Here is a 52,845-nt window from a genome sequence, read left to right as displayed (position 1 = left end):
CGCGAAAGCGGCAGCAGCGACGGCAGGAGCCGGAAGCGGACGAGCCTTGCCGCGAGGCTGAGCAGCCGCTGCAGCGGCTGTGGTTCCGTGCCGACGCCGGTGAAACTGGATTTGAGATCGGCAAGGTTCTGCGGCAGCAGAGCCAGGTCAGGCGCATCGACCAGCAGGAATTTCCGGCTGCGCAGCGGCGTAACCCCCGGCGGCGCCACCGTCACCCGCATCGCATCGATCAGCCCGCGTCCGGAGGCCGGCCGCCCATTTCGCAGCACCGCCACCGGCTTGCCGGCATAGGTGGCGATTGCCCTCACAACATTGAGCCCGATCCCCACATGCGGCGAGGGGGCAATGCCGGCCGCGACATTGTCGATCCGGGAGAAATGCGGCGCCATCGCATCGAGTGCTGCGAAGGAGAGGGCGGGCAGGCTGCTGAGCCCCGAGAGCGCGAAGGTGCCCTTGGCCTTGGCGCTAGCATCGAGCCCACCGATGCCGGCGACGAAGCCGGTACTGTCGGCGATATCGGCATAATCGATGCCGAGGCCGATGCAGGCCTCGACCACCTTATAGGCATCCTTCCCGAAGGTCTGAAACGGCCCCGAGGCATCGACGACGAGATCCGGCCTCAGCCGCGTCAGTTGTTCGATGAGATCGCCGTCGCGATCGAAGGCCACTGCCTGCACCATCGCGCCGAGATTGTTGCTTCCCAGGCCCTCAGCTCCATCTTTCGGCGTCCGGAGATCTGCAACGAAATCGTCAGCCTTTTCAAGCGAGCGCCCCGCAACCAGCAGCCTGAGCCTGGGTTGATCGCCAAGCAGCCGGGCAAGCCGCCCGCCAAAAGTGCCGTAGCCGCCGATGATGAGCAGCGAAAACCGGTCGCCGCTCATGCGATGAAGCGGCGTCGCTGCTCCGGCGACGGCACCATGCAGCTCTGCCGGCCGGCAATCTTCAGCCTGTTGCGGGCGATGAATTCATAGAGCGCATCGGCCACCCGCCGTGGCAGCAGCCGGAAAAGCTTGACCAGCGAATAGGGAAAGCCGAGGCCCGCCACCATGCGGATCGAGCCGTCGGAATTGAAGAAGGCGCGGCCGTTTTCGATCAGGATATTGGTCTCGTAGTCGCGCGCGTGGAGCCCGTAATGCCGGTAGAGCGCCTCGCCGAGCGGCGTCTGCGCCGCGAGGAAGCGGTATTGCTGCCGCTTGTCATGCTTCAGCGCGAATTTCACCCAGCCGGAGCAGAACACGCATTCGCCATCGAAGACGATGAGCGGCCGGTCATCGGCAAAGGCGGGCACATCAGGATCGTCGCGATAGCTGTAATCGGCTCGAGGCGCCATCCTTATCTCCCTGTCACCGGCCGGTAGAGGGCGGCAAGCGAAGGCGGCCCATCCGCCGCAATCTCGCCCCGCTCCAACAGGTCCTCAATATGGGCGAGCACGGAAAGCGCCGCCGCCCCATGCAGCTTCGGATCGGTATCGCGATAGATCACCTTCACCATCTCGGCAATCCGCCCATCGCCGGCCCGCACACGCTCCAGTACCGCCTGCTCGCGCTTCAGCCGGTGCGCCTTCAGCGCCCGCAGGAATCCGGCCGGCTTTGTCACCGGCCCGCCATGGCCGGGAAGCAATAGGCGGTCCTCTCGCTCGATCAGCCGGTCGAGCGAAACCATGTAATCCGCCATCGAACCATCCGGGGGCGCCACAATCGAGGTCGACCAGGCCATAACGTGATCGCCGGAAAAGAGGAGATCGCGCCCTTCGAGCGCAAAGGCGGCATGATTGGCCGTATGCCCCGGCGTCAGCACCGCCGTCAGCGCCCAGCCATCGCCCGATAGGGTCTCACCGTCACCGATCGCGATGTCGGGCACGAATTCCATATCCGAACTTTCGGAAAAGGGATTGACCTCGCCCTCCCGCAGCGGCCGCGCCGGCCGGTGCGGCCCTTGCCCCACAGTCACCGCACCAGTCGCCGCCTGCATCCGCCGGGCAAGCGGCGAGTGGTCGCGATGCGTGTGGCTGACGAAGATATGCGTCACCTCGCGTCCGCCAAGGGCTGCCATCAGCGCCTGAAAGTGCGCCTCGTCCTCTGGCCCGGGATCGATGACCGCGACGGAGGAGGAGCCGACGATATAGCTGTTGGTGCCGAAAAAGGTGAAAGGCCCCGGATTGTTCACCGTCACCCGCTCGACCCCTGAGGTAACCGGCACGGCTTGCCCATAGGCCGGCTCGAAAGCGAGGTCGAATGCGGGACTGTCCATGAAGGAATGATCTCAGGCCGATGACGTCGCCCATTCCTAGCACGACCTACGGCACCGCGCAGCGCATAAATCTGCCGTAGGATAAACTTAGTCATTGTGACAGACGGAGAGCTTTGCTAATCAGGCGTCGATTTGAGCAAGCGGTTTCCGCTCAAGCTCTGGTGGGGCGTAGCCAAGCGGTAAGGCAGCGGTTTTTGGTACCGCCATCCCCTGGTTCGAATCCAGGCGCCCCAGCCAGCGATTGCGGCTTAAACTGTTACCCTGAATATCCCTACGCCAGATTGCAACCCATAGGGATTTTCCGATTCGAGCGGTGAGCTTATTGGCTTCTCGGTCGACAATGAGCCGGAGCCTCACGCAGGCTGCGCGATTGTTCAAGGAACGCCTGCTGACAAACATTAGACGGGAAGGCGGCAACGCCCGCTAGCCTGGTCTTGCGCTTTGCCGGCGCTCCGCAAACAAACGAATGCCCGTTAACTCGGCGAGCTTCTCTATCAACTCATCCTGAAACCCAGTATCGGTAACCTCAGGCGAAGCCTCGCGCTGATGTCGATGGTACCAATACTGGCCGCTGACTTTGGTGAGTTCGGCATCGCTTGCCGCGAGCCATGTCTGGGTGAGGTGCCCCATTTCGAGGTCATCGGGCGCACCGGCGCCGCCCATCTTCGTCGGCACCCAGCCGGGGTCCACGGCGTTGCTGAGAACATCCGGCCAATGGCGGGCGATGGCGGCGGCGAGGGTGGCGATGTAGAGCTTGCTTTCCGAATAGGCCTGGCTGGCGTTCCACGGCCGCTTCTTCCAGTCGATATCGTCAAGGGCGCTGCCGCCGCTGCGGTGCATGCCGCTGCTGAGATAGACCAGGCGGTCGGGACGCGCGATCCAGGCGGTGAGCAGATAGGGGGCAAGTACATTCACCGCCAGGGTCTTTGCGTGGCCTTCCGGCGTTTCGCCCCGGCTGCGCTCAAGGTAGACGCCGGCATTGTGGATGACGGCGTCCATGCGCCCGATGGCGTTGACGTGATTGGCGATCGATCGCGTTTCCGTGGCGCTGGCGAGATCGCCGATGACGACGCCGAGGGCGGTGGGCGAAATCTCGGCGAGGGCGGAGGCGCGCTCCCTGGAGCGGGCGTGCAGCACGACGTCGTGGCCCTCCTTCATGAGGGTGCGTGCTGCGGCAAGACCGAGGCCATCGGTGGAACCGGTGATGAATATACGGCTCATGGGGTCTCCATTCGCGATGGCGTGGAGGGCATAGAGTGCTTGGCCATGGGTCCTCGGGTCAAGCCCGACGATGACGGAGTGTGGGGTGGAGCTTCGGCGAAAATGCCAGCGCTATCCCCCCAACGCCCCATCACCTTCTCCGCTCCGCCCCCGCCGCAATCGTCTGCACCAACTCATCCACCTCCCTTGCCAACCTCTCCAGCGGCAATCCCACAAAGCGCCCCTCCAAACTGATGCTGATCACCCCATGCACCGCGCCAAAAAGCGTGCGCGCCCGAATAGCCCTGTCCTCCGCAGACATACCCGGCTGGAGTTCGGCCAGCGGTTCGGCGATCACGTCCATCAGGAAGAGGTGTTCGTCGAGATGCCATTGCGGGGTCGGGCTGGTTTCGGGTGGGGCGTGGTCGAACAAGGCCTTCCAGAGGTTTCGGTGTTCGACGGCGAAGCTTAGGTATCCCTGCGCCAGGTTGCGCAGCCGGTCGGTCGGCGGTCTGTCTTTGGTTTTATCAAGCGTCAGCTTTGCCTCCAGCGCCTTCAGCGTTCCGGAGTTGACGTGGATGACGAGCTCGGAAAGGTCTGAAAAGACCGTGTAGAGGCCGCCCAGCGCGCAGCCGGCGTCCTGGGTGATGTCGCGGGCTCTGAGATTTGCCAGCCCGTCTCTGGCGATCCGCTCGCGGGCGGCCTCGATCAGCCGGGCCTTCAGGTCTTCGCGTTTTTCTTCTCGTCTGCCGGCCATTAACCATTCCACTTCGATTTTCTGAACGTCGTTCAAAAATTATCTTGAACGACGTTCATGATTCTGGCATAAGTCATCTCGTGAACAACGTTCATAAACCGGAGGAAGGAAATGTTCAAACTGATTTCCATTTTGTTGCGGGGCAGGGCGCATGATGCCGAACAGGCCTTCGCCGATCGCAACGCCGTGCCGCTGCTTGCCCAGCAGATCCGCGATGCCGCCCAATCGATCCAGTCGGCCCGCCGCAGCGTCGCGGTCGCCATCGCCCAGAACGAACAGGAAAAGGTGCAGCACGGGGCGATCGTCACCCGCATCGCCGATTTGGAGACCCGCGCCACCGCAGCGCTTGCGAAGGGCAATGAGGGCCTGGCCCGCGAGGCGGCCGAGGCGATCGCCTTTCTCGAAGCCGAGCGGGATGCATCTGAAAAGGCGCAGGCGCAGTTCACCCAGGCGATCGACAAGCTGAAGGGCATCGTCCGCGCGTCCGAGGCGCGGCTGCGGGAGCTGCAGCGCGGCGAGCGGCTCGCTCGCGCGACTGAGGAGGCGCAGAAGCTCGATGTCGCCGTCGCCGGTCCAGGCTTTGCGACGCTCGACGATGCCGAGGAGACCTTGGCGCGCCTTCGCCTGCGCCAGAGCCAGAATGAACTGACGGCCGCAGCCCTGAAAGACATGGAAGGCGCCATCCGACCGGCCGGCATTATCGAAAAGCTTGCCAATGCCGGCTTCGGCGCGCCGCTGCGCTCATCCGCCGATGATGTGCTGGCGCGGCTGAAGAGCCGCATCACGCCCGCCGCTTGAAATTGCATCCATCGACCATTCATCCATCGAACCATAGGGACCACTGATATGAACGACAGTTTCCAGAAACATTCCGCAAGCTGGGTCAGCTTCTCCTACATCTCCTTCGGCGCGGCCGCCTTCATGCTGGCGCTTGGCCTCTATATGATGCCGCTCGATCTCTGGGGCAAAGGCTATCTCGCCATGGGCATTCTGATGCTGGTGCAGACCACGGTGAACATCACCAAGACGCTGCGCGACAATGCCGAATCCGAGAAGCTGATCCGCAAGGTGGAAGATGCCCGCACCGAGAAACTCCTGGTCAAGTTCAATCGTAACGATGCAGATTGATCTTCCTTAACCACAGCGCAGAGTTGTTATCGCATTCAACTTTTGCGTAACAACTCTGTGGCCTTCTCTGTCAGTCGAAAGAGGGACGAGCCCGTGCAACACAATCTGATGACATCGAGGAAATTCGCGCCGCTGTTCTGGACCCAGTTCCTGACGGCCTTCAACGACAATTTCCTCAAGAACACCCTGGTGTTCCTCATTCTCTTCAAGATGTCTGCGAGCGAGGGCGCCGCCCTGGTGACGCTTGCCGGCGTCATCCTCATCGTGCCCTTCCTGCTGCTGTCTGCGCTCGGCGGCGAACTCGCCGACAAGCACGACAAGGCCAAAATCGCCGAGCTGCTGAAACGCTGCGAGATCGCCATCGCCGGCCTAGCCGTCGTCGGCCTGGCCTTCTCCTCGATCTTCATCCTGATGGCGGCGCTGTTCGGCTTCGGCACCATCTCGGCGCTGTTCGGGCCGATCAAATACGGCATCCTGCCGGATCATCTCGAACGCCGCGACCTGCCGAAGGCCAATGCCTGGATCGAAGGCGGCACCTTCATCGCCATCCTTGGCGGCACGATCATCGCGGCATTCGCCTTTTCCGGCGGCGAAAATGTGCTGATCTTCGGCACCATGATGATGGGGCTTTCGGTGCTCTGCTGGCTTTCGGCCCGCATGATCCCGGCGACCGGCTCCAAGGCGCCGGATCTGGAAATCGACCGGAATGTCATCCGCTCCAGCTACACCCTGGTCATGGAAATCCGCGCCGACAAGCGCCTGTGGCGCTCGGCGCTGATGAATTGCTGGTTCTGGCTGGTCGGCGCTTTCGTCCTCTCCATTCTGCCGACCATGGTCACCGAACTGCTCGGCGGCTCCGAGCTCGTCGTGCCGGCCTATCTCACCGTCTTCGCCATCGCGGTTGCCGTCGGCTCGGCCATTGCCGCCTGGATGTCATCCGGCCGCATCGTACTGTTGCCGGCCCCTGTCGGCACGGCGTTGCTCGGCCTCTTCAGTCTTGATCTCGCCTGGAACCTCTGGGGCTTGGCATCGGCAAGCCATGCGACGACGATTGCCGGTTTCTTCGCCGGTCAGAATACCATCCGTGTCGCCATCGATCTCGCCGGCATGGCGATCTCGGGCGCCTTCATCGCCGTGCCCACTTTCGCAGCCCTCCAGACCTGGGCGCATGAGGACCGCCGCGCCCGCGTCATCGGTGCCGCCAATGTTCTCTCCGCCCTGTTCATCACCGTCGGTCTCGGCCTCGTTGCCGCCGTCCAAGCGCTCGGCGCTTCCATCCCACAGATCCTGATCGGCCTCGGCATCATCAATTTCGCCGTCGCCTGGCTGATGCTGAAGACGCTGCCCACCAATCCCTTCCGCGATTTCATCTCGATCCTGTTCCGCGCCTTCATGCGGCTGGAGGTCGAGGGGCTTGAGAATATTAAGAAGGCCGGCCGGGCGCCGATCATTGCGTTGAACCATGTCAGCCTGCTCGATGGCGCGCTCGCGCTCGCCATCACCGAGGAAGAGCCGGTCTTTGCCGTCGATTACAAGATCGCCCAGGCCTGGTGGGTGCGCCCCTTCCTGAAGATGTGCAAATTCCTGCCGCTCGACCCCACAAAGCCGATGGCGACGCGTTCGCTGATCAAGGTGGTGCAGGATGGCAGCCCGATCGGCATCTTCCCCGAAGGCCGCCTGACGGTGACCGGCACCTTGATGAAGGTCTATGACGGTGCCGCCATGGTTGCCGACAAGACGGGCTCGATGGTCGTGCCGGTCCGGATCGACGGGTTGGAGAAGAGCTATCTCTCCTATCTCGATAACGGCAAGATCCGCCGCCGGCTGTTCCCCAAGGTCAAGGTCACCATTCTCGAGCCAGCGAAGCTCGAAGTGCCGGCGGAGCTGAAGGGCCGCAAACGCCGCACGGCGGCGGGGGCTGCGCTCTATCAGGTCATGTCAGACCTGATGTTCCGGACTGCGGATACCTCCTCCACCGTTCTCGATCGCGTCGTCGAGGCAGGCCACGAATTCGGCATGGGCAAGCTCGCCGTCGAAGATCCGGTCACCGGCAAGCTCACCTACGGAAAGCTGCTGACGGGAGCCGCCGTGCTCGGCGCAAAATTCCGCGCCCGCTTCCCGGAAACCAACCTCGGTATCATGCTGCCGAATGCCAATGGTGCGGCCGCCACCCTTCTCGGCGTGATGACGGCGGGCAAAGTGCCGGCGATGCTGAACTTCACTGCAGGTGCCGCCAATATCCTCTCCGCCTGCAAGGCCGCCGAAGTCAAACATGTGCTGACCTCCCGCGCCTTCGTCACCCAGGCCAAGCTCGGGCCCGTCATCGAGGAGATGGAAAAGCAGGTGAAGATCGTCTGGCTCGACGATCTCAGGGCCGAAATCTCACTCAAGGACAAGATCCTGGGTTATCTCAGGAAGGCGCGGCCGCTGGTCAAACGCCAGCCGGATGATCCGGCCGTCATTCTCTTCACCTCGGGCTCAGAGGGCACGCCGAAGGGCGTGGTGCTCACCCACCGCAACATCCTGTCGAACGCCGCCCAGGCCGCCGCCCGCATCGATTTTCACAGCGGCGACAAGGTGTTCAACATCCTGCCCGTGTTCCATTCCTTCGGGCTGACGGCCGGCACCGTGCTGCCGCTGATTTCGGGCGTGCCGGTCTATTTCTATCCTTCGCCGCTGCACTACCGCATCGTACCGGAACTGGTCTATGTCTCGAATGCCACGATCATCTTCGGCACCGATACCTTCCTCAATGGTTACTCCAGGACAGCGCATCCTTACGACTTCCGCTCGATCCGCTACATCTTCTCGGGCGCCGAGCCGGTGAAGGCCTCGACCCGCCAGACCTATATGGAAAAATTCGGCCTGCGCATTTTGGAAGGCTACGGCGTCACCGAGACCGCGCCGGTGATTTCGATCAATACGCCGATGTACAACAAGTCGGGCACGGTCGGCAAAATCCTGCCGGGCATGGAATGGAAGCTCGAACCGGTGCCTGGTATCGATGAGGGCGGAAGGCTGCATGTGCGCGGCGCCAACGTCATGGCAGGCTATCTCCGTGCCGAAAAGCCCGGCGTCCTCGAGCCGCTCGTCGACGGCTGGCACGACACCGGCGACATCGTCACCATCGACGAGGACGGTTTCGTCAGGATCCGCGGCCGTGCCAAACGCTTCGCCAAGATCGGCGGCGAAATGATCTCGCTCGCCGCCGTCGAGACGCTGGCCGCCGAACTCTGGCCGGGCGCTCTCTCGGTCGTCTCCTCGCTGCCCGACGCCAAGAAGGGCGAGCGCCTGGTGCTCCTGACCGATGCCCCCACCGCCACCCGCGCCGAATTCCTCGCCTTCGCCAAATCGAAGGGCGCCATGGACATGATGGTACCGGCCGAGGTCAATATCGGCACGGTGCCGGTGCTGGGTTCTGGCAAGGTGGATTTCGTTGCGACGCGCAAGCTGGCGGAAAGTGCGGCTCAGGGGGAGCAGGCGGCGTAAGGGTTGGGGGCATCAACTGCGGCCTTCACCCGGCCGGGGCGGCGCGAGGTCTGGTGAAAGCGTCGCCTCAATCCCCGTCATTCCTGTGCCCGTCACAGGAATCCAGCCACCGCGCGTCTGCGCGGTGAATGACTCTCATACGGTGAAGCAGATTCTCCTGCGCCCAAGGACTTGGGCGCACTGGATTCCTGTGACAAGCACAGGAATGACGGAGGACAGGTAGGCGAGACGAGAGAGACGCCTTGGCGCAAACCTGATGGCAAGCCTCATCCCGAGCATCTGCAGCCAGTGCAGCAGATGCTCGGTACAGGCCCAGGATGACACCGAGTAAGGAGCGAAGTCCGCCAACAAACATGCGGCACCCGACCGCCTGCTTCATCGTTTCGGACAAACCGTCCGTTACTTCTGTTCCGGCGCCAGGAATTCCGCGCAATAGGACGGACCGTCCACGCTCGGGATGTCGGCGACGGTGCGGATGTCGCGGATCGTGTAGTCGGAGCTGGTGGTGATTTCGGCCTGGCAGCGCAGATAGGAGGTGCGGGCGGACGCGATCTGCTTGCCGCGCTTGCCGTCGGCGCCTTCGGCATATTTCGCCGGAATGCGCACAGTCTTGTAGCCGCCGCGCCAGGTATAGACGGTGCCCGAGCCTTCTTCGCGGTCGCTGATCGGCGGCCCGTAAGCGGCAAAGAAGATGCCGGCCGATTTGCCGACCCAGCGGGCCTCGATCGGATTGCCGGCGGAAGGAATGGTCGTGCATCCGGCAAGCGCAATTGCAAGCCCGGCCGCGGTCATGGTGCGGAGTTTCATCATGTGGTCCCTGATCTCAAGCGCATTGGCTGCGAAGCCGCCCTCACGGCGGTTTCGCCTGTCCCGTCGAGCCCTTTAGCGCGGAACCCTGCAAAAGAAAATTGCCCCTTTGACACTTCCGTTCGATTTGCTTCGAGTGTGTCTTTTTGCAGCAGCAACTGCCATCCGGGGCCTGTCACGCCACTGTCAAAAATTCCGCCCGATTTTTGGAATTTGGTGCTTGTGCAACCAGATAGGCTGTTCTATAGAAGCGCCGCTGGTCACGGAGTGTAGCGCAGTCTGGTAGCGCACCACGTTCGGGACGTGGGGGTCGAGTGTTCGAATCACTCCACTCCGACCAGTCTGAACCCTTGAAAAGGTTCATCATTTTCCCGAAACCTCGAATTCTCAGATACTTGCCATTTCATGCAGCGGACCGATTGCCCTGTGGACCGGTTAAAATGCGTTCGCTGCCTGCTGCTGAAAGCCTGGGCTGGCGTGTGCGTGGTCCGTTCGAACTCCTCGGCCGTCATGCCCAATGATGCCGCTGCCTGCTCGGCTTCGACGCCGGCTTGAGCAAGCCAGGTCGCGCGCGTGGCGCAGAACGTACGGCGTAACATCGTCGCCACAAGGCCCATGAGTTGAAAGTGGGCGACCGGGCATCATTGGCCCCATGCCGGCTTTGGATCGCCAAAATCTACAGCGCCGTGCGTTTGATCTTCGCTTTCAGTGGCGTTCCGCCATTGGCTGCCCATGCGGCCGCCCCGAGCGAACGGACATGTCCCTGCACACGAGCGCTGGGGCAAACCGCTTCAGGTCGTCGATGTTCATGAAATCGCCTCGTTCAAGGATAGATAAGTGATGTGGAAGGTTGCAAATCTCCGCAGCCGGAGTCATTCATGCGGCGCCGGTCGAGCGGTAAGCCCTGCCCAAGCATTTGCGAATATTCTGCCCAGAACCAAGAGGCCTGCCGAAGGAGGAAAGCGAATGCGTGTCTTGGTTCTGACTTTTGTTCGTCTCGGACCTGCTTTGGTCTATGCGATTGGTGCGGTATTTGCCGCCAGCATGCTACTCCTTGCAATGTATCCATCACGCCCGTTTGCTTGGGCGCTGTACCTGACGTTGCTGCCTGTGTTGCGTCTACCCCTCGTGTTACTTAGCGTGGCGGGGATGGGGGCGTGGGAACTTCTCGCTGCGTTTGCATTGATGGCGATTTTCGGCGTCTATCTTACTTTTCATCCGAAACGGTTTCTTAGGGCACGCTTCGTTCATGCTCATGTTGCGCTGCTCGGGCTGGTGCTTGCCAATGCCGCTGCAAGCACAGCCGCAGCAGGTCGCAGTGGGGGGTCACTCCCCGGCTATGTCGACTGGTCACTGCCGTTGCCTACAGCGCTGCTCGGAACCGTGTTGATCATCGTGGCTGCCCTCGCCTGCCTTTTCACTCACGCCGAGATCATCCGCCGCATCCGCATCCGGGCCAGCATTGATCGGCTGCTGGCGCATCGCGTTTCGTTGCATTGACAGACGCCGATGGCGGCGCATCGGTGTAAGTCACATCCCCAATAGTTGGTATTCACCAATTTAACCGGTTGCGATTGCCATTTTCCGCAACCGTGCGAAGATGCGTTCAAGCAACGCGGGGGTACCAATGAGCAATCGACACTTGATTATTGCAGATGTCATCGGCCGGATTGGCATCTGCTCCTACTCAATACTAGTTGTGTGGACTAAGATCGGACGGACGATGACGGCCGACGACTATCCGGGCGTCGTATTCCTAATAGCTGAGATCGCTGCGATCTTATTTGTCGGCATGATGTGTGTCGTAACCCTAACAAGAATGCCCCAAGTGCGGTCTGCGCGCGGCGTTGAACCATACCTGACGGCGATGGCAGGCAGCTTCCTCTTCCTACTGATCGCCTTCCTTCCTCCGCCAATGGTGTTGCCAGATACTGTGCGCGTTGCCGCAATGGTTTTGATGATCATTGGCTGCATTTCATCGGCATATATGCTTGCGATCCTCGGCCGCAGTTTCAGCATAGCACCGGGTGCAAGAGCTCTGGTCACAACGGGGCCATATTCGATCGTCCGGCACCCGCTCTATCTGACCGAGGAGATATTCGTTGTCGGAATGATTCTATTCAGCTTTTCTCCGTGGACGGTGTTTCTCGGACTCGTGCACTGGTGCCTGCAACTTCGCCGGATGACTAACGAAGAGACGGTGCTCCGGGCGGCATTTCCAGACTACCGGTCCTATGCCGAGCGCGTCCCCAGGGTGATTCCGTTTTTCCCCATGCGCGGCAAACGCGCCACGGCCACTGGATGATGGATCATGACATAACCGTCGGTCAGGAGCGCGGAAAAGCAGCGGTTGGCACGCTGAAGCTGGTGTCCGTGGCGTAGCGGGCTGCACCCTTGGTAATGCGGAGTTCATCAAGCTAACCGTTCATGTCGACCGTACCACCTGAGTTCTGAGCTCCGATGCCTAGAGCGCCGGCATAGTCGCCGATCGCGGAGTTTGCTGGCGTGGAGCTCGCCCTCATCACACCGTCGATGTACACGCGGACCTTTCCGGTCGCGTCGTGATCAACAGCGACGTGATACCACTGACCTGTTGTCATTGGCCATGTCTCCCGAGAGTCTCAGAATTCAGGTCGTCCGAAGGCCAGCCGGCGAAAGTTCATCGGGTAAAGGTCCTCCGCGGGCTGGAACCAAGCCGACTATGCAAGCGCCCGCACCTCTGACTGAAGTGGTTCGCGAGGGATCAACTATCGACATCGGAGGGGTCGGCTTCACAGTGCTGCATCTTCCCGGTCACTCGCCCGGATCGATCGCCCTCTTCGACACACGGACTGTCGGTCTTTTCTCCGGGGACGCCATTTACGACGGTGGTCTGGTGGACGATCTCTCCGGTTGCGACAAGGAAGTTTATCGCAATACAATGTCGCGATTGAAGGACACTGAAGTGTCAATCGTTTACGGCGGCCACGGGAACCCTATGTCGCAGGAGCGAATGCACGACGTCGCCACGACTATCTCGACCGACCGGTCTTGCTTTCCATCGCAGCTTATCGTGAACCAACAAAGAATTTTACCAAGGACGTTGCAATGACAGATTTGGCTAAACTGAACGCCCTCCGCGAAAAGTACGCGAATGCTTCCGGTGGCGACATTTTTGACGAAAACTTCGCTCGTGTCGCGAAGGCGCAGTTCACCAGTGGTGATAGACGGAAGTGGCCTTTCGCCGGAATACCAACGCTTGTCGGCGCACCGTGCCGTCCTGATCTGCAGGACACTGCCGATTTTGGCGGTTTGGATATTGCCCTGCTCGGCGTCCCGATGGACCTTGGCGTCACCAACAGAAATGGCAGCAGGTTCGGCCCTCGGGCTGTCCGAAATATCGAGCGGATAGGACCTTACGACCATGTGCTGAAATCGTCTCCGCTATCGACTGCAAAGGTCGCGGATATCGGTGATGTGCCGATGCAGAGCCGTTACGACCTCGACCTCTGCCACGCGGATATTTTTAGCTTCTATAAGAAGCTTGTGAACGCAGGCGTTCGCCCGCTGTCGGTGGGCGGCGATCATTCGATAACCTCTTCGATTCTAAAAGCAGTTGGAGCGCAAGAACCGGTTGGGATGATCCACATCGATGCCCATTGTGATACGGCAGGACCATATGAGGGGGCCAAGTTTCAACATGGCGGACCATTCAGGCTGGCCGTCTTGGACGGCGTGCTTGATCCCGAACGCACGATCCAGATCGGCATTCGCGGCGGTGCCGAATATCTTTGGGAGTTTTCATACGAGAGCGGCATGACGGTTATCCATGCCGAGGAGGTTCCCCACATCGGCATCGCAGCGCTGATTGAAAGAGCGCGAGCCGTCGTTGGAAGCGGCCCTACCTACGTGTCATTCGATATCGACAGTGTTGATCCGGGTTTTGCCCCTGGGACCGGTACGCCCGAGGTCGGAGGACTTACGCCACGCGAGGTCTTGGAGTTTCTCAGGGGGATGCGTGGGTTGAACATCGTAGGCGGTGATGTGGTCGAGGTAGCGCCACAATACGACTCGACAACGAACACTGCTCACATCGCGGCTCAGGTCCTGTTCACCATACTCTGCCTGATGACGGGTTGAACAGACAATCTGGAGCCACCTGCGGCGGCGCTACGGGCAGGCTGGCGGTTTTCTCGCTAGCCGAACTGGAATGAGCATGCATTGAATTTTAGGTGCATCTAACGAACAAATCGGCAGCTTGCTGGTTCTTCCTTCAGGAGGAAGCAGACATGAAGACCATGAACAACCGCCAAGTTCGCATTCCCGGCCCGCGAGAGCACGATGTTGCGGAACATTGCCGCAAGTTCGGGATCGGCCCGGCAGAGGAAAAGAAGCTGAAGAAAATCCTCGGGTCCCGGGCGCCGCTCCATGAAATCCAGGCCAATGCTCCGCCGGGGCAGCCAAAATGGCGTTAGGCCAGGAAGCGTCTCGATTCGATATGACGCATTGAGCGAAACAGTGCGTGTTCTATTGCCGGGGGCGGGCGCAGCGCTCCGCGCCGACCTACACACGCAACGGCCCGCGCCGCCCATGGGCGCGAGCCCGAAAGTATATCAATGCTGGAGTTTCCGCGACAGCATCAGAATGTAATCGTCGGCGATATCGGCAACGACCATCGCCGCTTCCGCAGGCGAATATCCCTTGCTGACGGCGTCGGCGACGACCTTCATCACGGCCGATTCAAGCGCCTCCCGGCAATCCGAGAGGGTTTCGACATGCGGGCATTTTGCCCGAAATTCCAATACGTTGTTCATGGCATACCCTCCGTTTGATGGTGTTTGAGCCCCTATGCGTGAAGCCGGCCTTTCGGGGGAAGGTAGGCTATGGTCCCGGTAAGCGCTGCCTGCGGGATCGGACGCGTTGTCGTAAAGACACGATGGCACAGGACTGTCTGTATTCAAGCGGATGCTGATGTTAAGGTAAGCCAGTAGGGTTAATTCGCCCGATGATTGTGTTTCCAAGCGTCTGATATCGACGCAACCGGATGGCGGCTGCGGTTCCACTCCGCAGTCGCCATTCCGCCTTTAGACGCTGATGCGGCGGCCGGCCTTGTCTGCCTCTTTGCGATTGGCGCCGTATTTTTCGATGATGCCTCTGGCATCCTCTTGGGAAATCCGGTGTTTTTTCGCGAAGTAGATGACCTCGTAGGGTGCTTCAATCACGGCAGCTTTGGGGGGCTGGACCTTGTTGGTTTTCTCACTGGTCATGATTTTTCCTTTCATGGAAATGCTGAGCGGGACGCCGCGCAATTTCAGCACGGGTCAACACCCATTTGCGTGGCGACCGAGGATCGGAGAACCGGCAATCTTAGGTCGATATCAGCCGAAGAATTGACGTCGTTCCGTATCAGCGATGGGATCTGGCTGTCGTATGTTTTTCCCAGATCTGCGTCGCCTGGGCCGCCGTGGCGGTCTTGTGGAAGCGCAACAGGTGAAGTCCTTCCACTCTTCGTTTTTCATCGAAGGCGCTGTTTTCGTAGTCGGTGCCTTCGACAATCCTCTCGCTTTCGAGGACGGTCTTCAATTCTTGCACGAAGTGCCCGGTGATGTTGAAAAGGGCTTCATTCTCAGGTGCGTTTGTCATCGTTCTTCCCTGTGGGTGGTCGCGTGCCATTGAACGCGATGCTGGTTCAGCGGGTCGCGTCGCGGTGAGGTGCATCAAGCAATCCGCGCCCCTATGGGAAGGCTGGTATCGGACAGCGCTTAGCTGGAGGTGTTTGTCTGGAGTTCCATATATCGTGCAGCAAACGCCGCACTGACGGGTCTGTCATGAAGGTGCGGCAAGTCTGAAGGTTCGCACCTTAAACCACTTGCCGTCCCGATACCACGTTAATCGAAATAGCGAAGAATATGGGCGGGGCAGGGCTGTCTTCGCTCTCCGAGTTCAAGACAAGCGATCCGGGTTCCCACCAGAACGGTTGCTTTTGCAGAAGAGACCAGGCGTGGATGCGTTCGTCATGCCGGGCCGGCGTATCGGTCAGCTCATCATAAGTGCCCTGAACAAGCACGCTCTTCCACGTTCGGTTTTCGCCGAATTCTTCAACCTGGACACATGCCGGTGAATTGGCCCGGAGCCGGTCAATCTTCAGACCCGGCATAGAAAACATCAAAAGCCGAGCTTTTTCATAGGCATAGTGGATAGGAACGATATAGGGATATTTTTCGCCCAGGCATGCCAGGTGGCCACGGGTATGGCCTGCCAGAAAGGCAAGGCAGTCTTGTTCACCCATTTCTCGCAGTTGCATTTGCGTTGTCCAATTCCGGTAGGCGGGGTTACGGACCCTTCATTCGCCGGCAGCAAAGACGCTTCTTCGCCCGCCGCAACAGCCTTGCCGCGCCTACCAAAAGACGTCCTTGAAGACGATATAGACGATAAAGCCCAGACAGATTGCCGGCGTCGATTTCACCAGAAATTCAATATACTTGAACCGGCTGATATGCCGAGCCAGGTCTTTCCAGGAATGGATGCTTGTCGTGGAAGACATGATGCCCTCCTTTGTTAGGGCTGGGGAACTCTGACCACCCCTGGAAGCAGCGCCCGTTCGCAAACTGCCACCATAGCAAATATGGGCTCTCGCCATCTCGGGTACAAGCCGTGCCGAAACGCGACACGATTGCAGGCCCGGCAAAGTGCACACAGGGTTATGCTTTCACCTCAACCATCGCTTCGATCAGTTTCAGGCGGTCGAGTTGCTGTCGTTGATTGTCGTAAAGCCTGCCCAATAGCTCGTAGGCCAACCCCGCGGAACTGCCTTTGAGAGATAGTTTCTTGACAATGGTTTCCTGCTTGGCGATGCGGCGAGCAGCCTTCACGATATGGCGACGTGCGAGCTTCAGGTCTTTCGGACGATATCGCGTTAAAACCATATGCTTTGGTCCTCTTGTCATGCCGGCGCCATCGGGACGACGGCGATTACCAGGCTGCCTGCTCGATGCGCTGTCCGGCGATCAGCGAAAATCTTCAGCTTTGAGCGTGAAGTTGTTTCCGCGTCGATGTTGATAGACTCTCGATGCAGTCTCCAGAATGGAAGCGCGCGCGGCATCAAAAGCATTGAGATAGGCGGCTTCGGAAGAATTCCGAGTGAGCGCGCCCCCGAGAGCGGCTTCTTCGACCAGAAACCTGACTTCGAACATGCCGTCATATCCGGTGAAGCGGACACCTTTTCTCGCTTCGTCGAAACTGCGGCTTCTGTTGGGAAAAATAAGTGCCATTGCGGTTGTCCTTGGAACTGGCGCCAGCCGATGCGCGGAACTTCGCACCCGGCGACGAATTTGCATGCACGAGGGAATGAGCAGCTTGATGCCAGATATGCGGCGATCAGCCTGCCGGCTCGTCCCGACGACCGCCGCAGGGGGCTCAATGGATAGTCTGCACGATGACCCGGTCATGAAGCAAAGCTTGAGATGTCTTGATCAAGCGCACCGTGCCTGTGATAATCTCATCGGAATAGAGAGGGTCTGCACGAGAAATTTCGTCCGTCATATCACGGAGAACTTTGTTTATCTCAAGCAGAGGCGGCACAAGTTCCAGTAATCCATCGGCTGCCAGCCCGTGAGCCAGGGCTGCAATCACCTCTCTCAGGTGATCTATGAGCGCACGCCTTTCCGAAACCGCCAGTGCCGACGGTTTTGTGAGGGTCGCTTCACCGTTGAACTGCATGATGCGCATCCTCCTTTCTTTAAAATGGGCTCTGCCACGGCATTATCAATAGCTGCCGCCGAATGAGGTTGCGGTCAGGTGGCAAAGAGCGCAAGCTGATCCATCGGCGGCCACGATACGGGCACCGCTGCTTGGGGCGCGAACCCTAGCCCCAACAAAGGAGGACGCAATGTCTTCCACCAATCATCAATTTTTCGATGTCGCCAATTTGAGGATGCTGGATCGTATTCTTCGAAAAGCGGGCTTTCGCGGAGGCGAAACCTACGCGATAGACGACAATGAGATCAGCGCGACAAGTTTCCTCATTCATTGTTTCCAGATGGGGATCGTCGATGAGGCAGCACTGAAATCGGCTCTGAAAATGTATCTCGCAACGCAATTGAGTTCCGGGCCGCTTCCTTTGGCCACGGAAGACGGCTCTCTTGCAAGATGGCAGGACGATGGCGGCGCGCCGACGAAAGCCTATCGTATCGCGCGATATACAGCGTCCGGGCGTCCCAACGCACCACTGCGGCCCGCGGGTTACCATTTTCCAAAAACCAGGCTTCCTGAACGATTGTCCGAGATGCCGTGAGGCTGGTCTTGCTGCAACGCTCCTGACCATGCGTAGCAGTGGATGACCGATAGCCCTGATGACATGACGAAGAAGGAAAGAAAAAGACATGCCTTGGAACCACGCCGATCAAAAGGACGGGGCCGGGAAACGCAAGATCATCGCTTCCATGCACAAAAGGGTAACGTCAGGCCCTACAGCCGACGATCTCATAATGCAGGCTCGTCAAGCGCGGTCACCGTCAGCGGAGACCGATGATGGTGCCGACCACGACCGGTATGGCGTGGCGCGTACACACAAAGGTCCGTTCGATAACGCGACGGCATTCAGCGACCCCACCTACGATCATGATCTCCCGACGAAGCAGCAATTGGAGGCCGCGCGGCGCAGGCAATCCGATGCCATAGAACAGCAAGAGGCAAACCGTCAGAGGGGCAAATCGCGCCCCCGAGCCAGGGAAAGGAATCCGAAAAGTTCCTGAGTAGAAAATAGGGGCCGTCGAGGATCGGCAGAAAAGCCCGCTTTCGCGGGCTTTTCTTGGTCATTGAGAAATTGCGCTGCCTCAGGCAGCCGTGAACGGCACGGCCACGAAGGTCTTGTTGCCGCCGCGCTCGATAAGCAGCAGCACCGATTTGCGGCCGGCCTTACCGGCTTCGGCAACCGCGGCCTTGACGTCGCGGGCGCTGTGAACCGGCTTGTCGTTCACCGAGACGATCACGTCGCCCGATTGAATGCCGGCGGCAGCCGCCGACTTGTCCGGGTTGACGCTGGCGACCACCGCACCGTTTGCGCTGCGCGGCAGGTTGAGCTGCTGGCGAACGTCGGGCGTCAGGTCGGCAAGGCCGATCCCGAGGCTCGGCTGGCCGCTGTTCTGGCCCAGGCTGTCGGGGCTTTCGGCCGCAGCCTGTTTCTGGCTGTTCTCATTGCCGCCGACAATAACGTCGAGATCGATCGTTTTGCCGTCACGCCAGACGCTGAGGGATTCTTTGGCCCCTGGCGAAAGGTCGGCCACGAGGCGTGACAGGTCCTTCGGCGTCTTGACGGTTTCGCTGCCGACCGATGTGACGATATCGCCCGGCCTCAGGCCGGCCCGTGCCGCCGGCGTATCGGCGGTGACGGCGGCAACCAGCGCGCCGCCGGTCTTGGCGAGCCCGACGGCATCGGCGACGTCCTTCGTCACCGGCTGGATCTGTACGCCGAGATAGCCATGATCGATCGAGCCGTCCTTCTGCAGCTTGGCGACGATCGCCTTCGCCTCGTCAGAGGGAATGGCGAAGCCGACGCCGACACTGCCGCCGTTCGGCGAATAGATGGCGGTGTTGATGCCGACGACATTGCCATTGCGATCGACCAGGGGTCCGCCGGAATTGCCATGGTTGATCGGCGCGTCGATCTGGATGAAATCGTCATAGGGGCCGCTGTGCAGGTCGCGGCCGCGGGCCGAGACGATGCCGGCTGTCACCGTGGTGCCGATGCCGAAGGGGTTGCCGATCGCGAGGATCTGGTCGCCGAGCTTCAGCTTGTCGGAATCGCCCCAGGCAATGGTTTGAAGCGGTTTCGACGTCTCAATCTTCAACACGGCGACGTCGGATTTCGGATCGGTGCCGATGAGTTTGGCCGGAAGCTCGGTGCCGTCGTCGAGCGTCACCTTGATGTCGACGGCATTGTCGATGACATGGTTGTTGGTGACGATCACGCCGTCAGGGCTGATAATGAAGCCGGAGCCGAGCGCCATCGCATGCTGGGAGCCTTGATGTTGCGGCGCCGGGTGCGGCAGCGGGATACCCTGGTCCTCGAAGAACTGGCGGAACTGCTCGTCCATCGGCGATTCTTGCTGGTCCGCGCTGACGTCAGTCGCCTTCATGGTCGTGGTGATGGTGACGACCGCAGGCTTGTCGGCGTCGACGATGGACGCGAAGGAGCCGCTGGGGGCCAGAACGCCGCCCGTATCCGAAGGTGTCGCAAAGGCGTTGGACGAGTTGATGGTAAAGGGCAGGCATGCCGCGCCGGCGATGATGGCGGCCCCGACAAGCGCTGCGGCACGATGTTTACGGAGAATATGTGACATGTGATTGTCCCTTGCGAGAGCGTTGGCTTTTGATGGCGTCGTGGTTCCATGTCAGGGACCTGGCGTCGGATGGCGTTCAGCGCCAATTCCTCTATTCAGAACGCGCTGTCGTCGAAATGCTGTGGCGACGGGGAGGGAATAGAAGAATTCGCGCTGGGAATACATATGATCCCGTCCGGTGGATTTACAAATTAAATATTGATCATGTTTATATTGCCAATTCGTAAGACATTACTGGAATTTAATCTTTGCTCCCGATGCTTCCGGTCCTGTCGCCGCGCTGCGGAAATCTCGGCCGCGATTCCCCCTCGCATCGCATTCCTCTGACGGTTTCATCCCGAAAATAATGGACTTAACCTCCGCCGGCCGTGATCCGATCGCCGCATGCGCTCGTAATTTCACGGCAGATGACCTGCCACTCTTTGCTTGACGTTGCGTTTCCAGATCTCGTTGCAGAATTTAAAATGTTAGTGGACTCTAAATTATTTCTTCTTCAGAAAGTAACGGCCGCGATTCGAGGACAAGCGAGTCCGCGGGCGACGTGTAAGGGGCAATGAGGACGGCAGTGGAGCGGGGGCGGAAAGCCAGGCGCGGCGCGCATGTGAAGTTGAGCGATGTGGCGAAAAGGGTGGGAGTGAGCCCCATCACCATCTCGCGCGCGCTTCGCAATCCCGAAATCGTCTCGGAGGATCTGCGCGAGGTCATCCTGCGCACGGTGGAGGAGATGGGCTATATCCCCAATCTTGCCGCCCGGGCGCTGGCCGGCCGCCACAACGGTGTCGTCGGCGTCATCACGCCCGCTTTACACCACCACGGCTTCGCCGGCCTCATGATCGGCATAGAGGATCGCTTCCGCGCCAGCGAATTCACCGTGCAATATTCCAATACGCTCCACCATGTCGATGGGGAGGCGGGCCAGCTCAAATCCCTCCTGACGCAGAAGCCGGCCGGCGTCATCATCGCCGGGGCCGAATCCTACCGCGATCTCCTACCGCTGATCGAAAATGCTGCCTGTCCGATTGCCCATATCACCGATCTCAGCCAGGAGCCGCAGACGCTGGTCGTCGGCCTCGATCATCATGCGGCCGGCGCCGAACCTACCCGCTTCCTGCTGTCGAGGGGTTATAGCAGGATAGGCTTCATGGGCCGGGGCACGGACATTCGCTCGCGCCGCCGGAAGGAAGGTTATGAGGCCGCGATGCGGGAAGCCGGCCGTTTCGATCCCGATCTCGTCATTGGCGAAAATGAGGGAAACAGCTCCGGCCTTGGCAGGGAGTTGTTTGCCCGCCTGCTGCAGCGCGTGCCCGATGTCGATGCCGTCTTCGCCCAAAGCGACGATCTGGCCCTCGGCGTTCTCATCGAATGCGCCGTGCGCGGCATCCGCGTGCCGGAGGATGTCGGCATCTGCGGCTTCAACGATCTGGAATTTTCGGCCTTCACCCAGCCGACGCTGACGACGGTGCACATACCGCGCTACGATATCGGCTACCGCGTCGCCGACATGCTGCTGCGCGCCATCCGCGACGAGCCGCCTGGCGAGGACAAGGTCGATTGCGGCTTCTCGATCATCCCGCGTGGCTCGACGCGCTAATCCGTCTCCGGAATCTGCGGCCGATCTGTCGGCGTATGCCGGAGCTAGGCACAGTCCGGATTATTCTCTATATCGACTGAATGAGGATCACTGTGCTGAAAAATGGATAGTGCGGGACTGTCTCTCGACAGAATGCGCACCTTTGTTCGCGTCGCCGAACGTGGCAACCTGTCGATGGTCGCAAGAGAACTGGGTGTCGGTCAATCCACCGTGACGCGGCACCTCAATGAACTTGAGGAGGCTGTCGGTGTGCCTCTTCTCAGCCGAACCACGCGTCGTGTCACCCTTACGGACGAAGGTAGCCGCTATTATGCGAACTGCCTTCAGATATTACGGCTGGTCGAACAGGCTGCTGAAGAAGCGAGAGATGCCCGTCAGGCCCCCGCCGGGGCTGTTCGGCTTTCTTGTACTGCAGCGCTCGGCGTGATGCACATCACGCGCATCATCTTCGACTTCCAGGACAAGCATCCGGACATCAGGGTCGACCTCAACCTAACGGATGAGCGTATCGACTTGGTTCGCGAAGGCATTGACGTGGCACTTCGTCTCGGGCCTCTCGCCGATAGTTCGATGAAGCTTCATGCGCTCGGAGAGAGCCATCGGCTGCTGGTGGGCGCTCCGGCTTATTTGTCCGTCCAGGGACGGCCGGAGCGCCCGGCCGATCTGTCACGATACGAAACCGTGGTGATGTCGAATGTGGCGGGGAGCGATCAGATCCTGCTTTCCTCTCCCAATGGCACAAATCATGCGATCCCGGTCAGCGGGAAATTGCGCGTCGACCACGGGCTTGCGGCGCGTGAAGCCTTTGCCGCTGGACGCGGCATTGGCCCTACACACCTCTGGCTGGTCCACGATCTCCTGGATAACGGTCAGCTCGAGGTCGTGCTTGGGGACTATCGTCCTTCGCCGGTGCCCGTGAGCTTGCTCATTGTTCCCGAGCGCGCAGCCATTGCCCGCGTTCGGCTTCTCGTCGATTTTCTTGTCGCCGAGGTTTCCAAATTACCGGGAATTCGGCCGTCGTAATTTATAGACCGAAAGATCGCTTGTCGCCGCGCCACCCCGTCGTCCGCAGATATTGCTCCCAGTTGAGCATGTCGGGGTTCAAGCGACGGCTCCATTCGAGATCATGCTCCGTGCCGAAATAGCCATATTCGACGGCATACTCGACCATCCCCAGAAGCTCCCGAACGAGAAGTTCGTTGGCGGCAAACTCCGGAAAATATTGCAGCAGGCCATCCCTGGTGAAAGCGTTTCGATACTCGGCCTTGCGGCCGGTCACGCGCTGAAAGGTTTCGATCATCTCGCGCGGAGAAATGATATCGCCGACGATCGGCAGCGTCTTCCCGTGATAGCGCTCGGGGTTGGAGAAAATTTCGAGAACGGCCGGCCCGGTTGCCGTCAGCGGATCGACAAAAGGCGCCCGGAAATCTTCAGGAAGGTAGATCGGCAGGAGGAGAGTATCGCCCTCCATACGCGGTACATAATACTCGAGAAGATTCGTGTAAAAGAATGCCAGCATGATGGAGGAATGAGAGATGGGCAGGCCGCGAATGTAGTCTGCGACGCGCGCTTTGTCGGTGAAGTGCGGCGCATACTTCGTCCCGCCGGTGATCTTGTCGACATTCTCGAGGGTGCTGAAAACAATATGCCCGACGCCGGCCTCAACTGCGGCATCCGCCAGCTGTCGGCCGAGAGGAGCCTCAATTGTCTCCGGCGGGGCGATGGGCGGTGTCATCAGAAACGCGCCGTCCGCGCCTTTGAAGGCAGCAACGAGGTCCTTCTGAACGCCAAGTTCAAGAGGGACGGTGACGATTTCAGCGCCGCGTTTCTCCAGACTTAAAGCTTCAGGTGAATCCTTATTCCGGGTGAAAGCGCGCACACGGAAACGTTGGCTCTGCAGGAGTGTCGCGGCTACGCTGCGCCCCTGTTTGCTCGTTGCACCGACAATCGCGATAAGTGGCTTTTCTTTTGTAGACATAGAGCTTCAAACCCTTCCCTGTCATGGCCACCGACCAGGCAGCCAGGCGTTGTTCTGTGGGAGAGCCGTCAGCCCATGCCGATAGCCCACCTCACTGACGGGCACCCTATCTCAGCAAGTTCTATTGCGGCAGATGTGTTGAATGCATAACATAATGCCGTTTTATGGATAAATAGCTCCGGCCAGCCGGCAGAGTCTGGACTGACGACACCATGAGCAACTGATGCCAAGTTTGCTGGAATCCAGCGGCCGCTTTGGTCGGAAGACGCCCTCCATCGGCGGGACTTGCAGTCCAGGCAATACTGTCGAAAGATAGGCGAGGAATTTGCTGATGGCAGGCTGTTGATCAAACGGTGGAGAAGTTCAGTGAATACCACGAGACTTTTTCTTGGCCTTGTCGCTGTTCTCGGCGTCACACTTGCGGGAAACCCGGCCGATGCCGACGAACTGGTTCACTTCGAAAGCGCGCCCGTAAAACTAAGCCCGTTTCGAATACGCAAGGCTAGTGAACAGGGAGAAAATCTCCCCCAACCGCAAGGCACACCCTTGCTGGGATATTTGAGCCGGCCCCAGGGTAGTGGTCCGTTCCCGGCGATCGTCGTCATGCACGGCTGCGAAGGCATGCGTTTCAGCGTCAAAGACCTTTGGCCGAAACGGTTGGTCTCATGGGGTTACGTCGTGTTGGTTGTCGATAGCTTCACCACCCGCAACATCAACGATACGTGTCAAAGCTATCTCCCCGATCGCGTCTTCGACGCCTATGGAGCTTTGAATTTCTTATCGAAACAAAGCTTTGTCGATGCCCAGCGCGTCGCCTTGATGGGTTTTTCGGCGGGTGCCACCGCGACGCTGGAGGGAACAAAAATCGAAGGCAACGAACAGCTTATGGACCACAAGTTCAAGGCAGCGGTTGCCTATTATCCGGCCTGTGCAGGAAGTCAGGGCGATGCGACAGTGCCGATCCTGATTTTGACTGGCGAACGAGACAATTGGAGCCCGACTGGACCATGCAGGAAGAGGCTTGCCAATCTGAGTGACGATAGCCCGCCAATCGAGCTCAATATCTACAAGGGTACTTACCACGATTTTGACGCCCCGGAGTTCACGGCGGGACGGAGGGTGTTTGGTCATATAGAAAAATACAATCCGGACGCCGCAGAAAAGTCCATTCGCAGCGTTCACACATTCCTTCAAAAGTACCTTTCGAACTAGAGCAATTCCAGCAAAAGTGTATAACGGTTTTGCGTCAGAATTGCGTGAAAACAGAGAGATAGGGCATGTTGGTCAAAGTGTGCAGCGTTCGGGCAGGCGTTCTTTCCCTGAGCAATCAAGGTATCAACAGGATGCTGCCCGCCGAGCGTCCGGATTCCATCTCTTCGTGAGCCTTCGCAACGTCGGCCAAACGATATTCGGCACCGATCTGCGAAACGATCCCTGTTTCCATCACCCGGACTGCAGCGAGAGCGGCCTCGCGATACTGTCCGACGTCAGCGCACCAGGCCATGATGCTCGGATGGGAGAGCGCTTTGCCCGGGCGAAGTTCCTCGACAGGGACCGGTGGAATAGAACCGGCGGCCTGACCGATCGTAACAGCCATGCCGAATGGGCGGACAGAGCGTATGCTTTTGAGAAGTGTGTCGCCGCCGATCCCGTCATAGGCGACGTCGACGCCAGGTCCGTTCGTGAGGCGCTTCACTTCCGCGACGATATCGGCGCCTCGTCCGACAATGACGTGATCGGCTCCATAAGATGTGGCGAGTGCTGCTTTTTCAGAAGAGCCGACCGTCCCGATCACGGTGGCATCGAGCGATTTCGCCCAGCGAACGAGGATGCTCCCAAGCCCGCCCGCGGCCGCATGGATCAGCACCTGAGTTCCTGCATGCACATCATAGGTCTTTTTCAATAGCATGTAGGCGGTCATGCCTTTGAGGAGCGAACTCGCTGCGGTCTTTGCCGAAACGGCATCAGGAAGCTTGATCGCCCTTTCGGCGGCAATATTCCTCGTGGAGCGATAGGCCCCAACCGGAGGCCCCGCATAGGCAACGCGGTCACCTTTTTGAAACATGGAGACGCCAGGACCGACGTCCTCGACGATGCCCGCCGCCTCAGCGCCGATCACGGATGGGTAGGAAGGCATCGGATAGATGCCTTTTCGATGATAGACGTCGAGAAAGTTGGTGCCGATGGCCTCATGACGAATTCCTATCTCGCCATCACCTGGAGGATCACAACGGTGATGCTCAACATGGAACTGGGCGATGTCGCCGGGGGCGTTCAGCCATATGATTTGGTCGGTCATCTCTTGTACTCCTTCATGAGTACAAATTAAGCCATGGCCTGATGTGTGAAAATTCCCTATCGTCTCACAATGATTGGGAGAGAATTCACAGAAATCGATTGGGACGACCTTCGACATTTCCTGGCGCTTGCCCAGTCAGGAACGTTGCTTGGTGCAGCAAAGCTGCTCGGTGTCGAACACGCCACGATCAGTCGGCGCGTTTCGTCGCTTGAAGCCAGTCTGGGACGCAAACTCGTAGACCGCCGCGGACGGCGCATCATATTAACGCCGGATGGAGAGCAGGTTGCCAGGCACGCAGCTCTTGTTGCGGTGCAGACTGCGGCCATCGAGCAGCTTGCTCGCAGCAGCGCCACGGAAGTGCGCGGCCATGTGAGAATCAGCGCGCCTCCCGCTCTCTCAAGCGTGCTCCTGGCAAAGCTAATCGCGGCCGTCAGGCGAGACCATCCGGGTGTTCAGATCACGCTTGTCGGAGAAAAGCGCCTCGCATCCTTGAACAGACGAGAGGCGGATATCGCCGTGCGCATGTCGCGTCCGGAAGACGGCGATTACTCCATCGTCAAGCTCGGTGAGACAAGCTTCCATCTCTACGCATCAAAGACCTACCTCGACACCGTTCCACCGTCGGACTGGACCTTCATCGGTTACGACGAAACCATGAACGCCTCACCGCAACAGTTGCGGTTGAGCGAATTGGCCGCCGGCCGGCCGATCGCCGTGAGGTCGTCCGTGCTGGAGTTTCAGGCCGCAACCGCAAGCCTTGGCGCAGGTGTCGTCATGCTCCCCGACTTCATCGTCCCGGAGTCCAGCGGTCTCCAGCGCATTGAAAACGAACAGGTTTTGACAAGAGAGGTCTGGCTGGTGGTCCATTCGGATATCAAAGACGTCCCCTCCGTCCGGGTCGTCGTCGATGCGCTGAGAACCGCTCTAGGGAAGTAGGGCGTTCAGTTGGGCGGGTCGCAAGCCCAGGAGCACGCGTAGGGCTCGGCGTGAAGCAACGACCAATTTGGGGGCCGCAAGCTGACGGCCTGCTTCGAGATACGGACGAGTTAGGGAACAGACCGTCAGGCACCCTGCGTGCATCATCTTGAAAGTTAGCTATTGCTGTCGTTGGTCTCCGGCACGACGGATATTTCGGAATAGCGGCAACGGACAGTGCCGCACCGGCCGCCGGAATAGGACTCAGCCATCACGCTCCCTCACCGCCCATGAGGTGGTATCGTGATCGGGGTGCTGGTTGTTGCTCTCCTTGATCGCCGCGGCCCAGTCGGCGCCGTTGTTTTCGGTCGCACCGGTATTTTCTATGGCCGTGACCGTATCGAACCATGACACCATGTTCTCGGTGCAGGTATTGGCAAGCGGCGAGAAGGCGTGCGGATCGTCAAGCGAACCGATCATCAGGTTGGTGCGACCGTTTTCGAGGTGGTGGAAGAACAACGGCGTGCCGCAATTGGCGCAGAAGCCGCGCTCGACAAGCTCCGAGCTCTTCCACACGTTCGGCTTGCCGCGTGTCCAGCTGAGCGCATCATCGGGGGCGGCGACGAGCGCGGCAAAGATATTGCCCGAGGCTTTCTGGCACATGCGGCAATGGCAGAGATGCGAATTGTCAAGCATAGCGGTTGCGTGGTAGCGCACGGCACCGCACTGGCAGCCGCCGCTCACCTCCATTTCGATGCGTTTCATTTTTTCTCCTCCTTCAAGAAGGCGGGTTTGGGCTGAATCACTTCTAGGTTTTCGTCTTTTGATCGTCCAGCCTCCCGGAGCAGATCCAATTCTGGTGTTAGTGGGCGTGGTTTGCCAGCCAAAAGCTCCGGCAAACACGTCGGTCAATCAACGGCCAGCGAAACGCCGTCTCGCGGCATCGGTTACGGGCGTATAGAGGGCGACGCGTGTCCCCTCGGGGTCGGAAAACTGCACTGTGCGATTGCCCCATGGCAAATCCTTGGGTGCGTGCACGACCGTGACCCGATCCTTAAGCCGTGCGAATTCCGCATCGACATCCGACACCATGAACTCGAGAATGGCCGTCCTGTTGGCCCCCGGCTCAGAACTGCCCTCGCTGAACAAGGCCACGGTTTCCGCGCTGCCTATTGCGAGGCTCGCGCCGGTGGTGACGATCTCGGCGAAGACGGGCGCAAGCCAGTCGGCGCGGCAGCCCGTCACAAGCTCATAAAAGGCCACCATGCTGTTGATGTCAGAGGCGATGAGGCGAGTGGAAGCGAACTTCATAATCTTTTCCTTGGACGTGCGACCATCTCTTTCCTTGCTTTTGTGACATAGCCGTGCTGACAGCGTTGTGGCAGCAGGAGTCATCAGGCATGCGAAAGGCAGATCGACTTTTTCAGATCATCCAGATTCTTCGACGATCGAGCCGCCCGGTGACCTCGGCTGAGCTTGCAGATGAACTTGAGGTCGCGCGGCGAACCGTCTACCGCGACATCGCACACCTGATTGCTCAGCGTGTTCCAATCGAAGGTGAAGCTGGGTTTGGCTACGTCCTCGATCCGCGATACGACATGCCGCCGCTCATGCTGACGCCTGACGAGATAGAGGCCGTGGTGCTCGGTGTTCAATTGGTGGCAAAGTTGAATGACGCGGCCATCCGGAATGCCGCCAGCGATGTGATGGCCAAGATCACATCGGTCATGCCGCAGGACCTTCTTCCCTATATTGCCCAACCCGCCGTCGGCATCAAACCGGCTGATGTCAGCGGCGATGTGACACGCGACACGCGTCCGCTCAGGTTGGCGATCAGGGAAGGCCGCAAGCTTGAGCTCGACTATCGCGCGGAGGATGGGGCGGTCACCCGCCGCATCGTCTGGCCCGTGCTTCTCGGCTATGCCGACACGCACAGCCTCTTGATCGCGTGGTGCCAATCGAAACAAGCCTTCCGGCATTTCCGCACCGAACGCATCCTCAAAGTCGAGATTCTCGATGAATCCATAGGCATGTCCCGGAGCAAGCTGAGGCAGCAATGGCAGCAGTGGCGCGATGCCGAAATGCGGAAATCCAGTGGGATGCAGTGAGCGCTTCGCGCGCCATTTGGCGATAGCCAAGGGCGGAGTGCAGTCGCCAGCGAGCAAGCTGTAAACAGCGAATCGATGAGCATCCCGAACGATGCTCATCCCACTGAGCACCACCCGGGCGGTGGGTCGTCGATCGAGTTTTTCGTTGTTAATGTACGACTTGGGAAGCTACCGACATCAATTCCTGTGAATTCGGTGCCTTGAATGTCTGGAGCCCAGCCTCCAGAACTTCGGTGAAGCTCCAGCGTACGATGCCCTCGCGGTCGATTAGGAACTGACCGACAAGCTGCCCATGGTCGGCAGTCATCATCTGCTGGTCGGCTTCCGTAATTTCATATCCTTCCTTCTCGTTGAGAAATTCGTCCATTGCCATCACGCCCATAGGCTCGGGCAACTCGCCCGGAAGATCGATCTGTATCGCCATGACCGTGTCGATCCCGACCTCGCGTAAGCCGAAGGCTTGGTGCGAAGCCCGTACCGGGTCGGAAGCAGCAAGAAGATCGGGTATCGGATGGTAACGGAAATAGAGCCGCGCGCGCTCGACCGGGGTGTTTACCACCGCTAGGGATTGGACGCCTTTCTCACGTAGCATCGGGTTGAGATATGCCATGGCGGCGACATGGCGCCGGCAGAACGGACAATGCAGGCCTCGAAACAAACCGATCAACAATGGGCTGCGGCCACGAAAGTCATCAAGTGCGATCTTCCCCTCGCTCGAGATCGCGTCAAACACAACGTTCGGGACCCGGTCGCCCGGTTGTAGCGGATGGTCGACATAGCGCGTGGACATGGACAACCTCCTCGCTCGGGGATCAGTCGAGAAAAGGCGCCACGTTAAGTGCTTCGAGGTCCGATTGAGCGTTGTCAGGCCTGACCCCTCGCGTCTTACCGCACCGCCAGGATCCGATCTTAGAATGGTCTCACATTCGCCCGCAGGCAAGCGGCAAACAGCGAATCGTGAATTGAAAAAGCCCGTTTTCGGCAAACTCTGGCTTTTCTAGCCGCCGTAGAGGTCGATCCAGAAAATTGAGCTGGTTCGGCAGGAAAACCGCCAGCCCTTCAGCTAGCGAATTCAGCCTGGGTGAGGGGCCAGCCTCGCTGGCCCCTAATCTCTCATCAAATATCGCTTGCAGCGCTCGACCAGAGGTCGGCCGCTTCGGCGGCCGTCATGCGCCGTACCTCGGCCTCGTGGCTGCGGCTGGCGAAGAGTTCGCTTGCCATGATCTGCTCGGCAAGGTCTGCCGGCAGCGAGAGGATGACGCGGGCTTCGCCATTGTACAGGCCGCCGAGTTCCGTGCGCTTGCCGGTCACCATGCCGCCGGCGACCGTGTTGTTGGTCTCCGGATCGATCAGGATGAAAGAGCCGGAAAGCCGGTTCTGCTCATAGGGGTCGAAGATCGCCGCTTCGTCGAAGACGAGCCGGACTTTGCCGATGGCGTTCATGTAAAGCCGCTGGGCGGCGTTCCAGCTGCCGGTTTTCAGCTCGAGCTGGCTGAGCGGCTGCACCTGGACTCGCTGGCGGCGGCTGCCGCTCTTCAGCCAGTAGCGTTTGCCGGGCTCGATACCCTCAGGCTGTAGCGCGACGATCTGCGCGTCGAAGGCAAGGCCGACCTGCGGCTGGGCGTCGATCGAGACGATCATGTCGCCGCGCGCCACATCCACCTGGCGGTCGAGCACCAGCGTGATCGCGTCGCCAGCCACGGCGGCGTTGCGAACGAGATCGAAGGTGACGATCTTGGAGACGTTGGCGACCATGCCCGACGGCAGGATCATGACGCTGTCGCCTGGTTTGACCGAGCCGCCGGCAACCGTGCCCTGGTAGCCGCGGAAGCTTTCACCCGGACGCGAGACGCGCTGTACCGAAAGACGAAAGCCGACCGTCTGCGACGAGCGCACGGTGGCAAGCTCCAGCGTTTCCACCAGTGTCGGGCCGGTGTACCAGGGCATCGCGCCCTGGCCGGAATAGACGACGTTTTCGCCCTTCAGCGCCGACATCGGAATGGCGGTGATCTGCTTGACGCCGAGCGACAGGGCAAATTCCCGGAATTCATGGCTGATCTTGTCGAAGCCGGCGCGATCATAGCCCGTCAGGTCGATCTTGTTGACGGCGAGCACGAACTGCTTGATCCCGAGCAGCGAGGCGATCGTCGCGTGACGGCGCGTCTGCTCGAGAATGCCGAAGCGTGCATCGACGAGCAGGATGGCGAGATCGGCGGTCGAGGCGCCGGTCGCCATGTTGCGGGTATATTGCTCGTGGCCGGGCGTGTCGGCGACGATGAAGGAGCGCTTGTCGGTCGAGAAATAGCGATAGGCGACATCGATGGTGATGCCCTGTTCGCGCTCGGCCTGCAGGCCGTCGAGCAAGAGCGCGAAGTCGGGCAGGCCGAGATCGTTCTGCTTGCCAGTGGAATCACGCTGCAGGGTGGCCGCCTGGTCTTCCTTGACCGCCTTGGTGTCCCAGAGCAGGCGGCCGATCAAGGTCGACTTGCCGTCATCGACGCTGCCGCAGGTAATCAGGCGCAGTGGGCGCGAGTCGCGCAGAGCTTTCTGCGGCTCGGCGGCGGGCAGGGTGACGACGGTGGCGGCCGAGACGGCGGTTTGGGCTGCGGTCATCTCAGAAATATCCTTCACGCTTCTTCTTTTCCATGGAGCCGGACTGGTCGCGATCGATGGCGCGGCCCTGGCGTTCGGACACCGTTGCAATTTCGAGTTCGGCAATCACCTCTTCGAGGGTGGTGGCCTGTGAGCGGATGGCGCCGGTCAGCGGGAAGTCGCCGAGGGTGCGGAAGCGGATCATGCCTTCCTGGCGAACTTCGCCGGGCAGCAGTTCCAGGCGCGGATCCTCGGCCAGGATCATCATGCCGTCACGCTCCACGAACGGCCGCTTCTTGGCGTAGTAGAGCGGCACCAGCGGAATGTCTTCGGCCTGGATGTAGCGCCAGATGTCGACTTCGGTCCAGTTCGACAGCGGGAAGGCGCGTACGCTCTCGCCCCTGCGGATCATGCCGTTATAGATGTTCCAGAGTTCCGGCCGCTGATTGCGCGGATCCCAGCGATGGTCGGGCGTGCGGAAGGAATAGATGCGCTCCTTGGCACGGCTGGCTTCCTCGTCGCGCCGAGCACCGCCGAAAGCCGCATCGAACTGGCCGGCATCGAGCGCCTGGCGCAGGCCTTCGGTCTTCATGATGTCGGTGAAGGCAGCCGAACCATGCGTAAACGGCGTGATGTTTTCGGCCGCACCGCGCGGATTGATGTGCTCGATCAGATCGAGATCGTATTTCTTCGCGGTCTCGTCGCGGAAGGCGATCATCTCCCTGAATTTCCAGCCGGTGTTCACATGCAGCAGCGGGAAGGGCACGCGGCCGGGATAGAAGGCCTTGCGCGCCAGATGCAGCAGCACCGAGGAATCCTTGCCGATCGAATAGAGCATGACCGGACGCTCGAATTCGGCCGCAACCTCGCGGAAGATGTGGATGGATTCGTTTTCCAGCGCTTTCAGATGCGGGTCGAGCGGCGCCTTGGTGCTCTGCGGATTGCTGAGTTCCGTATCCGGACGGCTATCGGGCATGTTTTACTCCAGGCTATCGGTCGTTTGCGGCTCACCGCAAAACAATTCCTTGATATTGGCTTTCCCTGAGAATGTTGCCTTTCTCTGGGAATGTGGACTTTCCCAAGGCGGCGGCGATCGCCGCGCCCGATTGGGAAAGCCGTGGGGTGATTTACTGTGCGGCGATCGCTGCTGCCTCTTCGGCGACATGTAGGCCGCATTCCCGCGTCTCGTCCTGCTCCCACCACCAGCGGCCGGCGCGTTCGGGCTCACCCGGCTTGATGGCGCGTGTACAGGGCTCGCAGCCGATCGAGGGATAGCCGCGGGCGTGCAGCGGGTTCACCGGTATGCTTTTCTCTGCGACGAAAGCCTTGATCCTGTCGATGTCCCAATCGGCGAGCGGATTGACCTTCAGCAGGTGCCGTTCGGCGTCGTATTCGGCGAAAGGCGTTTCGGCGCGGTTGGCCGATTGCCCACGGCGCAGGCCGGTAATCCAGATCGAGGCACCTTCGAGCGCGCGTGCAAGCGGCTTCAGCTTGCGCACGCCGCAACAGGCATGCCGGGCCTCGACGCTCTCGTAGAAACCGTTGAGGCCGTACTTTGCCGCATAGGCATCGATATCGGCCTGCTCGGGCTCGTAGCGATGGATACGGATGTCGTACTGGCTCTCGGTCTCGTCTATCAGCGAAAGCGTTTCGGGAAACAGCCGGCCGGTCTGCAGCGTCGCGACATCGATCGGCAGGCGGTGCGTGCCGATTTCGGCGGTGATGACCTGGTCTTCGATGCCGAGCGAAGTGGTGAACACCACGCGGCCGCCGAGGCCCGAGACCAGCGACAGACGTCCGGCGAGGTCGAGGCCTGCCAGCTTGTCGTTCAGCGCCTCGGCTTCTGCAATAGGATTGGTAACAGTCATGAGAATCCTGTCCGTTGTTAGCGGGAGTATCGCAGTTCGATCCTGGATCGGACAGAAAAAGGGATTTCGAAAGCTGCGGCCGGAGGAGCAAATATCTCTCCGAAGCTGCCGCAATGCAGAAAAGCAGCCGCCCGCGGGCAAAAATCCACGTCGGCAGTCTGAATGTCTATAAAAATAGTAGAGTTACACGCAGCCTGTCAATCGGAAATCTGAATTGATGCCGAAAAGAGTGCAGAACGGGCTGTTTTGGAATAGATTATCGAGGGTTGGCCAAGAGCAAAAAACAAGGCCAAAACGCTTGTCTCTCAAGGCTTTCTCCGGCGCGTTCAAATTCCGTTCATGCTGGCTGTGCAATAGAGACGAAAGTACTGCTGAAGTGGTGCGAAGAATCGCGCCGCTCGTGTGTGTCGATGGTCTGAGATGATTACGCAAAAGGCGAAATATGCGCTGCGGGCGCTGACGGTTCTGGCTGATGCCGATGCCGACGAACCGGTGATGATTTCCGATATCGCAGCGCAGCAGAAGATTCCGAAGAAGTTTCTCGAACAGATCCTGCTCGACCTGAAACATCACGGCATCGTCGTCAGCCGTCGCGGCAAGCAGGGCGGTTATCTTCTTCTCAAGCCCGCCCACGCCATCACCTTCGGCGAGATCCTGCGTATCATCGACGGTCCGATCGCTCCGCTTCCGTGTCTCTCGATCACGGCCTACCGGAAGTGCGACGATTGCGACGGCGAGCAGAGCTGCCAGATCCGGCACGTCTTCGCTAAGGTGGCCGACGCAACCCGCAAGGTGCTGTTTTCGACGACCATCGCCGATGCCGCGCAGCCGGCGCGCGGCGCCGAGGTCACCCGGCTGCTGGCTTGATCCGTTTTCCTGTAGGCCCGTGCGCGTGGGGTGCCGCCACCGAGCCCAGCATCCGATAGGCAACGCGTGTCGGCCGCGGGCGCAGCGGATCGAAGGCGGCCATGGCATCTGCGCCTTCTGCTTCCGTCATCGCTCAGTCTCTCTCCGGTTCAGCCTCACCATAGCCATCTCCTTTGCCTTGCCCGTTCGAGAAGGCTGGACGAGATGAGACGGCCGTTTGTGACACGCTGTCCAGTTTTTTGATGCGCCATATTGAAGACGCGCGTGAAGGGGAGTTGAATCTAACGCTGCGATGCATCATATTGCATCGCAATTGCAACGCATGAGGTAGGCCATGAAAACGGCATCGCTCCCGTCCCTTCGCGTGGATCCCGAATTGCGCGCCGCCGCCGAAAGCGTTCTGAAAGAAGGCGAGAGCTTGTCGTCGCTGATGGAGGACTCTCTCCGTCGCCAGATCGACTATAGGAAGACGCAGGCGGAGTTCATCGCACGGGGTCTGGCCGGCTTGGCGGAAGCGGAGCGGACAGGTGTCTATTATGCGACGGACGATATTCAGGAGTTGATGCGCAAAAAGCTTGAAAAGGCGAAAGCCCGCAAGGCAGTGCAACAGAAATGACATTCGAACTGAGGTACACCCAGACCTTCTATGAAGATCTGGACCGGCTCTCAGACTTTCTGATCGAACGCGATCCTGAGTTGGCGGAACGTGCCATCAACGCCATTCAGAAGGCGCTGATGATACTCGAGGATTTCCCGCTCATGGCCAGGCGCGCGTCCGCGGATGATCCCTTGCTGCGTGAGCTCGTCGTCCCCTTCGGATCGGCTGGATATGTCATTCTTTTCAAAGTGATGAACGAATCGACCGTCATCGTCCTCGCCATCCGTCACCAGCGCGAAGTCGATTACCACTGACTACCGGTCGCTCACCGCCCAGCGCGGATTGCTCCACGGTTCCTGGTTCGAGCGCGCCAGCGGCTGCTTGCCGAGAATATGGTCGGCTGCCTTCTCGCCGGTCATGATCGACGGACCGTTCAGATTGCCGTAGGTGACGTGCGGGAAGATCGAGCTGTCGGCGACCCTTAGCCCCTCGACGCCGATGACCCGCGTCTGCGGATCGACCACGGCCATCGGATCGTCCTTGGCACCCATCTTGCAGGTGCCGCAGGGGTGATAGGCGCTTTCCAGATGTTCGCGCAGGAAGGCGTCGATTTCATCGTCGCTTTGCACGCCTTCGCCCGGTTGGATCTCCGGCCCGCGATAGTGGTCGAAGGCGCTCTGTCCGAAGATCTCGCGGGTCAGCCGCACGCAGTGGCGGAATTTCTCCCAGTCTTCGGGATGGCTCATATAGTTGAAGCGCAGCACCGGATCGGCTTTCGGCTCGGCCGAGCGCAGCGTCACGTTGCCGCGCGATTTCGATAGATTGTAGCCGACATGAACCTGGAAACCATGGCTTTTGGCCGCTGCCTTGCCGTCATAGCTGATCGCCACCGGCAGGAAATGATACTGGATGTCGGGTTGCTTCAGCCCGGGTGCGGAGCGCAGGAAGGCACAGGCTTCAAACTGATTTGAAGCGCCGAGCCCGCCCTTGGAAAGCAGCCACTGCGCACCCGCCACCCCCTGCCAGAACCAGGGCAGCCAGGAATAGAGCGACACCGGCTTGGTGCTCACCTGCTGGAAGTAGAATTCCATGTGATCCTGCAGATTGGCGCCGACCCCCGGCCGGTCGACCTTCACCTCGATGCCCATCTCCTTGAGATGCCCGCCCGGGCCGATGCCGGAGAGCATCAGCAGCTTCGGCGAATTGAAGGAGGAGGCCGAGACGATCACCTCGCGGTTCGCCATCACCACCTCGATCCGGCCGTTGCGTTCGATCTCGACACCGGTTGCCCGTCCGTCCTCGATCACCACCTTGCGCGCCAAGCCGTAGACGATCTTGACATTCGCCCGCTTCAGCGCCGGTTTCAGATAGGCGTTGGCGGCAGACCAGCGGCGGCCGCCGAAGATGGTCTGCTCCATCAGGCCGAAGCCTTCCTGCTTGCTGCCGTTATAATCTTCCGTCGTTTCGAAGCCCGCCTGTTTGCCGGCCTCGATGAAGGCGCGAAACAGCGGATTGGTGAAGCCGCCGCGCTGGACGTGCAGAGGCCCGTCCGTGCCGCGCCAGCCGTCCTCGCCGCCATGCGAATGTTCCATCCGCTTGAAATAGGGAAGCACGTCCGCATAGGCCCAGCCGCCGGCCCCGAGTTCTTCCCAGCGGTTGAAGTCTTCTGCGTGGCCGCGCACATAGACCATGCCGTTGATCGAGGAGGAGCCGCCGATCACCTTGCCACGCGGCGCGGTGATGCGCCGGTTGTTGAGGTTCGCCTCCGGCTCGGAAAGATAGCCCCAGTTATAACGCTTCATGCTCATCGGCCAGGCAAGGGCCGCCGGCATCTGGATGAACGGTCCGAAATCGCTGCCGCCCGCCTCGATGACGATAACGGTGTTCTTGCCGTCCTCCGACAAGCGGTAGGCGAGGGCGGAACCCGCCGAGCCCGAACCGATGATGATGAAATCTGCTTGTTGCATGACGTTCCCTTAGATTCTTTTGCAACTGAGAAACCCCCGCCCCAAACCCCTCCCCACAAGGGGGAGGGGCTTAACCTGCCGCTCCGCTTTGCCACGCTATCAATACAACGGCGGGCGAGGTTGAAATGCGACGGTGCCACAGCTTGGCCCCTCCCCCTTGTGGGGAGGGGTTGGAGCGGGGTCTTTGATCAATAAGGCGCCGCCACCGGCCCCATGCCCACGTAAACCGTCTTCAGCTCCGAATAATGCTCCAGCGCCGCCAGCGAGTTTTCCCGTCCGAAGCCGGATTGTTTCGAGCCGCCGAAGGGAATTTCCACCGGGCAGAGATTGTAGGTGTTGATCCAGAGCGTGCCCGCCTCCAGTCGGTCGACGACGCGGTGGGCGCGGGTGAGGTCGGCGGTGAAGACGCCGCCGGAAAGGCCGAATTCGCTGGCATTGGCGCGCGCGACCACCTCGTCCTCAGATTCGAAATCGAGCACCGACATGACAGGGCCGAAGATCTCTTCGCGGGCGATGGTCATGTCGTCAGTGACATCGGCAAAGACCGTCGGCTGAACATAATAACCTTCCCCGGAGACGTTGTTCGGAATGCCGCCGCCGGCAATCAGCGTCGCGCCCTCGGCCTTGCCCTTCTCGATGTAGGAGATCACCTTTTCCCGCTGCGCCCAGGAAACCATCGGGCCGATCTGCGTCGTCTCATCCATCGGATCGCCGATCAGCATCGCCTCGGTGCGGGCCTTCAGCCGCTTGAGGAATTCCGCCTTGATCGTCTTCTGCACGAAGACGCGCGTGCCGTTCGAGCAGACCTGGCCCGTCGAATAGAAATTGCCGAGCATCGCCCCACCGACCGCAGAATCGAGGTCGGCGTCGTCGAAGACGATGAGCGGCGACTTGCCGCCGAGTTCCATCGTCACGTGCTTCAGATTCCCAGCTGCAGCGGCTGCGACCCTGCGCCCCGTCGGCACCGATCCGGTCAACGACACCTTGGCGACGTCGGGATGGTTGACAAGCAGCGGTCCGGTGTCGCGGTCACCCTGGATCACATTGAAGAGCCCCTTCGGCAGCCCCGCCTCGTGCAGGATTTCGGCGATCTTCAGTGCGCCGAGCGGCGTGTTTTCGGACGGCTTGAAAACCATGGCATTGCCGCAGACAAGCGCTGGCGCGGCCTTCCAGCAGGTGATCTGCTGCGGATAGTTCCAGGCGCCGATGCCGACGCAGACGCCAAGAGCCACGCGCTTGGTATAGGCGAAATCCTGACCGAGCGGGATATGCGAACCGTTGAGCCCGGCCGGTGCAATGCCGCCGAAGAATTCGAAGGCATCGGCGCCCGAGGTCGGGTCGGCGACGATTGTCTCCTGGATCGGCTTGCCGGTATCGAGCGTTTCGAGCTCGGAGAGCGCGCGGTTTCTCTCGCGCATGATGTCGGCCGCGCGTTTCAGGATGCGTCCGCGCGCCATGGGGCTCATCGCCGCCCATTCCGGCTGCGCGCGCTTGGCGGCTGCGATCGCGCGTTCGACGATCGCGGGCGTTGCCGCATGTAGCCGGGCGATCACCTCGCCGGTCGCAGGATAGATGCTCTCGATGACGGTGCCATCGGTATCCTCGACATATTCGCCGTCGATGAAGTGCGAGGCTTTCGGCTGGGCTTTCATGTCATTTGTCCCTTGGGTGGTTCGATGTGGTTGTCCCTTCTCCCCTCGGGAAGAAGGTGGCCCGCAGGGCCGGATGAGGGGGCGGCAGTCTCGGCCTTGCCCCACCCATCTGTCCTTCGGACATCTTCTCCCCGTTGGGGAGAAGGGGGGGCGGTGGCCAAGAGCGCATTCAGGTAATCCTCGGTAAGCGCGATCGAGGCTTCGATGCCGATCGGCGCCGATTTCAAACTTTGCCGGATGTAGAGCCCGTCGATCATCGCCGCAGCGCCTTCGGCAATGCGTTCTGCGGCGTCGGTAGGCAGAAGCGCCTTGAGATCGGCAAGCAGATTGGAATGCAGCCGTCGCGCATAGACCACGAGGAAGCGCCTGGTCTCCTCCGAACGCTGTGCTTCGGCATAAAAGGCGAGCCAGGCGGCGATCGTTTCCGGTGCGAACTGATCGGCGTGGAAGCTGACCCGGATGACGGCCGAAAGCCGTTCGCGTGGCGTCTTCGCCGCCCTGAGCGCTGCCACCGCATCGCTGCGCAGCTGCCGGAGAAGCGAGCGAATGGTCTCGATCAGCAATTGCTCCTTGCTTCCAAAATAATGATGCGCAAGGGCCGGCGACACGCCGGCTTGCCGAGCGATGTCGGACATGGTGACGGCAAGCGAGCCGTGATCGCCGATCACCCGCAGCGCTGCATCGACAAGCGCCTTGCGGCGCATCGGCTCCATTCCGACCTTCGGCAAACGAAAACTCCCTGAAAACCAGATCAGATTATTTTTGATTGACTGACCAATCAACAAAAATCTTTGCCGATTTGATTTGGCGCAGATCTTTTCCTGAAGAACTGGCGCGACATATGCGAAGTTGATCAGGAGGTGTGTTATGACCAGTCTCTTCGATGGAATGCCCGAATCCTCGCTACGGTCGAAATGGGTATGGTTCGTCGGCCTCGGCGTGCTGCTTCTCATCTGCGGCCTCATCGCTCTCGGCAACCTGTTGATAGCGACCGTCGCTTCGGTCTTTTATGTCGGCATGCTCATGCTGGCAGGCGGCGTCATCTATCTCATCCATGCCTTCCAAGTGCGCGGCTGGGATCACGTGCTCTTTTGGGCTTTGAGCGGCGTGCTCTATTTGCTTGCCGGTATCTGCGCCTTCATCAATCCCATCTTCACCTCGGCGGCCTTGACCCTGTTTCTGGCCGTTGCGCTGCTCGTGGCCGGCATCTTCCGTCTCTGGGTCGGCATGCGCATGCGGCCACTCAAGGGCTGGGGCTGGATCACCGCAAGCGGTTTCATCACTGCGCTTGCCGGTTTCGTCATCGCGCTCGGCTGGCCGGTGAACAGTCTCTGGATCCTCGGCCTTTTCCTGGCGGCCGATCTCATCGTCCAGGGCTGGACAATGATCGGCTTCGGCTTCGGCATCCGCAGTTGAACCTGTGGAAATCGGCGTTCAGGCCGTTCTTTTTTGACAAGGGGATGACAGGGGATTAGACTTTAGGGATTACGGCCCGGTCCGAACACGCGGACCGTGCGATGTGCGAATGCACCAAGGCACCGGCTGATATCGCCGAGAATGCTGAAAATGGTCATGCGTCCCCCAAAGGCAGGGTTCTGTCTGATCAGAAAGGGAGGAAGTTCATGCCGATGGTCACCGTTTCCATCTCTCCGCAGCAAGCAGCGGGCATCCGCGCCGCCGTCGATAATGGCGGCTATGCCTCGAGCAGCGAGGTTGTCCGCGAGGCGCTGCGTCTCTGGGATACCGCTCGGAAGCTCAACGAATTCCGGGACGATGTTCTCGGCGACGAGGGCGCTCCATCCGGTGGCAGATGCGTCGCCGACATGTTCGCCGATCACGAGGCGGAGCGCCGTCGCTCCGCCTGAGCAAGCATTTGATTGCATTGGAAAAATTGAATAGGCCGGAACGCGTGGGTGCTCTGCGCGTTTCACAAAACCTTCACACTGGCGAAAGGGTTCATTGATCTCTTCTGCGGCATGTTCCGGACGAAAAAGAACAAGTCACAGTGGAGATCGGCCCACAATGAAGACTGGAATATCTTTGGCTGCCACCGTCGAGCCGGGTGTTCTGCGCCGCTACGCCAGCGATCAGATCGTAACGCTAGCCAAGCTCGTGGTCGAGAACGCCTTCCAACCGATCGTCGAGGCCGGAACCGGCACGGTTTTTGGCTATGAATCCCTCATGCGCGGCCAGGAACGCATCGGCTTCGACACGCCGATGGAAATTCTCGACGAAGCCCACCAGGCTGGCCAGTTGCTGCAATTCGAACAGATGCTCTCCAGCCGCGCGCTTGCCAAATTCGCGACGCTGTCGAATTTCTCGACGTCCACGCTTTTCCTCAATCTCGACGTCCGGCTGATCCCGCACGGCGAGCGCCTTGTCGAAAACCTGCTGCAGCATCTGAGGAAGGCCAATATTCCGCCGTCTTCGGTCTGTTTTGAATTCTCCGAGCGTTTCGACAATACCAGCGTGCCGGAATTTTCTGCCCTTGTTTCCAAGCTGCGCAAGGCCGGTTTCAAGTTGGCGATCGACGATTTCGGCGTCGGCCACGGTGAGATGAAGCTGCTCTGCGATTATGCCGTCGACTACCTCAAGATCGACCGCCACTTCGTCGCAGAGATCGACCGCAGCCCACGCAAGCGCCATCTCCTGAAGAGCATCGTCAACATCGCCCACGTGCTCGGTACGCGCGTCATCGCCGAAGGCATCGAGACCGAGGCCGAGTTCATCGCCTGTCGCGAATATGGGGTCGATCTCGTCCAGGGCTGGTTCATCTCCCGCCCGACGACGCATATATCGGAGTTGGCGCTGTCCTTCCCGCATCTGCAGGAACTCGGCAAGAGCAAGCGGGGCAGCCAGTCGCTCGACGAAATCCTCATCCGCAAGCAGATCGAACTTCTGCCGGCAGTCTACGAGAACGACAGCATCGACAGCGTCTTCGAGCTCTTCCGCCGCAACCCGCGCCAGGCCTTCTTCCCTGTTCTCAACGCCAACAGTGAGCCGCGCGGCATCATCCACGAGCATCACCTGAAGGAATATATCTATCAGCCCTTCGGCCGCGATCTCCTGAAGAACAAGATGTACGAGCGCAGCATCTCGCATTTCGTGGAGATGGCGCCGATCGTCAGCCTCGACAGCGACGCCGAGCAGTTGATGGCGATCTTCGCCAATATGGAAGGCAGCAACTGCCTGATCCTGACCGACAACATGCGTTATGCAGGCGTGGTCTCCGCCGCCTCGCTGATCAAGGTCATCAACGAAAAGCAGTTGAAGACCGCACAGGACCAGAACCCGCTGACCGGTCTGCCCGGCAACCGCGCCATCCGCGATTTCATGCGTCAGTCCGGACGCGATGGCGATGAGGTCCGCCACTTCTGCTATTGCGACTTCGACAATTTCAAGCCTTTCAACGATGCCTACGGCTTCCATCTCGGCGACCACGCGATCTCCCTTTTTGCCGCCCTGATGCGCCGCTATTTCTTCGCCGAGCGTCATTTCCTCGGCCATGTCGGCGGTGACGATTTCTTCATCGGCGTCGTTGGCTGGACCAAGGAGGAATTGACCGAGGTCCTCGACAGGCTGATCAGTGATTTTCACGACGATGTGCTCGATCTCTATTCCGACGAGGACCGCGCCGCCGGTCGCATCCTCGGTCATGACCGCGCCGGCGTAGAAGCGCTGTTTCCGCTGATGCGCTGCTCGATCGGTGTCATCGAACTGCCGGAAGGCCTCGTCATCGACGATATCAATCGGGTGAGCGCCGAAATCGCCATCATCAAGTCGGCCGCCAAGGAGAGCGAGGAAGGTCTCGTCTTCCACCTGCTGGGCGAGGCGAATTGACGCCTTTGCCACTTCCAGCCTTCCCAAGCCTCAGGGGCTGATCTATTTCGGTTGCTTTCGATCAGGGAGGAGCCGGGTCATGTCATTGCCTCAGGAAATGCGTTTCGTCGATCTGCCGTCCTTCGGCGGGCCGGAGGTGATGACGATCGGCAAGCGCCCGCTTCCTGTGGCGGGCGAGGGGCAGGTCCTCGTGCGCGCCGAGGCGATCGGCGTCAACCGTCCCGATATTGCGCAACGCCAAGGCAGCTATCCCGCGCCCAAGGATGCAAGCCCGATCCTCGGCCTGGAACTATCCGGTGAGATCGTCGCGGTCGGTCCTGGTGTCAGTGGCCATGCCGTCGGCGACAAGGTCTGCGGCCTCGCCAATGGCGGCGCCTATGCCGAATATTGCGTTCTGCCAACCGGTCAGATCCTGCCGTTCCCCAAAGGCTATGACGCGGTGAAGGCTGCGGCCCTTCCCGAAACCTTCTTCACCGTCTGGGCCAATCTCTTCCAGATGGCGGGGCTGACGGAGGGGGAGACGGTGCTGATCCACGGCGGTGCGAGCGGCATCGGCACGACGGCGATCCAGCTTGCCCGCGCTTTCGGCGCCGAGGTCTATGCGACGGCAGGCTCGAAGGAGAAATGCCAAGCCTGCGAAAAGCTCGGCGCCAAGCGCGCGATCAATTACCGGACCGAAGACTTCGCCGAGGTGATCAAGGCCGAGACCGGCCGCGGCGTCGACATCATCCTCGACATGATCGGTGCTTCCTATTTCGAGCGCAACATCGCCTCGCTCGCCAAGGACGGCTGCCTGTCGATCATCGCCTTTCTCGGCGGGGCACTTGCCGAAAAGGTCAATCTCTCGCCGATCATGGTCAAGCGCCTGACGGTGACAGGTTCCACCATGCGCCCGCGCACGGCGGAGGAAAAACGCGCCATCCGGGACGACCTCCTCTCAGAGGTCTGGCCGCTGCTGAAGGCCGGCACCATTGCTCCCGTCATCCACAAGGTCTTCGCCTTCGAGCAGGTCGTCGAGGCGCATCGGCTGCTGGAAGACGGCAACCATGTCGGCAAAGTCATGCTGCGCCTTGGCTGAGCGTTAGCGAGGCGCCGATCGCCAGAACACCAGGCAGCGCCATGACGAGATAGAGCCAATGCGCGGCTGATAGCGCACCCGCAATGCCGCCCGGATCGACGAGGCCAGCGCCGTTGGCGATGACGCCGGCGAGTGCTGCGCCGAAAGCGCCGCCGAGCGAGCTCATCGTCGGGATCGCAGAGGAGGCCTTGTCCTGCTCTTTGTCGGCTACGAGCTTCAGGACCATGGCGACGAGATGAGCCCAGCCAAGACCGACGCCAAAACCCATCATTAACATGCAGATCGAGGCGGGCACGACAAGAAGCATATGTCCATCGGGATTATCCCCGGCGAGGAAGATCGCGAGTGAAGCGGTCGCTGCCGTCTCGATGAAAACGCCGGTGACGATTGCCGCATGGGCTCGCTTGCCGCTCAACGAGCTGCTGAGAAAGGCTGCGAACGTCCAGCCAAGGGCGACCAGCGCCACGAGGTAGCCGGAGACGATCGGTGTCACCCCGTGCAGGGTCTGCAGGAAATAGGGGATGAAGACATCGCTGACGAGGACGACCGTCATGGCGAGCATCGTCAGGTAGACGCGTGAGATAGGGCTGGAAAGAGTGACGGCACCTGATGGCAGCAGGCGGTTCCGGCTTCGCCGCTCGATGAGCAGCGCGCCTGATACCGCGACGACCGAGGCCACGACCAGTGCGGCCCTTATGCTGGTCGCCGCGCCGGCCGCGCTGACCATCAGGACGGCGGCAAGAAGCAGTCCGATCTGTGCCACCGGCGTCTTCGCCTGATCGCGGTCGTCCCTGACTTCGGGCAAAAGCCGCGGCGCCAGGACCGCCATCAGCAGGCCGAGCGGCACCAGCACGATGAACGCGTAGCGCCAGCTGCTGCCTGAGGAAAAGAAACCGCCGAGCGTCGGCCCGATGACGGTTGCGATACCCCAGATCGCCGCATAGAGCGTCGAGGCCTTCGGCCACAGCGGCTCGGGATAGACAAAGCGGATGAAGGCGTAGCCAAGGGCGGCAAGCGCGCCCGTCCCAAGCCCCTGCACGGCGCGTCCGATCAGCACCACAGGCATCGACGGTGCGGCTGCGGCGATCAGGCTGCCCACACTGAAGACCAGCGCGACGATGACATAGATGGTGCGAAGTCCAATCCCTCGCGGCCGTATTGCGACGAAGATCGAGCCGAGAATGGCCGCGGCCACGAAAATGCTTGTTACCCAGGAAAACAGGGAAAGCCCGCCGATATCTCGCACGATCGAAGGGGCGATCGTGGCAGTGATGTAACTCTCGACCGCATAAAGCGTGACGCCGCCGCCAAGCATCATCGTTGCCGGCAGGTGCTCGGGCAGGAAGAGCCGGAATACGGAGCTGGCGTTCGGAATGGCTACGGTCTGATCGATGTTGGACATGGAACGATCTCCGATGTTTTCACTGGCGAATGATTATTTTCCAAGTTATAAACTGGAAAATTGCATGCGCCTCGATTAAAACAAGGTGTAGCTTGGAAAATATGCGCCAGTCCCCAGCCAACCGGATCCTGATCCTGATAAAGACCGACGGCCCCCAGCTCGCGGCCGCGATCGGCGATGCGCTCGGCATTTCAGGTGAGGCTGCCCGCCAGCAACTGGCGAAAATGGCCGAGGAAGGGCTGGTGGAGCCGATCACCGTTGCTGCCACGGGCAGGGGCCGGCCGCGCCAGCTCTGGCATCTCACCGCCGCGGGCAACCGTCAGTTTCCCGACGGCCACGCCGAACTGACGGCAAATCTCCTCGGCACGCTCGTCGAACAGCTTGGTCCCGCAGCCCTTGATACCGTGATCTCCGCCCGGGAGGCTGAGACGCTGACGCGCTACCGGCAGGAAATCGGCCATGGCGGCGATCTCGCCTCGCGCATTGAGGCCCTTGCTGCCATCCGCACGCGCGAGGGCTACATGGCCGACAGCTGGAGGCAAGCGGACGGTTCGTTCATGCTGGTCGAAAACCATTGCCCGATCTGCGCAGCCGCTGCCGCCTGCGCCGGCTTCTGCCGCTCCGAACTCGAAACCTTCCGCGCCGTTCTCGATGCCGAGATCGAACGCAGCGAACATATCCTCGCCGGCGCGCGGCGCTGCGCCTACCGCATCACGCCGCATTGAGACGTATCGATGATCCTGCGCTTCAGGCGGGCTGCCGCGCCTGTCGTTTGCTGCCTTCGAGATAGAGCAAGGCTCCGATCGACACGAGGCCTGCGGCAGCGCCGACGAAGGCGGTGCCGGAATAATCGGTGACCGCGGTGCCGAACGCGAAGAGCCCGGCGCTCATGCCGGCTCCGATGAAACTGTTGAGCGAGATCAGCGAGCTTCCGAGCCCCGGCCGATCCGCGATCAGGTCCTGCAGATAAGTGATCGGCACGCTGAGGATCGCGGCTACCCCACAAGCATTGACGAGGAGCAGCGCATAGACGTGCCAGCGCGCGGAAGCAAATCCGAGCAGCAGCAGATAGGCGCAATAGATCAGCGAACCGAAGGCAAGCACATGCACGGTGCGGAAGCGGCGCTGCGCCAAACCCCACATCATCATAAACGGCATTTCGAGAAAGGCCGTCAGCCCGGCCATGAAGCCCACATCGACCACGGTGCCGCCGGCGGCATGGGTGATGATCAGCGGCGAAAGCATGCCGTTCAGCCGCTGCAGCCCGATGAGCATCGACATAACGAGGACGCGCGCCAGCACATAGGGCACGAAGATCCGTTTCAACGAAGAAAGGAAACCAGCCTGATCCGGGGCTGGACCGGCAGTGCCATTTCGAGGCGCGAAGAAAAAATACAGGCAGAAGCAGGTGCAACTCGCCATCGCCGCGATCCCATAGGCCGGCGTCATCGACGGTGAATTGACGAGATAGAGGCCGATCAACCCCGGCGCCAGCGCCCACGAGCCGGAATAGAGCGCCCGCACCATCGCGGTGATTGCCGCCCCCCGGCCGCGGTCCATCTGGTTGGTCCTGGCGCGCAGGCTGGCGAAAAGCAGCGAATAGGTGGAATTGCTCATCGGCACCAGCAACAGCGTCGAGACGATGAAGACCGCAGGGCTGTGAAGGATCGCGATCGATCCGAAGCCGAAAATGCCGGCGACGGAAAGCGCCAGCACCAGCGGTCGCCGCTCCTTCAGCCTATCCGACCAGATACCGAGCGTCAGGCTCGTCGTAACGTTGACGATCGCCGAGAAGAAGACCAGGGCGGAATAGGCGCCGTTGCTCATGCCCAGTTCGTTGATCCCGATGATCGACTGGTACGGGACCGTTGAAGCATAGGTGAAGGCAAGCGCGACGAGTGTCGCCGCTGGAATGCGGATGCCGTTGTCGCGAAGGATCAAGGAAAAGGTGGATGGCATGGAGAGGTTCCTGATGCACCACTCTTAGCCGCATCGGACATAGCAGAGAAACGATAGTTTTCGATCGCTTCGGTCAATTCCTGTGATGGATGTTTGGGCGATGTGATGACGGCCGGCAGACCCGAGCAAAGCGTGAAGACCGTTGGCTTTCGGCACCTGACGCGGTATGCCTGCGCATCCCGCCAGCATCCGGATGAGAGCCCATGACCAATCCCGTCACCGTCGAAGTCACACGCGGCCTGCTCGTCGAAAGTCGCCATCGCGGCGCGGTGGCCGTTGTCGATGGCGATGGCAAGCTCGTCTTCTCGGCTGGAGACATCGAGGCTGTCGTTTTCCCACGCTCGTCCTGCAAGGCGATGCAGGCGCTGCCGCTGGTCGAAAGCGGCGCTGCCGACGCCTATGGCTTCGGCGACAAGGAACTGGCGCTTGCCTGCGCCTCGCACAATGGCGAAGACGAGCATGTGGCGCTCGCTGCTTCCATGCTCGCGCGTGCCGGCCGCGGTGCCGAAGCGCTGGAATGCGGCGCCCATTGGTCCACGAACCAGAAAACCCTGATCCATCAGGCCCGCACGCTCGACGCGCCGACTGCGCTTCACAACAATTGCTCGGGAAAACATGCCGGCTTCATCTGCGCCTGCTGTCATCGGGGCCTCGATCCGAAGGGTTATGTCGGCTATGAGCATCCTTTGCAGGTCGAGATTCGCGCGGCGATGGAAAGCCTGACCGGCGCCGTGCTTGGGGCCGAGAGCTGCGGCACCGACGGCTGCTCGATTCCGACATATGCTGTGCCTTTGCGCGGCCTTGCCCACGGTTTTGCAAAAATGGCAACTGGCAACGGCCTGGAGCCGCTTCGCGCCAAGGCATCCCGCCGCCTGATCGAAGCCTGCATGGCCGAGCCTTTCTATGTCGCGGGCTCTGGCCGCGCCTGCACCGTACTGATGCAGATCGCTCCCGGCCGCATCTTCGTCAAGACGGGCGCCGAAGGCGTCTTCTGCGCCGCGATCCCGGAAAAGGGCATCGCCATCGCGCTCAAATGCGAGGATGGCACGACCCGCGCCGCCGAAGCCATGGTGGCGGCAACGCTCGCCCGCTTCTTCGAGACGGAAGAAAAGGTCCATGTAGCCTTGATGGCCTTTGCCACGACTTCGATGCGCAATTGGAACGGCATCCATGTCGGCGATGTCAGGGTCACTTCCGCCTTGACCGCATGAGTGCGCGAAGCGCGTATATAAGTTATAAAAAAATAAGAATTGCATAATATAAAGAGATGCGCCCTGTGGTCGGACGTGCGCGTATCGACGCGGAGGCGAGAGCGTTCCCTGGAAGCCGTAGGGGCAGGGCATGTTTGCAGGCCGCTATCTCTGGTGGGTGCTGATCGGTATCGGCATCTTCATCTTCGCAGCACTGGGGCTCGACCCCATAACCTGGCTCACAATTCAGCTGTTAGGCTGCGAGGAGATGGCCGGCGCCTGTGAGCCGACCATTCGGCTGATATCGGGCATGCTCAAGCCCGGCTGCATCTGGATCGCCATCGGCGTGCTCTTCGTGGCCACCCTGGTTCGGCTTCACTATCTGTCGCTGCTCTGGTTCTGGGGACCGGTCGCAGCCATCTGGTTCGTCGCCGCCACGCCGTTCCTCCTCTTTATCTCAGCAGATATGGCGGCGGCGTGGCCGGTCGTTCTTGCGATGCTGCCCGTCGCGCTCCTGTTCCTGGCCACTTTCATCGCCTATCTCATGGTTCCATTCGAGGATGCCGACACGCACCCGCTTGAAGCGTCGGCCACGCTTCGACTCGCGGCCCGTCTGGCGGCAATCTATAGTGTGCTTGCCGCGGCAGCCTTCATGCCGGCCCTGTCTCGATCGGCCGGAGCTCTGCTCGACATGCCGGCCCTTTCCGTTGTGGTCGCGCTAGCGCAGCCGTATCTGCAGACGATGCTGATCTTCGGAACCGACAGCATGGCGCCGGCCTATGCCGTGCTGGTGCTGTTCATTGCGACCCTCGCTGCAAGCCTTCTGCCGCAGGCCGCCGCGCGTCCGCCGGCCCGAAGCACCATCATGCTGCGGCGATTGCGCCGTTGAGATCGCGATAGGGCTTCAGCCGTTCGGCCGTCATCTCCGCTGGCACGATCAGTCCCGCCGCGTCGGAAATGCCAAGCACCGGGCAGGGCGAGACGAGATCGAATTTCTCTTCCGTCAGCAGGACATGCGTTTCGGCCGCGCAGCTGGCGATATGCCGTTTGATTGCCGCTTCCTCGAAATCGCCGGTGGAAAGCCCATGCACTGGATGGGCCGCCGTGACGCCGAGGAAGAAGAGATCGGGGCGTAGCTGCGAGATCGCCGCCATCGCCGCTGCCCCTGTCGCCACCATCGAATGTTTGTAGAGACGCCCGCCGGTGAGGATCACCTCTGCCGTCGGGTGGTGTTCCAGCTCCGCGGCGATCGTCGGACTATGGGTCGCGACCGTCAGCGGCATATCGCGCGGCAGGTGCCTGGCGATCTCCGCCGTCGTCGTGCCGCCATCGAGGAAGATCATCTGCCCAGGCTTGATCATTGCCGCTGCCTTCGCCCCCAGCCGCACCTTGATCTCCGACGAAACACTGCGCCGCGTGGTGAAATCCGGCAGGTCGGGCGCCAGTGGCATCGCACCGCCATGCACCCGTTTCAACAGGCCCTCCGCCGCCATTTCCCGGAGGTCACGCCGGATCGTGTCCTCCGAAAGTGCGAATTCCTCGGCGACGCGCTTGGCGATGACTTGGCCATCGCGGCGCAGGATGTCGAGAATGAGGCTCTTGCGTTGTGTCGTCAGCATCGTCTCTCTGCATGGAAGTGAACGAAATATCTTGAATATGCACGAATTGACTCGACATTCAAGAAATATCGTGCATTTTCACGAAATCCCGTGCATGAGGCCGGGAGTGCTCACGCCTGAGGCGGAGCGAAGGAGTGGATCATGTTGATTTTGATTGCCGGCCCTTATCGGTCCGGAACGGGCGACGACCCGGAGAAAATGACCGCCAACCTGAAGCGCCTCGAGGAACCCTCGCATGCGCTGTTTGCAGCCGGTCACGTGCCGATGATCGGTGAGTGGGTGGCGCTGCCGATCTGGCACGCCGCTGGCGGCAGGTCAGTCGGCGACGCGCTCTACGAAGAAATCTTCCACCCGGTCGCCGGTCGGCTGCTGCAGCTCTGCGAGGGCGTGCTGCGCCTGCCCGGCGATTCCAAGGGTGCCGACAATGATGTGCGCATCGCCAGGGAGCGCGGCATCCCGGTCTGGTGCCGGCTGGAAGACGTACCGGGTTGCGGGTGAGGTGCGGTGGAGGGGCCGGAAATTGCCGGCTCCTCCCGATCTTGCCGGTTCCGACGCGCAGACCCCTGCGCTATAACCCTTGCCGAAAGGGAGTCGAGAACCATGCTGACATTGTATTACGCGCCCGGAACCTGCGCGCTCGCAAGCCTCATTGCCTTGGAAGAATCCGGCCTGGCCTTCGAAACGAAGAAGATCAGTCTTCGTGACGGCGAGCAGCGGTCGCCTGATTATCTGAAGATCAACCCGAAGGGCCGGGTGCCAGCGCTTGTGACCGATCGCGGCGTGCTGACGGAAACGCCGGCGATCCTGGCTTACATCGCCCAAAGCGCGCCGGCCGCAAAACTCGCGCCGCTCGACGATGCCTTTGAATTTGCCAGGCTCCAGTCCTTCAACAGCTACATCTGCTCGACCGTGCATGTGAACCATGCCCACCGCCCGCGCGGTTCCCGGTGGGCCGACGATGCGGCCGCAATAGAGGCGATGAAGGCCAAGGTACCGCAAAACATGGCAGATTGCTTCACGTTGATCGAGCAGTCGATGTTCGAAGGCCCCTGGGTAATGGGCGAAACCTATTCGATCGCCGATCCTTATCTTTTCGTCATGACAAGCTGGCTGCCGTCGGACGGTGTCGATCCCGCCCGCTTCGAAAAGGCGAGCGACCATCACGCCCGCATGCTGCAGCGTTCCGCTGTCCAGCGGGCGCTTGCCTACGATCAGGTCTGATAAGTGCCGGCAAGCTTCTTCGGCGCCCGGAACCGCCAGGCGCCGGTCAGCCGCAACCGTAATTCCTCGTCGCCAATCAGGGCGACGCGCACCGGCAGATACGGCCAGCCGACATAATGGGCGGTCTGGAAATAGATATCAGGCGCCATTTCGAGCAGATGCTCCTTGTCGTCGAGCGCGATCGAGATCACGATCGTCTCGGCGTTCTTTACCGCAACGAAGCTCTTGCCGCCGACCTTCAGTGCCGGATTGCCGTAGGAAGTGCTCTCCTCGACGCCGGGCAGGCCGGCTTCCGCCGCCAGCCGCTTCAGGCGCTCGAAGATCGCATCGACGTCGTCGGCCATTGCTTCGCCCTTCTTCTCGGGCAAAAGCCTAGCACGTTTTTACGCGCATTTCGCCAGCGGCGGTTTGGTCTCGGCATGAAAGCCCACCTGCCGTCCGAGCGGCAGATCGGCGATTTCGCGCATCGACATGCGCTCGACCTCGGGATGCCGCAGCGGATCCTCCTTCCAGAGATCACCCGCAATGTCTGCGTCAGTCAAGTTATGGGCGGTCCTCAAGAAAAACTTCAGCAATGACATGGCATGCCTCGCTTTCTTCACTACAAATTTGCTTGCTCAACGGCTGATGTCGCCGAGCCTCTCATGCTGCAATATCGGCGCCCACGGTCAGGTTTTCAATTGAGATTGACGCGGTCATGCTATAGAAAAACTATATGAGAAACCTGAATTCCGTCCATCTCAACGGCCTGCGCGCGCTCGAAGCCGTCGGGCGTCTCGGCTCGCTCCAGGCAGCGGCCGACGAACTCGGCGTCTCGGTCGGCGCCGTCAGTCAGCAGGTCATCAAGGCGGAGGCCCAGCTCGGTCAGGTGATCTTCGAGCGCACTGCCAGGGGAATGATCGTGACCGAAGCCGGTCGGCCGGTGCTTTTTGCGCTTGCCGAGGGGTTCGCCCGTCTTTCGGCCGCGGTATCGATCGCGAGCCGCAAGGACGATGCGATCCTGACCATCTCGGTCGCCCCTGTTTTCGCCGCCCGCTGGCTCGTCTGCCGTCTCGATCGCTTCGCCGAGCGTCATCCCGACATCAAGCTGCGGCTGGATGCGACGACCAACCTCGTCAATCCGGCCCTTTGCGATGTCGATATCGGCATCCGCGTCGGCGCCGGCACATGGCCTGACGTGAAGGCTGAACTGTTGCTGGAGCAGGAGGTCTTTCCGGTCTGCTCCCCAGACATGGCGGCGAAATTGAAGGGACCTGCCGATCTCCTCGAACTGCCTGCCATCATCGATGGCAATGCCATGTTCACCTGGGAGGTCTGGATGCGCGAGGCCGGACTTTCAGGCGCAACCCTCGCCACGCGCCACGTCTTCAACGACGCCTCGCTCTGCCTCGATGCGGCGATTGCAGGCCAAGGCGTCATGCTGGCTTGGCAGACCCTTGCCGGCTTTTCGCTCGCCGAAGGCCGTCTGGTGGCGCCCTTCGGCATTCGCGCCAAGACCGGCTTCGGCCATTACTTCGTCACGGCCGCAGGCACGCGCGAGCCGAAGAAGGTCAAGGATTTTAAAGCCTGGATCCGTGAGGAAATGGCCGGTACCCTCGCGCTTTTCCGCTAGCGCGGGGAGGCTGCATCAAAGCATGATCACGCGCCACCATTGCCCTTCTTGCGGCCGCGGGGCTGAAATTCGACGAGCAGTGACTTGAGTTCGATCTCGCGAATGCGTCGCGCCGCTTCATCAGGGCTCACCCATTCGAGAACACGCTGGCCCTGCTCCTTGAAGTCACCCCTGATCTCCGTGACTTCAACCTGAAACACGTCGACAATGCAGGGCGCCACGTCGCCATTCTCGAGTTCTTTCAGATAGGTGTAGTAGCCGACCGGCTTCTTCCTCACCGCCCCGCGCACGCCCGCCTCCTCCCACGCCTCGATCGCCGCAGCTTCGAAGGGTTTCTTCCCTTTCATCGGCCACCCTTTCGGGATGATCCAGCGTCCGCTCTCGCGTGATGTAACCACAAGGATTTCGACCTGGGGTCCGCCATTGCTGTAGCGGAAGCAAAGAGCGCCGTACTGTTGACGGAATGCACCGGAGAACAGCTTGGCGGGAACGGTCGCAAGCTGCCGAAGCAATGTCTGGGACTTGTCTGGTCGGGGCTC

60 protein-coding genes, 2 tRNA genes and 2 pseudogenes (2 of these 64 running past the window's edge) are annotated in these 52,845 nt (G+C 60.5%); 30 read left to right on the top strand and 34 right to left on the bottom strand.

Going from position 1 to position 52,845, the window contains the following annotated elements; translation table 11 throughout:
• The 3 genes in view from EFB14_RS14880 to EFB14_RS14870 are tightly spaced (at most 2 nt apart) and all read right to left on the bottom strand, a layout consistent with a single transcriptional unit that may run on beyond the window.
• On the bottom strand, positions 1-881 hold the 5' portion of the coding sequence (locus tag EFB14_RS14880) for a saccharopine dehydrogenase family protein (RefSeq protein WP_126826403.1). Its footprint begins 844 nt before the window's first position; only the first 881 of its 1,725 coding nucleotides appear in the window; the start codon lies at positions 879-881; the stop codon falls past the left edge of the window.
• A complete protein-coding gene (locus EFB14_RS14875) occupies positions 878-1,330 on the bottom strand; it encodes a thiol-disulfide oxidoreductase DCC family protein (RefSeq protein ID WP_126826400.1) in 453 nt (150 codons plus the stop codon). Before EFB14_RS14875 ends, EFB14_RS14880 begins: the two co-directional genes overlap by 4 nt.
• 2 nt (positions 1,331-1,332) lie before the next feature.
• Complete coding sequence (locus EFB14_RS14870) at positions 1,333-2,250, bottom strand: MBL fold metallo-hydrolase (RefSeq protein ID WP_126826397.1); 918 nt, start codon at positions 2,248-2,250, stop codon at positions 1,333-1,335.
• Between the two features lie 162 nt (positions 2,251-2,412).
• Here EFB14_RS14870 and EFB14_RS14865 point away from each other — a divergent pair.
• Positions 2,413-2,487, top strand: a tRNA-Gln gene (locus tag EFB14_RS14865).
• Between the two features lie 186 nt (positions 2,488-2,673).
• On the opposite strand, the gene EFB14_RS14860 is transcribed toward EFB14_RS14865, so the two are convergent.
• Together EFB14_RS14860 and EFB14_RS14855 are read right to left on the bottom strand one after the other, a co-directional pair.
• Entirely contained in the window at positions 2,674-3,471 is a 798-nt protein-coding gene (locus EFB14_RS14860; RefSeq protein ID WP_126826394.1) for an SDR family NAD(P)-dependent oxidoreductase, read from the bottom strand.
• A 130-nt stretch (positions 3,472-3,601) separates the two neighbouring features.
• Complete coding sequence (locus tag EFB14_RS14855; protein ID WP_126826664.1) at positions 3,602-4,207, bottom strand: TetR/AcrR family transcriptional regulator; 606 nt, start codon at positions 4,205-4,207, stop codon at positions 3,602-3,604.
• 111 nt (positions 4,208-4,318) lie between these two features.
• Between EFB14_RS14855 and EFB14_RS14850 the strand changes: the two genes are divergently transcribed.
• From EFB14_RS14850 to EFB14_RS14840, 3 genes are all read left to right on the top strand, one after another.
• Positions 4,319-5,005 carry a PspA/IM30 family protein gene (locus tag EFB14_RS14850; protein ID WP_126826390.1) on the top strand — a complete coding sequence of 229 codons (687 nt, stop codon included), beginning with the start codon at positions 4,319-4,321 and terminating at the stop codon, positions 5,003-5,005.
• Between the two features lie 48 nt (positions 5,006-5,053).
• The gene (locus EFB14_RS14845; protein ID WP_125844050.1) at positions 5,054-5,335 is read left to right on the top strand and encodes a YiaA/YiaB family inner membrane protein; all 282 of its coding nucleotides are present in this window, start codon (positions 5,054-5,056) and stop codon (positions 5,333-5,335) included.
• A gap of 93 nt (positions 5,336-5,428) precedes the next feature.
• Complete coding sequence (locus tag EFB14_RS14840) at positions 5,429-8,824, top strand: acyl-[ACP]--phospholipid O-acyltransferase (RefSeq protein ID WP_126826387.1); 3,396 nt, start codon at positions 5,429-5,431, stop codon at positions 8,822-8,824.
• 399 nt (positions 8,825-9,223) lie between these two features.
• Here the strand turns inward: EFB14_RS14840 and EFB14_RS14835 are convergent, their stop codons facing one another.
• Positions 9,224-9,631, bottom strand: a complete 408-nt coding sequence (locus EFB14_RS14835; RefSeq protein ID WP_126826661.1) for a hypothetical protein — start codon at positions 9,629-9,631, stop codon at positions 9,224-9,226.
• A gap of 263 nt (positions 9,632-9,894) precedes the next feature.
• Here EFB14_RS14835 and EFB14_RS14830 point away from each other — a divergent pair.
• From EFB14_RS14830 to EFB14_RS14815, 3 genes are all read left to right on the top strand, one after another.
• A tRNA-Pro gene (locus EFB14_RS14830) sits at positions 9,895-9,971 on the top strand.
• 626 nt (positions 9,972-10,597) lie between these two features.
• The gene (locus EFB14_RS14820) at positions 10,598-11,131 is read left to right on the top strand and encodes a hypothetical protein (protein WP_126826384.1); all 534 of its coding nucleotides are present in this window, start codon (positions 10,598-10,600) and stop codon (positions 11,129-11,131) included.
• Between the two features lie 127 nt (positions 11,132-11,258).
• Entirely contained in the window at positions 11,259-11,936 is a 678-nt protein-coding gene (locus tag EFB14_RS14815) for a methyltransferase family protein (RefSeq protein WP_183604855.1), read from the top strand.
• Positions 11,937-12,048: 112 nt separating this feature from the next.
• Here the strand turns inward: EFB14_RS14815 and EFB14_RS33895 are convergent, their stop codons facing one another.
• Positions 12,049-12,231 carry a LamG-like jellyroll fold domain-containing protein gene (locus tag EFB14_RS33895; RefSeq protein WP_125844063.1) on the bottom strand — a complete coding sequence of 61 codons (183 nt, stop codon included), beginning with the start codon at positions 12,229-12,231 and terminating at the stop codon, positions 12,049-12,051.
• A 101-nt stretch (positions 12,232-12,332) separates the two neighbouring features.
• On the opposite strand from EFB14_RS33895, the gene EFB14_RS14805 reads away from it, so the two are divergent.
• From EFB14_RS14805 to EFB14_RS14795, 3 genes are all read left to right on the top strand, one after another.
• Positions 12,333-12,722 carry an MBL fold metallo-hydrolase gene (locus EFB14_RS14805; RefSeq protein ID WP_245438247.1) on the top strand — a complete coding sequence of 130 codons (390 nt, stop codon included), beginning with the start codon at positions 12,333-12,335 and terminating at the stop codon, positions 12,720-12,722.
• Positions 12,719-13,750 (top strand): agmatinase, encoded by a 1,032-nt coding sequence (gene speB / locus EFB14_RS14800; protein ID WP_126826378.1) that lies wholly within the window; start codon positions 12,719-12,721, stop codon positions 13,748-13,750. Before EFB14_RS14805 ends, speB begins: the two co-directional genes overlap by 4 nt.
• 149 nt (positions 13,751-13,899) lie before the next feature.
• Complete coding sequence (locus EFB14_RS14795) at positions 13,900-14,085, top strand: hypothetical protein (RefSeq protein ID WP_126826375.1); 186 nt, start codon at positions 13,900-13,902, stop codon at positions 14,083-14,085.
• A gap of 138 nt (positions 14,086-14,223) precedes the next feature.
• Here EFB14_RS14795 and EFB14_RS14790 read toward each other — a convergent pair whose 3' ends face one another.
• From EFB14_RS14790 to EFB14_RS14760, 8 genes are all read right to left on the bottom strand, one after another.
• Positions 14,224-14,424, bottom strand: a complete 201-nt coding sequence (locus tag EFB14_RS14790; protein WP_125844067.1) for a hypothetical protein — start codon at positions 14,422-14,424, stop codon at positions 14,224-14,226.
• 270 nt (positions 14,425-14,694) lie between these two features.
• Entirely contained in the window at positions 14,695-14,877 is a 183-nt protein-coding gene (locus EFB14_RS14785; protein ID WP_125844069.1) for a DUF3606 domain-containing protein, read from the bottom strand.
• A 139-nt stretch (positions 14,878-15,016) separates the two neighbouring features.
• On the bottom strand, positions 15,017-15,253 hold the full coding sequence (locus tag EFB14_RS14780; RefSeq protein ID WP_126826372.1) for a hypothetical protein: 237 nt from the start codon (positions 15,251-15,253) through the stop codon (positions 15,017-15,019).
• A 217-nt stretch (positions 15,254-15,470) separates the two neighbouring features.
• Positions 15,471-15,914 (bottom strand): pyridoxamine 5'-phosphate oxidase family protein, encoded by a 444-nt coding sequence (locus EFB14_RS14775; RefSeq protein WP_125844073.1) that lies wholly within the window; start codon positions 15,912-15,914, stop codon positions 15,471-15,473.
• A 93-nt stretch (positions 15,915-16,007) separates the two neighbouring features.
• Positions 16,008-16,154 (bottom strand): hypothetical protein, encoded by a 147-nt coding sequence (locus EFB14_RS32900; protein WP_164737530.1) that lies wholly within the window; start codon positions 16,152-16,154, stop codon positions 16,008-16,010.
• 157 nt (positions 16,155-16,311) lie between these two features.
• A complete protein-coding gene (locus tag EFB14_RS14770) occupies positions 16,312-16,536 on the bottom strand; it encodes a hypothetical protein (RefSeq protein WP_245438246.1) in 225 nt (74 codons plus the stop codon).
• Between the two features lie 81 nt (positions 16,537-16,617).
• Positions 16,618-16,881 (bottom strand): DUF1488 family protein, encoded by a 264-nt coding sequence (locus EFB14_RS14765; protein ID WP_125844075.1) that lies wholly within the window; start codon positions 16,879-16,881, stop codon positions 16,618-16,620.
• A 145-nt stretch (positions 16,882-17,026) separates the two neighbouring features.
• Positions 17,027-17,329 (bottom strand): hypothetical protein, encoded by a 303-nt coding sequence (locus EFB14_RS14760; RefSeq protein WP_125844077.1) that lies wholly within the window; start codon positions 17,327-17,329, stop codon positions 17,027-17,029.
• A 169-nt stretch (positions 17,330-17,498) separates the two neighbouring features.
• Here EFB14_RS14760 and EFB14_RS14755 point away from each other — a divergent pair, with 169 nt between their 5' ends.
• Together EFB14_RS14755 and EFB14_RS33890 are read left to right on the top strand one after the other, a co-directional pair.
• Positions 17,499-17,903, top strand: a complete 405-nt coding sequence (locus EFB14_RS14755) for a hypothetical protein (protein WP_125844079.1) — start codon at positions 17,499-17,501, stop codon at positions 17,901-17,903.
• 88 nt (positions 17,904-17,991) lie between these two features.
• Positions 17,992-18,363, top strand: coding sequence for a hypothetical protein (locus EFB14_RS33890; RefSeq protein WP_125844081.1), 372 nt, complete (start codon positions 17,992-17,994; stop codon positions 18,361-18,363).
• An 81-nt stretch (positions 18,364-18,444) separates the two neighbouring features.
• On the opposite strand, the gene EFB14_RS14745 is transcribed toward EFB14_RS33890, so the two are convergent.
• Positions 18,445-19,950, bottom strand: coding sequence for a DegQ family serine endoprotease (locus EFB14_RS14745; protein WP_126826369.1), 1,506 nt, complete (start codon positions 19,948-19,950; stop codon positions 18,445-18,447).
• 553 nt (positions 19,951-20,503) lie between these two features.
• Here EFB14_RS14745 and EFB14_RS14740 point away from each other — a divergent pair.
• Positions 20,504-21,541 carry a LacI family DNA-binding transcriptional regulator gene (locus EFB14_RS14740; RefSeq protein WP_125844085.1) on the top strand — a complete coding sequence of 346 codons (1,038 nt, stop codon included), beginning with the start codon at positions 20,504-20,506 and terminating at the stop codon, positions 21,539-21,541.
• A gap of 102 nt (positions 21,542-21,643) precedes the next feature.
• On the top strand, positions 21,644-22,564 hold the full coding sequence (locus EFB14_RS14735; RefSeq protein ID WP_125844087.1) for a LysR family transcriptional regulator: 921 nt from the start codon (positions 21,644-21,646) through the stop codon (positions 22,562-22,564).
• 1 nt (position 22,565) lies between these two features.
• On the opposite strand, the gene EFB14_RS14730 is transcribed toward EFB14_RS14735, so the two are convergent.
• Positions 22,566-23,519, bottom strand: a complete 954-nt coding sequence (locus EFB14_RS14730; protein ID WP_126826365.1) for an NmrA/HSCARG family protein — start codon at positions 23,517-23,519, stop codon at positions 22,566-22,568.
• Positions 23,520-23,885: 366 nt separating this feature from the next.
• Between EFB14_RS14730 and EFB14_RS14725 the strand changes: the two genes are divergently transcribed.
• A complete protein-coding gene (locus tag EFB14_RS14725; RefSeq protein WP_126826362.1) occupies positions 23,886-24,731 on the top strand; it encodes a dienelactone hydrolase family protein in 846 nt (281 codons plus the stop codon).
• Positions 24,732-24,846: 115 nt separating this feature from the next.
• Here EFB14_RS14725 and EFB14_RS14720 read toward each other — a convergent pair whose 3' ends face one another.
• Positions 24,847-25,818 (bottom strand): quinone oxidoreductase family protein, encoded by a 972-nt coding sequence (locus EFB14_RS14720; RefSeq protein ID WP_126826655.1) that lies wholly within the window; start codon positions 25,816-25,818, stop codon positions 24,847-24,849.
• 69 nt (positions 25,819-25,887) lie between these two features.
• Between EFB14_RS14720 and EFB14_RS14715 the strand changes: the two genes are divergently transcribed.
• Complete coding sequence (locus EFB14_RS14715; protein WP_126826359.1) at positions 25,888-26,754, top strand: LysR family transcriptional regulator; 867 nt, start codon at positions 25,888-25,890, stop codon at positions 26,752-26,754.
• Between the two features lie 243 nt (positions 26,755-26,997).
• Here the strand turns inward: EFB14_RS14715 and EFB14_RS14710 are convergent, their stop codons facing one another.
• Complete coding sequence (locus EFB14_RS14710) at positions 26,998-27,498, bottom strand: GFA family protein (RefSeq protein WP_125846374.1); 501 nt, start codon at positions 27,496-27,498, stop codon at positions 26,998-27,000.
• A gap of 147 nt (positions 27,499-27,645) precedes the next feature.
• Positions 27,646-28,044 carry a VOC family protein gene (locus EFB14_RS14705; protein WP_126826356.1) on the bottom strand — a complete coding sequence of 133 codons (399 nt, stop codon included), beginning with the start codon at positions 28,042-28,044 and terminating at the stop codon, positions 27,646-27,648.
• An 89-nt stretch (positions 28,045-28,133) separates the two neighbouring features.
• On the opposite strand from EFB14_RS14705, the gene EFB14_RS14700 reads away from it, so the two are divergent.
• Positions 28,134-28,841 carry a helix-turn-helix transcriptional regulator gene (locus EFB14_RS14700; protein WP_126826651.1) on the top strand — a complete coding sequence of 236 codons (708 nt, stop codon included), beginning with the start codon at positions 28,134-28,136 and terminating at the stop codon, positions 28,839-28,841.
• Between the two features lie 148 nt (positions 28,842-28,989).
• Here EFB14_RS14700 and EFB14_RS14695 read toward each other — a convergent pair whose 3' ends face one another.
• The 4 genes from EFB14_RS14695 to EFB14_RS14680 form a co-directional block, all read right to left on the bottom strand.
• A complete protein-coding gene (locus EFB14_RS14695) occupies positions 28,990-29,631 on the bottom strand; it encodes a peroxiredoxin-like family protein (RefSeq protein WP_126826353.1) in 642 nt (213 codons plus the stop codon).
• Positions 29,632-29,957: 326 nt separating this feature from the next.
• Positions 29,958-31,454 (bottom strand): sulfate adenylyltransferase subunit CysN, encoded by a 1,497-nt coding sequence (gene cysN / locus EFB14_RS14690; protein WP_125846370.1) that lies wholly within the window; start codon positions 31,452-31,454, stop codon positions 29,958-29,960.
• A gap of 1 nt (position 31,455) precedes the next feature.
• A complete protein-coding gene (gene cysD, locus EFB14_RS14685) occupies positions 31,456-32,409 on the bottom strand; it encodes a sulfate adenylyltransferase subunit CysD (RefSeq protein WP_125846369.1) in 954 nt (317 codons plus the stop codon).
• A gap of 151 nt (positions 32,410-32,560) precedes the next feature.
• Positions 32,561-33,301: a phosphoadenylyl-sulfate reductase gene (locus EFB14_RS14680; RefSeq protein ID WP_126826350.1), complete on the bottom strand. Its 741-nt coding sequence runs from the start codon at positions 33,299-33,301 to the stop codon at positions 32,561-32,563.
• A gap of 420 nt (positions 33,302-33,721) precedes the next feature.
• Here EFB14_RS14680 and EFB14_RS14675 point away from each other — a divergent pair, with 420 nt between their 5' ends.
• Positions 33,722-34,168, top strand: coding sequence for an RrF2 family transcriptional regulator (locus EFB14_RS14675; RefSeq protein WP_125846367.1), 447 nt, complete (start codon positions 33,722-33,724; stop codon positions 34,166-34,168).
• Positions 34,169-34,202: 34 nt separating this feature from the next.
• Here EFB14_RS14675 and EFB14_RS33430 read toward each other — a convergent pair.
• A pseudogene (locus EFB14_RS33430) lies at positions 34,203-34,298 on the bottom strand (RNA polymerase sigma factor SigJ); the annotation flags it as partial.
• Positions 34,299-34,502: 204 nt separating this feature from the next.
• Here EFB14_RS33430 and EFB14_RS14665 point away from each other — a divergent pair.
• A complete protein-coding gene (locus tag EFB14_RS14665) occupies positions 34,503-34,784 on the top strand; it encodes a YlcI/YnfO family protein (RefSeq protein WP_125846366.1) in 282 nt (93 codons plus the stop codon).
• Positions 34,781-35,080 (top strand): type II toxin-antitoxin system RelE/ParE family toxin, encoded by a 300-nt coding sequence (locus EFB14_RS14660; RefSeq protein WP_125846365.1) that lies wholly within the window; start codon positions 34,781-34,783, stop codon positions 35,078-35,080. Before EFB14_RS14665 ends, EFB14_RS14660 begins: the two co-directional genes overlap by 4 nt.
• Here the strand turns inward: EFB14_RS14660 and betA are convergent, their stop codons facing one another.
• From betA to betI, 3 genes are all read right to left on the bottom strand, one after another.
• Positions 35,081-36,733, bottom strand: coding sequence for a choline dehydrogenase (gene betA / locus EFB14_RS14655; RefSeq protein WP_125846364.1), 1,653 nt, complete (start codon positions 36,731-36,733; stop codon positions 35,081-35,083).
• Positions 36,734-36,921: 188 nt separating this feature from the next.
• Positions 36,922-38,385: a betaine-aldehyde dehydrogenase gene (gene betB, locus EFB14_RS14650; RefSeq protein WP_125846363.1), complete on the bottom strand. Its 1,464-nt coding sequence runs from the start codon at positions 38,383-38,385 to the stop codon at positions 36,922-36,924.
• The gene (betI, locus tag EFB14_RS14645) at positions 38,382-39,113 is read right to left on the bottom strand and encodes a transcriptional regulator BetI (protein ID WP_125846362.1); all 732 of its coding nucleotides are present in this window, start codon (positions 39,111-39,113) and stop codon (positions 38,382-38,384) included. The genes betB and betI overlap by 4 nt, the downstream gene beginning before the upstream one ends.
• 139 nt (positions 39,114-39,252) lie before the next feature.
• Here betI and EFB14_RS14640 point away from each other — a divergent pair, with 139 nt between their 5' ends.
• The 4 genes and pseudogenes from EFB14_RS14640 to EFB14_RS14620 all read left to right on the top strand — a co-directional run bounded on the left by EFB14_RS14640 (position 39,253) and on the right by EFB14_RS14620 (position 43,303).
• Positions 39,253-39,801 (top strand): HdeD family acid-resistance protein, encoded by a 549-nt coding sequence (locus EFB14_RS14640; RefSeq protein WP_125846361.1) that lies wholly within the window; start codon positions 39,253-39,255, stop codon positions 39,799-39,801.
• Positions 39,802-40,007: 206 nt separating this feature from the next.
• Positions 40,008-40,250, top strand: coding sequence for a ribbon-helix-helix domain-containing protein (locus EFB14_RS14630; protein ID WP_126826347.1), 243 nt, complete (start codon positions 40,008-40,010; stop codon positions 40,248-40,250).
• A gap of 111 nt (positions 40,251-40,361) precedes the next feature.
• Positions 40,362-42,225, top strand: a pseudogene (locus EFB14_RS14625) (GGDEF domain-containing protein).
• 79 nt (positions 42,226-42,304) lie between these two features.
• On the top strand, positions 42,305-43,303 hold the full coding sequence (locus EFB14_RS14620; RefSeq protein WP_125846358.1) for an NAD(P)H-quinone oxidoreductase: 999 nt from the start codon (positions 42,305-42,307) through the stop codon (positions 43,301-43,303).
• On the opposite strand, the gene EFB14_RS14615 is transcribed toward EFB14_RS14620, so the two are convergent.
• Positions 43,284-44,705 (bottom strand): MFS transporter, encoded by a 1,422-nt coding sequence (locus EFB14_RS14615; protein WP_126826340.1) that lies wholly within the window; start codon positions 44,703-44,705, stop codon positions 43,284-43,286. The two genes, EFB14_RS14620 and EFB14_RS14615, sit on opposite strands and share 20 nt — an antisense overlap.
• Positions 44,706-44,806: 101 nt before the next feature.
• Between EFB14_RS14615 and EFB14_RS14610 the strand changes: the two genes are divergently transcribed.
• Complete coding sequence (locus EFB14_RS14610) at positions 44,807-45,430, top strand: helix-turn-helix transcriptional regulator (RefSeq protein ID WP_126826337.1); 624 nt, start codon at positions 44,807-44,809, stop codon at positions 45,428-45,430.
• A 22-nt stretch (positions 45,431-45,452) separates the two neighbouring features.
• Here EFB14_RS14610 and EFB14_RS14605 read toward each other — a convergent pair whose 3' ends face one another.
• Positions 45,453-46,664, bottom strand: coding sequence for an MFS transporter (locus EFB14_RS14605; RefSeq protein WP_125846355.1), 1,212 nt, complete (start codon positions 46,662-46,664; stop codon positions 45,453-45,455).
• Positions 46,665-46,867: 203 nt separating this feature from the next.
• Here EFB14_RS14605 and EFB14_RS14600 point away from each other — a divergent pair, with 203 nt between their 5' ends.
• Together EFB14_RS14600 and EFB14_RS14595 are read left to right on the top strand one after the other, a co-directional pair.
• Complete coding sequence (locus tag EFB14_RS14600; protein WP_126826334.1) at positions 46,868-47,875, top strand: asparaginase; 1,008 nt, start codon at positions 46,868-46,870, stop codon at positions 47,873-47,875.
• A gap of 130 nt (positions 47,876-48,005) precedes the next feature.
• Entirely contained in the window at positions 48,006-48,743 is a 738-nt protein-coding gene (locus EFB14_RS14595; RefSeq protein WP_126826330.1) for a hypothetical protein, read from the top strand.
• Here EFB14_RS14595 and EFB14_RS14590 read toward each other — a convergent pair.
• Positions 48,718-49,473 (bottom strand): DeoR/GlpR family DNA-binding transcription regulator, encoded by a 756-nt coding sequence (locus EFB14_RS14590; protein ID WP_126826327.1) that lies wholly within the window; start codon positions 49,471-49,473, stop codon positions 48,718-48,720. The two genes, EFB14_RS14595 and EFB14_RS14590, sit on opposite strands and share 26 nt — an antisense overlap.
• A 141-nt stretch (positions 49,474-49,614) precedes the next feature.
• On the opposite strand from EFB14_RS14590, the gene EFB14_RS14585 reads away from it, so the two are divergent.
• Together EFB14_RS14585 and EFB14_RS14580 are read left to right on the top strand one after the other, a co-directional pair.
• The gene (locus EFB14_RS14585; RefSeq protein WP_125846351.1) at positions 49,615-49,971 is read left to right on the top strand and encodes a DUF4406 domain-containing protein; all 357 of its coding nucleotides are present in this window, start codon (positions 49,615-49,617) and stop codon (positions 49,969-49,971) included.
• Between the two features lie 102 nt (positions 49,972-50,073).
• Complete coding sequence (locus tag EFB14_RS14580; RefSeq protein ID WP_125846350.1) at positions 50,074-50,694, top strand: glutathione S-transferase family protein; 621 nt, start codon at positions 50,074-50,076, stop codon at positions 50,692-50,694.
• Here EFB14_RS14580 and EFB14_RS14575 read toward each other — a convergent pair.
• Positions 50,685-51,038 (bottom strand): MmcQ/YjbR family DNA-binding protein, encoded by a 354-nt coding sequence (locus EFB14_RS14575; protein ID WP_126826324.1) that lies wholly within the window; start codon positions 51,036-51,038, stop codon positions 50,685-50,687. The two genes, EFB14_RS14580 and EFB14_RS14575, sit on opposite strands and share 10 nt — an antisense overlap.
• Positions 51,039-51,077: 39 nt before the next feature.
• On the bottom strand, positions 51,078-51,275 hold the full coding sequence (locus EFB14_RS14570; RefSeq protein WP_125846348.1) for a hypothetical protein: 198 nt from the start codon (positions 51,273-51,275) through the stop codon (positions 51,078-51,080).
• 134 nt (positions 51,276-51,409) lie between these two features.
• Between EFB14_RS14570 and EFB14_RS14565 the strand changes: the two genes are divergently transcribed.
• Entirely contained in the window at positions 51,410-52,306 is an 897-nt protein-coding gene (locus EFB14_RS14565; protein ID WP_126826321.1) for a LysR substrate-binding domain-containing protein, read from the top strand.
• Positions 52,307-52,332: 26 nt separating this feature from the next.
• Here the strand turns inward: EFB14_RS14565 and EFB14_RS14560 are convergent, their stop codons facing one another.
• Positions 52,333-52,845, bottom strand: the 3' portion of a protein-coding gene (locus EFB14_RS14560) for an NUDIX hydrolase (protein ID WP_126826317.1). Its footprint extends 24 nt past the window's final position; 513 of the gene's 537 nt are visible here — the last part of the coding sequence; the start codon falls outside the window, past its right edge; its stop codon occupies positions 52,333-52,335.

The sequence above is a fragment of the Rhizobium fabae genome (assembly GCF_003985135.1).
Classification (GTDB): Bacteria; Pseudomonadota; Alphaproteobacteria; order Rhizobiales; family Rhizobiaceae; genus Rhizobium; species Rhizobium pisi.
Note: the sequence above shows the minus strand (reverse complement) of the source record. Positions and strands in the feature narration are given on the sequence as shown.

Bases quoted from the DNA above. Each gene is read 5' to 3' on its own strand.
- EFB14_RS32900 (WP_164737530.1), bottom strand. From the start codon at position 16,154: ATGTCTTCCACGACAAGCATCCATTCCTGGAAAGACCTGGCTCGGCAT.
- EFB14_RS14590 (WP_126826327.1), bottom strand. From the start codon at position 49,473: ATGCTGACGACACAACGCAAGAGCCTCATTCTCGACATCCTGCGCCGC.
- cysN (WP_125846370.1), bottom strand. From the start codon at position 31,454: ATGACCGCAGCCCAAACCGCCGTCTCGGCCGCCACCGTCGTCACCCTG.
- EFB14_RS14620 (WP_125846358.1), top strand. From the start codon at position 42,305: ATGTCATTGCCTCAGGAAATGCGTTTCGTCGATCTGCCGTCCTTCGGC.
- EFB14_RS14640 (WP_125846361.1), top strand. From the start codon at position 39,253: ATGACCAGTCTCTTCGATGGAATGCCCGAATCCTCGCTACGGTCGAAA.
- EFB14_RS33895 (WP_125844063.1), bottom strand. From the start codon at position 12,231: ATGACAACAGGTCAGTGGTATCACGTCGCTGTTGATCACGACGCGACC.
- EFB14_RS14570 (WP_125846348.1), bottom strand. From the start codon at position 51,275: ATGTCATTGCTGAAGTTTTTCTTGAGGACCGCCCATAACTTGACTGAC.
- EFB14_RS14790 (WP_125844067.1), bottom strand. From the start codon at position 14,424: ATGAACAACGTATTGGAATTTCGGGCAAAATGCCCGCATGTCGAAACC.
- EFB14_RS14860 (WP_126826394.1), bottom strand. From the start codon at position 3,471: ATGAGCCGTATATTCATCACCGGTTCCACCGATGGCCTCGGTCTTGCC.
- EFB14_RS14850 (WP_126826390.1), top strand. From the start codon at position 4,319: ATGTTCAAACTGATTTCCATTTTGTTGCGGGGCAGGGCGCATGATGCC.
- EFB14_RS14770 (WP_245438246.1), bottom strand. From the start codon at position 16,536: ATGGTTTTAACGCGATATCGTCCGAAAGACCTGAAGCTCGCACGTCGC.
- EFB14_RS14695 (WP_126826353.1), bottom strand. From the start codon at position 29,631: ATGTCCACGCGCTATGTCGACCATCCGCTACAACCGGGCGACCGGGTC.
- EFB14_RS14785 (WP_125844069.1), bottom strand. From the start codon at position 14,877: ATGACCAGTGAGAAAACCAACAAGGTCCAGCCCCCCAAAGCTGCCGTG.
- EFB14_RS14805 (WP_245438247.1), top strand. From the start codon at position 12,333: ATGCAAGCGCCCGCACCTCTGACTGAAGTGGTTCGCGAGGGATCAACT.
- EFB14_RS14815 (WP_183604855.1), top strand. From the start codon at position 11,259: ATGAGCAATCGACACTTGATTATTGCAGATGTCATCGGCCGGATTGGC.
- EFB14_RS14615 (WP_126826340.1), bottom strand. From the start codon at position 44,705: ATGTCCAACATCGATCAGACCGTAGCCATTCCGAACGCCAGCTCCGTA.
- EFB14_RS14745 (WP_126826369.1), bottom strand. From the start codon at position 19,950: ATGTCACATATTCTCCGTAAACATCGTGCCGCAGCGCTTGTCGGGGCC.
- EFB14_RS14795 (WP_126826375.1), top strand. From the start codon at position 13,900: ATGAAGACCATGAACAACCGCCAAGTTCGCATTCCCGGCCCGCGAGAG.
- EFB14_RS14565 (WP_126826321.1), top strand. From the start codon at position 51,410: ATGAGAAACCTGAATTCCGTCCATCTCAACGGCCTGCGCGCGCTCGAA.
- EFB14_RS14600 (WP_126826334.1), top strand. From the start codon at position 46,868: ATGACCAATCCCGTCACCGTCGAAGTCACACGCGGCCTGCTCGTCGAA.
- EFB14_RS14660 (WP_125846365.1), top strand. From the start codon at position 34,781: ATGACATTCGAACTGAGGTACACCCAGACCTTCTATGAAGATCTGGAC.
- EFB14_RS14630 (WP_126826347.1), top strand. From the start codon at position 40,008: ATGCCGATGGTCACCGTTTCCATCTCTCCGCAGCAAGCAGCGGGCATC.
- EFB14_RS14705 (WP_126826356.1), bottom strand. From the start codon at position 28,044: ATGAAGTTCGCTTCCACTCGCCTCATCGCCTCTGACATCAACAGCATG.
- EFB14_RS14875 (WP_126826400.1), bottom strand. From the start codon at position 1,330: ATGGCGCCTCGAGCCGATTACAGCTATCGCGACGATCCTGATGTGCCC.
- speB (WP_126826378.1), top strand. From the start codon at position 12,719: ATGACAGATTTGGCTAAACTGAACGCCCTCCGCGAAAAGTACGCGAAT.
- EFB14_RS14595 (WP_126826330.1), top strand. From the start codon at position 48,006: ATGTTTGCAGGCCGCTATCTCTGGTGGGTGCTGATCGGTATCGGCATC.
- EFB14_RS14820 (WP_126826384.1), top strand. From the start codon at position 10,598: ATGCGTGTCTTGGTTCTGACTTTTGTTCGTCTCGGACCTGCTTTGGTC.
- EFB14_RS14760 (WP_125844077.1), bottom strand. From the start codon at position 17,329: ATGCAGTTCAACGGTGAAGCGACCCTCACAAAACCGTCGGCACTGGCG.
- EFB14_RS14765 (WP_125844075.1), bottom strand. From the start codon at position 16,881: ATGGCACTTATTTTTCCCAACAGAAGCCGCAGTTTCGACGAAGCGAGA.
- cysD (WP_125846369.1), bottom strand. From the start codon at position 32,409: ATGCCCGATAGCCGTCCGGATACGGAACTCAGCAATCCGCAGAGCACC.
- EFB14_RS14665 (WP_125846366.1), top strand. From the start codon at position 34,503: ATGAAAACGGCATCGCTCCCGTCCCTTCGCGTGGATCCCGAATTGCGC.
- EFB14_RS14835 (WP_126826661.1), bottom strand. From the start codon at position 9,631: ATGAAACTCCGCACCATGACCGCGGCCGGGCTTGCAATTGCGCTTGCC.
- EFB14_RS14855 (WP_126826664.1), bottom strand. From the start codon at position 4,207: ATGGCCGGCAGACGAGAAGAAAAACGCGAAGACCTGAAGGCCCGGCTG.
- EFB14_RS14720 (WP_126826655.1), bottom strand. From the start codon at position 25,818: ATGACCGACCAAATCATATGGCTGAACGCCCCCGGCGACATCGCCCAG.
- EFB14_RS14715 (WP_126826359.1), top strand. From the start codon at position 25,888: ATGATTGGGAGAGAATTCACAGAAATCGATTGGGACGACCTTCGACAT.
- EFB14_RS14845 (WP_125844050.1), top strand. From the start codon at position 5,054: ATGAACGACAGTTTCCAGAAACATTCCGCAAGCTGGGTCAGCTTCTCC.
- EFB14_RS14870 (WP_126826397.1), bottom strand. From the start codon at position 2,250: ATGGACAGTCCCGCATTCGACCTCGCTTTCGAGCCGGCCTATGGGCAA.
- EFB14_RS14755 (WP_125844079.1), top strand. From the start codon at position 17,499: ATGTCTTCCACCAATCATCAATTTTTCGATGTCGCCAATTTGAGGATG.
- EFB14_RS14580 (WP_125846350.1), top strand. From the start codon at position 50,074: ATGCTGACATTGTATTACGCGCCCGGAACCTGCGCGCTCGCAAGCCTC.
- EFB14_RS14730 (WP_126826365.1), bottom strand. From the start codon at position 23,519: ATGTCTACAAAAGAAAAGCCACTTATCGCGATTGTCGGTGCAACGAGC.
- EFB14_RS14780 (WP_126826372.1), bottom strand. From the start codon at position 15,253: ATGACAAACGCACCTGAGAATGAAGCCCTTTTCAACATCACCGGGCAC.
- betB (WP_125846363.1), bottom strand. From the start codon at position 38,385: ATGAAAGCCCAGCCGAAAGCCTCGCACTTCATCGACGGCGAATATGTC.
- EFB14_RS14680 (WP_126826350.1), bottom strand. From the start codon at position 33,301: ATGACTGTTACCAATCCTATTGCAGAAGCCGAGGCGCTGAACGACAAG.
- EFB14_RS14605 (WP_125846355.1), bottom strand. From the start codon at position 46,664: ATGCCATCCACCTTTTCCTTGATCCTTCGCGACAACGGCATCCGCATT.
- EFB14_RS14740 (WP_125844085.1), top strand. From the start codon at position 20,504: ATGAGGACGGCAGTGGAGCGGGGGCGGAAAGCCAGGCGCGGCGCGCAT.
- EFB14_RS14585 (WP_125846351.1), top strand. From the start codon at position 49,615: ATGTTGATTTTGATTGCCGGCCCTTATCGGTCCGGAACGGGCGACGAC.
- EFB14_RS14575 (WP_126826324.1), bottom strand. From the start codon at position 51,038: ATGGCCGACGACGTCGATGCGATCTTCGAGCGCCTGAAGCGGCTGGCG.
- EFB14_RS14675 (WP_125846367.1), top strand. From the start codon at position 33,722: ATGATTACGCAAAAGGCGAAATATGCGCTGCGGGCGCTGACGGTTCTG.
- betA (WP_125846364.1), bottom strand. From the start codon at position 36,733: ATGCAACAAGCAGATTTCATCATCATCGGTTCGGGCTCGGCGGGTTCC.
- EFB14_RS14775 (WP_125844073.1), bottom strand. From the start codon at position 15,914: ATGCAACTGCGAGAAATGGGTGAACAAGACTGCCTTGCCTTTCTGGCA.
- EFB14_RS14610 (WP_126826337.1), top strand. From the start codon at position 44,807: ATGCGCCAGTCCCCAGCCAACCGGATCCTGATCCTGATAAAGACCGAC.
- EFB14_RS14700 (WP_126826651.1), top strand. From the start codon at position 28,134: ATGCGAAAGGCAGATCGACTTTTTCAGATCATCCAGATTCTTCGACGA.
- EFB14_RS14735 (WP_125844087.1), top strand. From the start codon at position 21,644: ATGGATAGTGCGGGACTGTCTCTCGACAGAATGCGCACCTTTGTTCGC.
- EFB14_RS33890 (WP_125844081.1), top strand. From the start codon at position 17,992: ATGCCTTGGAACCACGCCGATCAAAAGGACGGGGCCGGGAAACGCAAG.
- EFB14_RS14710 (WP_125846374.1), bottom strand. From the start codon at position 27,498: ATGAAACGCATCGAAATGGAGGTGAGCGGCGGCTGCCAGTGCGGTGCC.